Below are 57,671 nucleotides of genomic sequence, written 5' to 3'. Positions count from 1 at the left end.
AGTAGTAGGTGTTGAACCTAGAGGTGCAATGGCTATGAAGCAGTCTATAAGAATGAACGAAAGAGTCTGTCTTAATAAAGTCGACACCATAGCTGATGGTGTTGCAGTTAAGGTACCAGGTGAACTTACCTTCGAGCTCATAAAGAAATATGTGGATGATATCATCGTCGTAGATGATTATGACTTGATGGAAGCCTTTTTAATGCTTGTAGAAAAACATAAGATTGTTGCAGAAAACGCTGGCCTTCTATCACTGGCAGCCCTTAAGAAACTTAAGACAAAAGACAAGAAGATTGTCTCTTTACTAAGCGGTGGCAACATAGACGTACTGACAATTTCTTCACTCATTAATAAGGGTTTGGTTTCTAGAGGTAGAATCTACTGCTTCTCAGTAGACCTTCCAGATACGCCAGGTCAGTTGCTTCAGATTTCACAAATCTTAAGTGATAACAAGGCAAATGTTGTTAAACTTGATCACAATCAATTTAGAACCACTGACAGGTTCCATCATGTTAACTTGCAAGTAACCATTGAGACAAATGGCCATGAACACCTAAAAGTCATTGTTGATGCACTTGAAAAGCATGGTTTCCATGTAGAAGAAGTCAACTAATCACAGCTTTCTTATGAAAACTAATTTTATACAAAAGAACCCTAGATCACCGATCTAGGGTTTTATATTCAATCAAAGAATAAGACCTTGTCGTCTTCAAACTAATTTCAAGCCTTCCACATGTATCTATACTTTTCACTTGATTCATAAACACTTCTTCACCTATAAGACTCCTTAATAAAATGTCCTTTGAAGCAAGATTTTCTAGATGATAATTGAAGCTTTCTTGGTCATGCATTTCTCTAAATACCAATAAATAACCACTGTCATCGTCAACTTGAATATCAAAGCCAGTATAAGAGATGCCGTTGGGCATATCACCAATAGGCTTAATATTTGCTCCCTGAAACTTATGTCTAACCCGCTTATACTTGTCTATAGTATCTTTAAGTAGCTCTATGTCTTGAGATTCTAATGACGATAACTCCATCCAGAAAAGTGGATTCGTTACCATGGTAACAGCAAACAGATAATCCATATCATACTTGTCTGGTGAAAGTGGGTCCTCATAATGACTTATGTTACGCTTGTTATTTAGAAGCTCCATTTGAAGTCTTTGACTTGGTATAAGTTCAGACAAAACCCATATATTTCTTAGGGTATAATGGGGGTAATAAGATCCCCAATCGGTATACCTGTTCTCTACAAACAAGGTAGCATGCTCTTTTTCATACAAGTAACCAAACCTTTTTTCAGCAGTTATATCCATGTTAAAGACAATATCATTTTGACTTTTCAACTTAACCATTTCTAAAAAACTAATAAAATTATACTCACCGAGCTTACTTCTTATCTTGATGCCGTCTAACTTAAAATATTTAATCCCATACTTCTTATATAAGTCTAAAACTGTTTTCAGATCCTTTTGCCAATTGGCAAAATCATTTGATGAATCCGGTGAAAACCACAAAGCAAGTTCTATCTTTTTAGAAGAAGCATAGTCAACTAAACTTGCCAAGCCATGTGGAAACTTATCATGATTAACCTTCCAAAAATCACTTCTATGACTGTAGTATCCTTCCCATACCCCACCAGATTGAATAGCTGAGTTTGCAGTTATACCTTCTTGCCATCCATCATCAATTTGAACAAGATCAAGTCCCAAATCGGATGCGACATCTATTTCCTTTTTTACAAATGACTCATTGATGCACTTATCCTGATTTCTGTCTCCCCAGGTATTAGACATCATAAAAAGATCCGTTTTTTGCATCAGGGCATGGTAATACTTTTTATAGGCCTCTGTTATATCACCATCTGAGACACCAATCGTAGCACCATACGATGGGATCCATCCATTAAATTCTTGATTATCATGAATAAAACCGGAACCTACAAGACTGATATACTCACCTGGTACAATATGAAAATCATTTTCTCTTCTGTTCAGTCCACCATACTGAGTAGGGCCGTCTTTAATAAGCATAAGTTTTTCTTTTTCTAAATAAGCATCAAGAACCATTATGTTGCCTTCATAAGTGACAAGTCTAGCACCAGGTTTATAATATAAGTATTCTTGTGTCTTCTGTATAAGATTATTATGACGATCAGTCATATCTTGAAACCTATAACAAGTCGCCTCCACATGTTTATCTGAATAAGGAATGGTATCAATTGCATCAAAAGGAAGGTCAGGCAGACTATCATTAACTTTCTCAATACCGCTTACTTCTTGACTTTCTTCTAGGCTACTTTCCTCTTCTACTTTAAATGACCTTCGATACAACTGCGTCTTAATAAATGAGCTATTAGGCCTGATTTCAACTTGCAAATAAGCCCTTACAAAGTTCTTCATTTTGAATAGAACTTTAACAGAAATAAAGCCATCCTCTTCAATTTGTAAATCAATGTCATCAAATACTATATCTGAAGCTTTTCCAAACATGGTCAAAGGTTTATTTTCCCATACCTTACCTGTTTTTTTATTGACCACCAGATCAGAAATCATGTTTCCATTTTCAAGTTTCCATCGACGTTCTATTAGACTATTGCCTATTAAAAGATTATCATCTTGTCTTTTTACATAAGAGTCTAAATGTTTTTTAAGCATTTTCATTCCTTTCTGATGACCAAGTCATCTGCTTTAGTTTTGATGGATTTCTGATATTCTCTTGGTGTCATGGCTACCGACAACTTGAACTGCCTTGAAAAATATTGAACGGTATTATAACCAAGCTTTTCTGATATTTCAGTGACAGAATAGGTCTTCATGTTCAAGAGACGTTTTGCTTCATTCATCTTAACTTTCCTTACAAAATCGCTGAATGTGGTATGCAATTCATTTCTAAAATAATTCTGGACACTCCTCTTGCTCATACACAAATCCTTCGCTAACTGACTTAAATTATACTTAAGAGAAATATTTTCAAGAATGATGTCCTCAATCTCTTCATAGAAAGAATAACCATAAGTTTCCTTGATAACTCTACCTTTCTCACTCGACTGCCTGTAGAGCCTAATAAGGATGGTTTCTAAATGGATTTTCATCATTTGTACACAGGCAAAAGGTGCAGCCTGCTGCTTTTGATACTTCTTACTACCTAGATGACTGACTGGGCATGAAATGAAGCAGGACTTAGCCTCACTTTCAATCCCCATTAAACTGGCTTGAATAAGCCTATCAGATGAAAAAACATTTTCATGTATGGTCATCAAATCATCACTTTCACACATGAAACCCACAACAAATATATGTGCATTGATCTGACCTTCAGTTTTAATATCATGAAACTCATTCGGTGCATGGAGAATTAAATCACCAGCTTTTAGGACAAGTTCACTTTCGTTTTTCTTTACCCTCACGCTGCCTTGATCAACATACAAGAGTTCCCAGTGACTGTGACTTTCTCCTGAAAAAACATACTCTGAAGATAAATCATAATACAAAATTGCATTAAAATCATAAACCTCTATAACACTTAACATTCAGCACCTCAACTTCATTATAAATGGTCATTTCATTACAAATAAGAAATTGTAACTATTATGCGTAATCTTATAACTATTTATACCACAAAAAAATAAAAAACTCCCATTAAGGGAGTTTAATACGGATTCACATGTACCATACAGTGTTTTACCAGTGGTACCTCATCTTCTACAACAAGATGCACCTTTTCTGCTATTGCATGAGCTTTCCAAAGGGTTAAATCACCGTTGACACCTATTTCAAGATCTACATAAATTACAGATGCATGTTGTCTTGTTAATAGCATGTCTATGGCTACCACACCATCTACAGATTGAACAGCCGTTCTAATCTTTTGAATGGTTTCCTCATCTGCTGACTTATCCATAACCTCATCAATGGATTTCAAGTATATTTCTACACCTACCTTGATGATGATTACTGCGATCACAACTGCAGCTAGAGGATCAAAGAATTTAAATCCTAAAAGCGCACCTCCGACACCAATTAAAGAACCTATTGATGAAAATGCATCGGTTCTATGGTGCCATGCATCTGCCTTTAAAGCAGAAGAATTGATTTTATCAGCGGCTTTTTTAGTGTAGCGGTACATCCATTCTTTGACAACAATTGAAAGACCCGCTGCCAATAAGTTAAGCTGACTTGGTGTTTCTAAGTTGGGATTAAAAATGTTTTTAATACCGCTATAGCCAATCATCAATGCTGTGACAATTAATACAGTCGCCAATATCTTACTCATTACAGGCTCGAACTTTTCGTGACCATATTGATGATCATCATCTGCCTTTTTAGCCGACATATTCACGCCCACATAAGCAATGACTGTTGTAAAAACATCTGACATTGAATGGATACCATCGGCTACAATGGCACTTGAGTGGCCAAAAAATCCAATGACAATCTTAATCACAGAGAGTATGGTATTCCATACAACTGTAATGATACTTACTCTTTTTGCTATTTGTACTCTGTCCATATTGTATCCTTATAAATACTGAAGTGCTGTACTCACAATGATGTACAGTAAACTTATAATACCACAAATAGCCCCAAACATCATAAACTTTTCTTTCTTCTGATGCTTTCTATATTCTTCGAGTTCATAAGCCCATACAGACTTGCTATCGTCTTCTACTGGCTTTCTCTGAGTCAAGGCAAGAATTTCCTGCTTGTTTCTCTCAAACTCATAATCTTCTTTTGAATACTTTCCCATGTACCCTCACTATAATTGATACATTTTCACCTGCTCTAGTGATTTGACTTGTTCAGCAAACCACTCATGACATGTGAAGACAAATACTTGTCTTTCCTTACTTATTGTTTCTATGATCTTAAGTGTTTGGTTCAAACGCCCTTCGTCCCAGTTCACCAGTAACTCATCGAAACAAACAGGTAATTTTTCTCGACCCTTGTCTAAATGGTCTATTAAAGATAATCTAAGTGATAAGTAAATTTGATTTAAAGTACCCATACTGAAGGACTCGTCTACCATCACTTTTGTACCATCTCTACTGACCATAATACCATATTTGCTCTTAGATTTGTCAATAAGTTCAACAACTTCTAAATCATTATATCGACCATCTGTTATATCATTAAGATATTTGCTGGCTTGTAGGTATACCTTTGGTTGATTTTCAGTTCTGAATCTTTCATCCGTTTCTTTAATCAATTGGTGCATTAAGAGCAAGCGGTCATACTTAAGTTTTTCCTCTTGAAGTCTTGAAACTACATACTTTAGTTCACTCTCTATAGAAGCTATATCTGATTGCTCCAATAAAACTTCTCTGTCCTTTTCAAGTCCTGCCTTTTTTATCAAGAGTTCATTAGATTCATTGTTATGTGCTTCTATGGTCTCCCTGATATAATTAAGGTCATGATAAGTATCTTCAACATAATTTTTTCTAAAGCCTTCAAGTATCTCTTCACTGTAGTCAATCGTGCTTAGACGTCTGACAATCTCATCTCTTCTTAATAAATCACCCGTTTTAGAATTGAGTTGTTTGAGACCACTTTCAATGTCACCACCAATAATTTTAAGATCACTTTCTGTTTCTTGAATCCAAGTTTCCGTTTCGTTTAATTCTTTCTCTTGGTCTTGAAGTTGCTGGTTCATCACATCTAGCTGACCATTGATCACTTCAACTCGGTTCTGCATTTTTCTGTATTCTTTGATACTGTCCATCAACTCATCAAAATGCTTAGCCTTATTTTCTATTTCACCAACATGTTCTTTCAAGTAAAGATTGACTGTTTCTTTTAAGGTAATTAGTTTCTTATACTTGCCGTCATAAATGGTTTTGTCAGCGACAAACTGCTCTGCCAAATGTTTGAGGTTGGTCACCTGTGACAAGAACTCCTGACCAATGTATTCCTCTGTAATGGCAGACAATCGAATACCGTTTAACTCAGAAATCAAACGTGCTTTCAGTTCATCTCTATCTAGGTAAAGATCTTCTTCATCTAATCTCTTATTCTTACCCTTAATAAGTATATGAATACTGTTTGTAATAGAAAAACCAATAAAACCAGCTGAAACATAGTTTAGTACTGGGTGGATGTTAAAATAAATGCTGACACCACCTAGAATCGCTAGTACAACCATAAAGGCTATTTGACCTTTAATGCTTGTTCCAGTTGTAGAACGTTTATTTCTTTTAACGATTTTTATTTCTTCATAAATCTCTTCAAGTTCAGCAACGAGTGACTTGATATTAAGATAGTTTAAATTCAAAACTTCGTCGTAATGCTTGATATCATAGTCTTCATCAAAAGTCTCTTCAAAAGCCTTTTTAAAAGCAGCCTCTTTAACAGTCAGTGATTTCTCTAAATCTTCTTTTTCTAGCGCCAGCTCTTCTGCCTGCATGTGCTTCTGAATCATATCCTTAAGCTCATTTTCTGTCACATTGATGGCAGAGGCTTTTTCCTGTAATCGCCTTTTCTCAGAAACCAAACGTGTCACTTCTGAAGAAATATCTTCTAACTTGACATAAAGCTTTTTAAGCTGTGATTTTTTTTCTTTGTATTGAGACTCATCCACATCTTTAAGACTCTTAAACTTGTCCAGTTTTTCATCTAATATCTTCTTCTCATCAATTAGCTTCATAACTGGCAAATAAACTTCAATCTGGTCTCTTAAATGCTCTAAAGACAGCTTCTGCTGTTTAACATCACCAATTTTTCTTTCTATGATCAAGACTTTTTCGTAGAGTTCATCACTTCTAGACAAGTTAGCCTGTAAGTCTTTTTTTTGCTTAAAGAGTTTCCTTCTTTGTTCCTCTAGGGATTTAATGATGGAGTTACCTCTATCACTTTGCTTTTTAATCTTTTTCATTTCAGCTTCTAAGGCTTCAATGACACTTTGTGGTGAATTAAAAACATCACCTGAATACTGCTGCATCAAAAGCTCTTCTATGTCTTTCCATGCCTGGTCTTTGAAGGCTGTTAAACCATTTAAGTCTAAAGCATAGACCCCTTCATAGGTATGTCTGTCTACATGAGAGCAAAATGGCAGTGTCTCATTTTGTAATGTCTCTAGAGCCCCCTTATGACTTAAAGACAGTTTTGCCTTTGAAGCCAGTATTCTCTCTACATGATACATGTCGTCACGACTCTTGATTTCAGCACCGATCTGTAATTTTCCAGTCTCTTGATTCACCTGTAGATTTTTCTCTTTGTTTTGAACCTTAAAGCCAAATAAAACATTTGAAATCATCTTAAAAACAGTTGATTTTCCAGCCTCATTCTTACCAATAAAAACATTGATGGATGGACTTAAATCATCCCACTTGGCACTATTAAATTTTCCAAATCCTTCTGTAAACAGGCTATTAATCTTCATCATAACCCTCCAAAAAATAATCCATTACTTGATCTTTTAGGCCATCTTTGATTTCCATAAGCAACTCCTCGTCACTTAAATAATCAAGTGACGGCAACTTTTCCATATTGTCTATGGTTCTTAAGACTTCACCTAAAACACTATTTTGCTTTTCATACGCTTCTAGATCAAAGTGTGTTTTTACCTTGTTTCTAATCTTTAAGTCAAACAAGTGGTGATAGTCTAATAAGAGCTCTCTCAAATCACTGATTTCATGTGGATTCGACAGTTTTCTATAAAGCTTGGTACGCCCTGTTAAAATCAGTTCTAGACTGACATTTTCCAAATCGCCTTCATAGTCATTAAGAGTGTTTTGAAGCATGTCCAGGAGTTTTTCCATATGATCAAGACCAGAGATATCTACCGTTAATTTATCAAAGAGTACTTGAGCAAGTGGTACAAACTGAACATGACTGCTACCATCATTTATAGTCACTAGATTGCCACCCTTTAAACCCGTTTCATTGGAATGAAGTCCCTGTAAAGAACCAGAGTAATAAATGGTTTCATGTTTGTCTATCGGTCCATTTTGATGGATATGTCCAAGACCAAAATACAAATAGCCCTTTGACGAAATCGTCTCAATGGTAGATGGCAAATAGTCCCCTTCATCACCTATGGTCAGCGAAGACTGAACCATGCTATGACAAAGCCCTATGTGCTTGCCTATAGGAAAATTCTCTATTAAATTTCTTGTCTCATGTTGGATCATATGACCACAACCAACAACCTTGTAAATCTGTCCCGTTGATTTGTCTTTTAAGTCATAAGCATCTACATGATCATCAAAAAAAGTTTTAACATTCTCAGGATAATTCATATGCCGTATTTTTGAATCATAGTGAGTATAGTCATGATTGCCTGAAGCATAAAAGACTTGTATATGTGCTTTATTCAACTGCTCAAAACCATCACGTACAATCTCACCATCTTTTAAGGATATATGTTGTCCATCAAACAGGTCACCTGCAATCATCAGAGCATCTAAGTCTTGAGTGATACAGTAGTGCACAGCATTCTGAAAAGACTTTATGACAGAACGCTGCAATTTATGTCTTAGAACTTCATCTTTTGTTGCAAAACTCTTGTTAATATGGACATCACCAATGTGTAAAAATCGTATCATAGACTCACCTCATTCATTTTTATAACTTATAAATATTTTATCAGTTTGATTACAAAAAAGGTAGAAAAACTAAGGGTTTGTAATCTCATATTCATTTATTCTGGAAAAAACGAACATTTTTTAGTAAATTAGCAGTTTTTTTCACTTTTCTCTATTCTTAATTGATACATTATATAGTATAATTATCTTGTGAAAGTGTAGATTTTTACATATATGTAGTAGTATAAGCAGTTTACACTTTAGAAGCGTTAAAACACTTTCACATTTCCATTAGATTAAACAACATTTTATATAGATACCGATCCGTAGGAGGTTAGGAATGAATCCATCTTATAATCAGTTATTTGATGAAAAAGACCTGCTCGAAGAAAATAAATTTCAAACAATTTACAAGGGTTGCTTTAAAGACCAGCCACAGAAGCGTGTTTTAATCCATAAGTTCAAAATGGATGCTCGCTTTGATGAAGGATTCAAGGATTTCATCGACAATACCCTTCAGAATAAATTGCATGTTGAAATTATAAATGACGAGATAATACTAGTTTCAAATTACATAGAAGGCGATAACATCAGTTTGCATTTGAATTTCTCAGATGTAAGTGATCAAGAAAGAATTGATTACTTATACGAGTATTTACACCAGGCAACTGCTTATATAGGTTACGACAATTACTTACTTAATATTTTAATAGGTTCAAGCCAGGTTGTTTTTAAAGACCACAAGCTATATCTAAAAGAACATATCAATCTTGATAGACGCATCAATGAGGATATGCCTTTTACCATGGTCGCGAAAAACATGGGGCAAGTCATGCAGAGAGTCTTAATCACCAATTACAACGAGCTTAAGACTTCTGCAGCTTATGACGAGTTACACCGTTTTACTGAATCTCTTATTCAGCGAGAGAAGGATTACAAGTGTTTTGACGATCTGTTTACAGACTTCAAAGCCATCTACTTTAAAAAGCAGCACAGCAAAACTCAATCATTAATGGGCAATGCCCATCCAAATAATATTTTCATGGAATTTGTTGATGTCAACGAATACGATGAAAGAAACAAAAACGAAATAGAAACTAAAGCTGTTACTGGCGAAGAACGTGCCATTTTAATGGGCATGGATGTATCAGAAGATACAAAACCTGAACTTCCGGTTCCGGAAATTGAGGATCCTGAGCCAGAAATTGAGGATTACCAACCTGAAGAAGATTATGAACCAGAACCAATTGACTGGTCTAAGGGTCCTATTGAGGAAAGCATTGATTTAAGCAAATTAGAAGATGCCAATTCATTAGAAGAACTCTTTGTGAAAGAGAAAAAACAAAAGAAAACTGAACCAGCTCCTAAAGAACCACTTAAAGAAGCTGAACCTGTTATAGAAGAACCAAAGGTTAAGAAAAAGATTGATTTGGATGAACCTGTTTATGGTATTCCAAAACATTTCAAAGAAACTAATACGCTTGTAGAAGAAGAGGAAGAGGAAGAAGAAAAGAAAGCATTCAACTTCTTAATTCCAGCAACTATCTTCGCAGCCTTACTACTGGTTATACTAGGCTTTATGTGGATACCGTCACTCTTTGAAAAAGACGTAGCACCGATTCCACCAGAGGCAAGTTTTGAAGTTAAAATCCAAGGCAATAAACTTATATGTGAAAATACCAGCAAGGCATTTGGTGAAGGCACAATCGTTGAAAGTTACTGGGAAGTCAGTAAGGATGATAAGGTTTTAGCCAGTGAAACTGGTAAGAAAAATGCCAACTTTGAAGCTGAAGGTTTGACGCCTGGTACATATAAAATCAAGTTGACAGTCATTGATTCAAACAATCTTTTCAGTGACCCACATGTGATTGAAAAAGAATATCAGAGTCCTGAAAGCAAGGCTTTAGAAAATCAAATACAGACACAAAATGAACTGGCATCCAATCAAGCTTTTAAATCTGCTGCTTCTGATGAGGAGCAGTTAGACCAGTTTGATATGTCCACGACCATTAATGTTGTTGAAGATACTTCAATTTACAATAAAGGTACTAAATCTTTGAAAATGGAGTTTGAAGGCAGCGAAAACTCTGCTTCTCTCTCATTTGATTCTGTCCTTATACCAAAAGGATCAACGATTTCTTTTATGATCATGTCTAATAAGGCAGTGCCTATTAAGGTACAAGTATTAGGCTATAACAACAACTCTAACGTTTATAACAAGGAAATTGTATCAGACAAGGGTACGGTCTTAGATTGGTCGATCGTGTCACTTCAAATGAGTGGGGATAAGAATCTTGATAAGTTGGTCATCAGATTAGAAGCTGAAGACACAATTGTTTGGTTCGATGAATTATCTATTAGAACTTTCAAATAAGCGCAGAGCGCTTATTTTTATGTTTTAGGGCATAGAAAAAGCCACAATAACAGTTGTATTCAACTCCTAATGCGGCTTATGTTTCTTCTTGAATTTCTTCTATAACTAGTATGGTGGAATCTCCTCCTTAATCGTTAAGTTACGTCCTTAAGTAATTATCTAACTAAATTGGCGGAACCATCTCCTTTCAAACTAGTAAGTGTCTTCCTTAAGTAAACTTTCTCTTTTTGGTGGAATCATCTCCTTAATTATTAAGTTACATCCTATAGTAAATTAATCTACTTTGCAATTGCTTTCTTTATGTCTTATATAAGATTAATTAATTATAACATCAATTTTCAGAAAATTCAATAATTTATTTTACATTTTGACAAAAAATGTTTATGTTTTCTGCCATCCTTTGAGCTTTTTTCTCAATCCCCTCTATTTCCAATACTTTCAGTGGATCATTGGCAGTTGCCATAATGACAAAATTCGGCGGTAATTGAAAACCCTTGTTGATATTGAGGGCCCCAATAAGCTGTTTAGCAACTGTGTCTGAACCAGAATTGCCTGATACAATAACAGCATAACAAGCCTTATCATGAAATGACATTTGCCTGTAGAGTACTGTCAAACGATTGATTACCGCCATCATATTGGCAGATATAGCATCGTTGTAGTTAGGACAAACCCAAACCAAGGCATCACTTGTTTCAATGGCAGGCAATACTTCTTCTACCATAATACCACCATAAAAACACGAATGGTTTTTACCATAGTGGATACATGTTTGAAACTGACAACCAATACAATCAACGACAGTACCATTTTCTATATGTATTTCCCTGATATCCAGACCCGTCACATATTTTCTTACCATATGCCAAAGAGTCAGTGTATTGGATGTTTTACGAGAGCTGGCATGGAGTGCTATTAGGTTATTAAGTTTACCAGTCTCAAATGCCCTTAGTCTCTCAAGAAGGTCCTTCCCTTGATTCATAGCAATGGTCTCAAGACTTAGGTCTATTGTTTTTTGCCATGTCTTAAAGTTTTCATAATCCTTGACGATTTCCAGAACTGAATGTCCTATAAAGGTCATCCCTAACTTGTTTGCAAGCAAGATAACATCCTGTGCAAATGACTTCGTATGATAAGGTGTGGGACTGGTCACAATAAGACTGCCCACAGAACCTCTAAAAGACTTTTCAGGCAAAGTCTTTAACCAGCCTAATATGTTCAGATCATAACCGATTTCATCTAGGTGGATGACAAATACGATGCGTTTGTCTGATAATTCTTGATCTGTGTATTTTACTGTATTACTTGTTATCTTTTGAATCAAAGACTCATAAGTCTTTGATTCACTCATCTGTACATGTAAAACATTAGAATTCAAATGATTTCAACTCCTCATAGGTTGCTGTCAATCTTTCTAAAAGTTGTTCAGGCAGATCATTCTTTTCTGTATGAACATAAACTAAGTTGTCTACTCTATTTTTACATCCAAAATAAACCCCATCTACATAAACTGTAGAATAATGCGGTTTTCCTTCTAGATAAGCCAGTATGGACATGGCTGCCGAAGATAAGGCCGGTGCTATAAAAGGCTTATAGCCCACTGCCCTTACATCTAGGTTAGCCTTGACTGTCTTGTCAGTTAAGAATAGTGATTTTTTCTGGTTGTAATTGTCTATGGAGTCAGCAATAATTAAATGCTTGCCATGTGGACCAAAGGCTCTTCCTTGGTCCTTATAATAATCCATATCATGTCTTTCGCTGTAGTAACAAGCCCTGGCATGCATAACACCAAGTCCAAAACCTTTAATCTGTTCTGGTCTAAGTCCATGTGATAATACCGCTCTACAAAGCAAATCTACAGGGTCTGATACAACAATAAACTGTCCCTGGAAGTTTCTCTCTTTAGCCATTTTGGCATAAATTGAGATGATCTTTGTGTTGGCTTCTAACTGATACATTCTCACATCTTTTACATCAGAACCGACTTCTGGTATTCTAGATGATGCAGTAAATACAAATGCATCACATTCAAAGAGGTCATCCATACTTACACCATATACAGGCGGATATGGTCCCCTATCAATGGTCATGATCTGATTAAGTTCATAGCACCACCTCTTGACCTTGTTTTCATCCAAGTCAAATATACCAATGGCCTCTAGGCAATCTCCCCCTATCAATCTTAAGGCTGAAAGCATCATACCACCAACATCACCTAAACCTAAAACATGAAGTCTATAAGGCTTTTTCTTTAACGTTTCTGGTAAAGAGACCTTCTTTAAGTTAATGCCAATAACCTCTTTATTGGCAGGTTGACAAAGTTTGCCTATTAAAGATTCTCTATGTGTCTTGTAAAAAGCATCATCTTCGATTCTATGGATACCCATAGCTTCTTTGTGATCATCTTCATATAGGTAATAAACAACATCTTGAGTCAGTTCTTTTATGGGTGTGTAAGTCTTATCCAGTTGAAGATCTGACATAATCTCCAACTGGTCTTTTCTATAATAGTTCATAAATCTCCTATAAGGTTACAGATTCCTTGTTTACATACTTCTTTAGTCTTCTTAATTGTTCTAAATCATTTTTCAAATAGTCGGATGATTTCTGGCTCATATCATAACTGATACGTTCTCCCCTATCTGGGAATCTTGGCGAAACCAATACTTCACCTAAGTGAGAAAGGGTTAAACTGTTTTCATTTAAGAACTGATATTCATCCTCTAGGGTTCTAACGATATCTATGGCGTTTTCAATGCATACTTCCGACAGTTCATAAATGGCTTTCATAGAAGAACCTGATATGAAGTTAGGCGATGTATAAGGCAGTATCTGATTAATAGACGGAATGATATTTCTCGTTGGAATAACACCACGCCATAAGGTATCGCCACCTAAAAACGGATACATCAATGATTCATTAAACCAGACTTTCATTCTTGGTATAAAGTAGGCTGAGTCCACCTTAATGTCTTGTCTTTCTAGTATAGACTTACCTCTACCAGACATAATGCCAACCAGCACTTTTTCTATTTCTATGTCCTCTGCAGAAATCAAGGGTTCTATGGCTCTGATTCTATAGCCCTTATTAAGGAGGTCATCCACTAATATAACAGGTCTATCAAAAGACTTGATGCGCTTAACTTGGTTATTAATGTCTAAGTAATATGGATAAGCCTGTATGTCGTAGTTCTCCACATCCGGACTAAAGAAACGTTCCGTATGAAGTGATTTTGTGACTGTATTGGGTAATATCCATCTTTTAAAGATGGCACCAAAAGGTACACACATAGCAGAACCAAGCCTTCTAGGTGTTGTTGGAATGGTTGAAACACCATTACAATCTGCAATTTTCTTGATTAAGTTTTCATAGAGCATAGTCCTGTCAAAGGACAATACAAGTTGGCCTGGATAAAGCTTTGAAATAGCCTTCTGCAGTTTTTTTCTAGAACGAATAACAGCATCATGTACATTGGTATTTGAACGTAGTGGTTCTTTTAGAACCGTTCTCGCATCTAAATTCAAGGTACATGGTGATGACATTTCCACTGCATAGATGACGTGGCCCGTCACTTTTTCATCAACCTTTATAAAACCATGTAAGTCTAATAGATCATGCATAGCATCTGATAAAGGACAGCCCTTGATAACATTGACAACTGAGTATGAGTAATCTTTTGATAAACAGAATGCCAAAGTCTCTGTTAAAATCATCTGCTCAGGATCTGAGAAGGAGTAGCGTTTGTTAACAGCTATAGCGTCAACAATCAGGATTCTTCCCACCGAATTCTTTAATATATACTCTGCTACATGCTCATCTGCAAACTCGACATAAACATTGGAAGAACGTAACCAATGGAAGATTGAAAAAGCAATTATCCTGTTATGATCATTGATGGACCTAAGTACAATGGCTCTTGGATTTCTCCTTTTAATCAAGTCTTCTAAAACTGCTCTATCGGGTCTTGTAGACTCATGTACATGGTTTGTTAACTCTTCTAAGAGTTCGTCTGATATGGTATCGACTATCTCAACCTTAACAGACTTGGTTGTGATCATTTCTTTAAACTGCGGTTCTCTTTGGTAAAGTCCTCTGGCATAAATGTACTTCTGCGCTAAAGGATCAATTAAATCAGATATATCTCTATTCTGGTCAATGTAGTTTCTGATCTGAGTAGATGATATCTGCTCAAACTGAGGTGGTAAAACCAATCGAACCACTTCCTTTTGAAGGGCATCTACATTTTCCTGCAGGCGTTTTTTCTCAACACTCGAGTAGACTTGTGCATGTCTTTCAAAAATAACATGTGACAGATTATGAATCGAATAAGGCTCGACGGGCTTCTTATAAGCAGACGCATTTAAAATAACATCTGAACCAATCACAATATGAACATCCGAATCTTCAAAAGTTTCACAGAGCACCTTTAAATCTATAGGATTGGCTATGTTTATAGAGATATCTCTAGGGAATACATAAAGATTAAACTCATCTGCTATAGACATTTTCATAATATCACGTCTGATTAAGTTAGGTTGTGTTCTCTTAGACCATGAAAACTCATCTACTGACAGATATACTTCAAATCCTAAATCACGGATACCCTTGGCAATTTCTTTGTGACTAAGTGAAAATGGGTCGAAAGCACCTGGGAAAAAGGCTACCTTTCTTCTTTCATCTAAGGTCAAATCACCCTTTTCAAATGTATATTCAGATATAAAGTTATATATATGGTTAAGACCGGCACAGTTGTTCAGATAAACAAGTTCTTTAGATTCATCTGTATTAGCCATTAAAGAAATAATCTTCTTGATCATCTTTTTAAAAATGATGGCTTGGTCATCTATGTTTAGCTTCTTAGAATCAAAGAGGTGTTTACCAATAACATTGATGGCCACATGATTAACCTTGGTATCAAAATTAACAAATCCCTTTAAAAGAATACCCAGAAGCTTGTCACGCATCCAGTCAAAGTGCTCTTCTCCAATCATATCGATGCGCATATGCTCAATAACATGACCCACAGTAGATAAGACCAACTTGACGATTTGTGCATTGGCACGCTCCACTTTCTCAGAGAATGAATCTACAATCTCTAAGAATTCCTGGACCTCCAACTTTGTCATAAGTGTACCTAGGTATTCACAGATATACTTGGTATACTGGTAATTTTCCATTTCTAGGGCTCTTAGAAGCTCGATAACAATATCGTTGATCTGTCCCTTTGACAGGTAGGCAGATAATTCTATAAGCCCCCTACCCGCTGCATTTCTAACAGACTCATGTGAAGATACTTTCAAGAGGTTACAAAGATGCATAGAAAGATAAAAAGAATCTTCTTTCTTGTATTTCACAACAAATCTTAGTAAGAGCTCTATCTGCAGCTTTTTACATACCCATGATGTGGCTGATTTTAAATTTGATAAATAAACTTCTGAATGGCCATCTACTTTTTCTATACAAGACTGCCTGTATTTTTCAAGTTCATTATTTTTATAACCAGTCAGCTTAAGCAGTTTAAAGCGTATATAGGTTTCTGCAGATGATATTTCATCCATATCGTCTGTATGATGAACTGTACGAATGTACTTGACTTGATAAGGTGTTAAAGATGGTATCATATCACATAAAACATCATAAGCATGAATTCTTAATATCGGTTCTTCCGTATAAGCGACATTGTTGACATATGTAATGATTTTAACAACCAAATCTTCGTCAATTCTCTGGAATGGCAAACCTCTTATGGCTTCAAGCATATAAGGGGCTAGTTCTGTCTGTACCACATTTCTCTTAAAGGTCTGAATCAAGATTTTTAAATAAATCTGACATTTATCATCAGGCGAATGTTCTAGTAGGGCTTCAATCATATTGGCCATACTCAACCTGATCCATTCCTTGTGTTTGCCTATAATCCTTAGGTTAGGAAACATACACTTAGACAGATAGTTCTCAAAGAGTTTAAAGGAGTCTATTTCAACGACTTTCTTTCTAGCACCCTTAGGCAGTTCTTTTCTTTCGATCTCATCAAAGTTGGCTATTAGAAGACCAATCAAAGCAGCTGTTTGCTTTCTAATATCTTCAGCAGGCAGCATCAATCTTTCATATAAGAACTTAAGAGCAATCAACTTTTGCTTTTGTGTTAAATAATCAGAGTACTCTTCAAGTATGTATTGATAAGACCTGAGAGAATCTACATTGTTAAGACCTCTGGCCTTTTCAAGCATCACATTTAATGAGTTCTCATCTCTTAAACGGTTCATGATACCTATATTATGAACAATAGATAAAAACTTGGCATTTTCAACAATGTCATCACCCTGCATGATGGAATAATGTTTACGCTCTGTTACGTGTCCTTGTGAAATACAATCTTCTGAATCAGGATCTAAGTTGACACCTTTTTCAATCATGTAGTTTTCGAAGTCTTTTAACCTGTTATATACACGTCTGTATCTTTTTTCTTTGGCTAAATCCACATTATCCAGTTTAGATAAAATGACATCGAAAGCATCGTCTAAACTGTAGAATTTCATCGGATAACGACTTGAACGATTTTCATTGGCCTTTACTCTAAAGTCACAATAAATCAGTACCAGTGATTCTAGTGATAAGTTGGCAATCTCTAGATCCCAAGTCGAATGGTTAAAGGCAACATTTCTGATGTAAACAATTTCTCTATCATTAAACCACTCAGCTGTATAATAATAGTGGTAATAGGCAACCTTTCTACTCTCCTCAGGTTTACAGCCATACTTACCAATATCATGACCATAGGCAGCACCTGATACACGACCTAAATCAATTGGTAATCCAAGATGATTGAGCTGTCTACCAATCTTTACAGCTAAATGATGAACACCACAAATATGATCTAGTGTTGAGTAACCAATTAGATCTTGGTTCATTTTCATCATTTCATAAACATATTCATCTTTTAGATACTTTGTAAATCTTAAATACTCATCATCCTCTAAGACAGCTGTTTCCTCATTTGTCAGTAGGTCCAGAGAATATCTAGCGACCCAAGAATCATGATCAAACTCCTTTTGCAGTTCAAAGAACTCTCTTAAGATTTTAAGTGTCATAACAGCAAGTTGATTGCGGTTTTCATCAAGCTTAATTTGAGCAGCCTCCTTAAATGACAAGGATAAGGCATACTGGTAGCTGTACTCTTCAACAGCTTCTAGTGTTTCAAAGGTCATAAAATTATTTGTGACCACTTTATAGCAATCATAAAAAAGTTGTAGTATATCTTGAGTTTTAAAATGATTTTCCTCTATGAGAAACATCATTTCTGATTCGAAGTTGTCACTTATAAGGCATTCCTCTATTTTACCTATTAAGTGTGCTTTCTCCTGACTCAAAAGATAATCTACAAACATTTGATGGATATCTTCGCGTATTTTTATCATTCTTACATACATAGTAACCTCACTCTTCTCTCTACTTTCATTATACTATAGGAGACCCTACTTGTAAGCTTAAAATGGAAATATCACAATACTTGAAGTCACAAAAAGACGAGATAAATCCCGTCTTAATTACGACACCATAAACTGGGTGGTATACATGTCATGATAATGACCATTTAGGCTCATCAAATCCTTATGATTGCCTTTTTCTATGATTTTACCATCGTCCATTACATATATTTGATCAGCCGATTTTATGGTAGACAATCTATGGGCGATAACAAAAGAAGTCCTTCCCTTCATAAGGTTTAATAAACCCTCTTGAATGTGTTTTTCAGTCCTTGTATCTACACTAGAAGTCGCTTCATCAAGTATTAAAATCTTAGGATCTGCAAGTATAGCCCTCGCTATGGCAATCAACTGTCTTTGACCCTGTGAGATGCCAAAGCCTTCACCAGATAAAACCGTTGAATACCCTTCTGGCAGTCTATGAATAAATTTATGAGCATTGGACAATTTTGAAGCCCTATAGATATCTTCATCACTTGCGTCTGGATTACCATAACGAATGTTATCCATAACCGTTCCCTTAAAGAGATAAGTATCCTGCAGTACAATACCCAGCTGTCTTCTCAGTTCATTAAGACCGATATCCGAAATCAGCTTGTCATCAATCTTTATTTGACCCCTATCTACATCATAAAATCTAGTCAGAAGATTGATGATGGTTGTTTTACCAGCACCGGTCGGTCCAACAATGGCAATCATCTCTCCCTTTGAAGCCTTCATGTTGATGTCCTTTAAAATAGGCTTGTCTTCTTCATAAGAAAAATCTAAACTCTCAATATGGACATGCCCCTCAATAGAAGCCTGGTCTCCTTCATAAAGTTCTTCTGGCTTGTCTAGTATTTCAAAGACACGTTCCGCGCCTGCTATGGCAGATTGAATGGTATTGTAAAGGGTTGCAATTTGATTGATAGGTCTTGAAAACTGTCTTGAATAATTGATAAAGATAACTACTACACCAACAGAGGTCATTTTATTGACTACCATATAACCACCTACTAAGGCTATAAGTGCATAGATGATGTTATTGGTGAAATTCATGATAGGTCCCATGATAGAGGTTAAAGTCTCTGCTTTTATAGCAGACTTTCTATACTTGTCATTTTTTATCATGAACTCTTTGATGACATCTTCTTCCTGACCATAAGCCAGTACAACCTTCTGTCCAGATATGTTCTCCTCTGTAAAAGCATTTAGATTCCCCAAATCAACCATCTTATCTTTGAAATATCTTCTGGTAAAGCTTGCAATGGTTTGGGTTAAGATGATTACAAATGGTATAGATAATATTGAAACCAGTGTCAATCTGATATCTAGAAAAACCATCATAACAAATACAGCAACAAGGGTCACCAGACTTGAAATCAATTGAGTCAAACTTTGATTCAAGGTATTAGATATATTATCAACATCGTTTGTCAATCTAGAAACCAAATCACCGTCATTGTGACTGTCAAAGAACTTGACTGGAAGGACTTGTAATTTTGAAAACAAATCCTTTCTAATGTCTTTTACTGTCCTTTGAGACACACCTACAACCAAATAAGAAGTGATCCAGTTAAGCAGTGCGCCCGAAATGTAAACACAGGCCAGTAGTATTAAAAGATTTGAAAATCCATTTAAGTTCTTCGGATACAAATACTCATCCACTGCACGCCCAATAAAATAAGGGCCTAATACATTAAGTATTGAAGAAAAGATGACCAAGCCAGTCACAAAGAGCATGGTATACTTGGCCTTTTTCATATAAGTTAAAAGCCTTTTTAATGTTTGTCTTATATTGGTTGCTTTCTGAGCTTTTTTCTCAAACCGCCCTCTTCCCATGCCTGGTCTCATGATATCACCTGCCCCATCTGAGATTCATAGATATCTCTATAAATAAGATTTTCTTTTAAAAGTTTTTCATGTGTACCTGATCCAACAACTCTTCCATCATCTATAATTAAAATCTTATCGGCATTCATAACAGAAGAAATTTTTTGCGCAACGAGTACAATGGTTGTATCCTTATAGGATGTCTCTAAAGCTTCTTTCAAATGCTTTTCTGTCTTTACATCCAAGGCAGATGTTGAATCATCCAAAAGAAGAATACTCGGTTTATTGGCAAGACCTCTCGCTATGGTCAGTCTCTGCTTTTGACCACCTGACAAGTTGCTTCCCCCTTGCATGATTTTCGACTCAATACCTTCTTTAACAATCATAATATTGTCTGCCTGTGCATGGCTGATGACCGATTCATCCACTGCCTTATTAAAGAATACATTTGATCTGATCGTACCTGAAAACAGAAACGACTTTTGTTGTACATAAGAAATTTGCTCTCTTAAAGAGTCTTTAGAATAGGTCTTTAAGTCCTGACCATCAATTAAGATTTGTCCTGAATTCAGGTCATAAAACCTCGGGATTAGTTGTAATAAACTTGATTTTCCAGCACCTGTTGAACCCATAATCGCAAGTGTTTGTCCCTGTTCAATTTGAAAACTAATGTCTTCAAGTACACAGTCTTCTGATTCCTGGTCATACTTAAAAGAGACATTTCTAAACTCTATCTTGCCTTGGATTTCCTTGTAATCATCACCATAGAATAAGTCTGATTTTTTATCAAGAACTTCATTGATACGATCTGCAGATGCCATAGATTTAGACACTCTAAAGAAGATCATACCAGTCATAAGAAGTGCAAATAAAAGTCGTGTTGTATAATTGATCACAGCTACAATTTGTCCTACAGTCATGGTACTTTCAACGACTTCAATACCACCAAACCAAAGTACTGCAACAATGACTAGGTTAATTGTCAGCATGATAATCGGCAAAATAATGGCGAATTTCCTTGAAGCTTTTATCTGTATAGTCATTAAACCTTGGTTTTCATCATTAAACTTTTCGTTCTCATAATCTTGTCTTACAAAAGCTTTAACGACTCGTATGCCTTTTACATTTTCAAGTAAAACACCATTAACGGAATCAACTGAGTCCTGTACTTTCTTGAATAAAGGCTTCGCCTGCTTAATCACTATTAACACTATGATCAGTAAGAGAACAATAAACGATACTAAAATCAAACCAAACTTCATACTGATATAAAAAGTCAGAATAACAGATCCTATTAACATAAAAGGTGCTCTTACCATAATACGCATCAACTGCTGAAAGAACTGTTGTATCTGAACAACATCATTTGTTAAACGGGTAATCAAGGATTCTGCCTTAAAGCTATCAAGATTCTTAAATGACAAAGATTGTACCTTGGTAAATAGATCATCCCTAATATCAGCACCTGCACTTTGTGATGCATATACAGCAACAATACCGGATATGACAGCACCAGTCATACCAATAAAAGATAAACCTATCATATATAAGGCATACTCTTGTATAAAAGCCATGTCATTGTTCTTGATACCAATGTCTATAATTTTTTGCATCAGCATGGGTTGATTGAGATCAATCAGAACTTCAATAAACATAAGTAGTGGCGATAATAAGGCAAACATCCAGTACTTCATTAAGTACTTAATCATTCTTTTCATGATCATACTCCAATACGTTTAATTTAACTTTCTCTAAAACGGATTTCATCTGCAAGAGTTCTTCTTGACTGATGCCATCAAAGATGATTTCTGCGTATGACTTCTTAAAGGAAATCAAATCATTATGAACCTCTCTTCCCTTGTCTGTTAACTTAACAAGGGTTCTTCTCTTGTCAGAAGCATCCTGGAAAGTAGAGACAAAACCATTCTTCTCAAGCCTTTCAATGGTTTTGGTCACAGTAGGCATAGCCAGTTTGAATCTCTCAGCGATGTCTTTTTTCGACAGAGCTTCATGATGAGATAATAGTCCTAGTATTTTAGGTTGTCCCTTATAGAGACCATATGGTTCTAAATTTTTATGCAAAAGTTTATGGTTGTGTCTCATAACTTCTTGTAATAATACAAATAAATCGTACATAAATCCTCCTTACTTAGTCGGCTAAGTAAATCATATCAAGAAAATATTACTTAGTCAACTAAGTAATAGAAAATCACTTTGATAAACTAGAATAAATGTTGACTTTAACCTAGTTCAAAAAAAACGACTTGAATCAATCCAAGTCGTTTTCATTAATTACTTTTATATCATTTGCCATCAAACGTTTTGCCATGATGCCAGAGCCTTTGACAAGTTTTCTTGTAAAAGAGCCATCATAAATCTCGTAAGTCCCACAAGAAGGACTTTTTGATTTTAGAATAGCCTTTTCTATATTTTGGAGCTTCACCAGTTTCATGACTTCATCCACACCTCTTACAAAAGCTTTTGTTACATCATTTTCTTCTGTACAAATTTTAAGTGGTTGAAATGAAACAATTTCTGCTGGCGGTCTAGGTGTAGTAAGACCACCCATCTGCTCAGGACATATTGGCATAAAGGCCTTGTCCTTTAAGTAGTTTATAACCCTTTCATCTGCCTTTTCTTTGCCGTCATATCGACACGACAAGCCAAGTAAACAAGAAGATACTAATATCATTTGGCCACCTTTATAATCGTTACACCTGCGCCACCTTCACCATATTCACCTTCTCTATAAGATGAAACATGAGGATGTTTCGAGAAATAACCCTTTAGCTTACTTTTGAGTACACCAGTACCCACACCATGAATGATGGTAACCTGATCAAGACCAGACATGGCTACATCGTCTAGATATCTGTCTAGTTCATAAATTGCATCTTCGAAGTTTGACCCTCTTAAATCAATAGATGTAGAAATATTTGCAGACCTAGATTTAAATAATCTACTAGATGTAAAAGACTTCTTCTTTTCTGCATTGGTTCTTCTGACCTGTTTGATGTTTACTTTCATCTTCATAATACCAACACGTACTGTCAAATCACCCTTGTTATCAGGCTTTGAAGCAACCTCACCCTTTTGGTCTAAGTTGATGATATAAACAGGTTCACCAACCTTAAGATTCTTAGGAATGTCTGATTCATCCACTAGGACTTGATTGATTTTACCAGAAGTATCATCAATACCATCTTTAAGTTTCTTACGCATTTCTTCAATACGTTTATTTTGCTCTTTGGTCCCCTTAGTCTTTAAGCCTCTCAGCTCTTTGATGATTTCATCTGCTTCTTGTTTAGCCTTCTTAAGAATAGCATTGGCCTCTTCTTTGGCTTTTGTAATCATCTTATCTTGACGCTTCTCTATATGATTTCTCTTATCTTGAAGCTGGTTCTTTAATTTTTCTGCATCCAGTCTTAACTTAATGGCTTCATCACGTTCAGTTTCGGCATCCTTACGACTGGTTTCAATAGATGATAAAACATCTTCAAATTCAATGTTGTTGTTATCAACAAGCGCTCTGGCATTGTCTATTACATAATCACTTAGACCAAGCTTTTTAGAGATTTCAAAGGCATTTGATTTTCCTGGCACGCCTATTAAAAGCTTGTAAGTTGGTGAAAGTGTTTCTACATCAAATTCTACACATGCATTTTCAATACCTGGCTTTGTAAAAGCAAAGTGTTTAAGCTCACTGTAGTGAGTGGTTGCAAGTGTTCTAATACGTCTATGATAAAGTTCAGACAAAATGGCCATAGCCAGCGCAGCACCCTCAGTCGGATCTGTACCAGCACCCAGTTCATCAAATAAAACAAGGGCATCTTCATCCACTTCATGCAAAATAGAAACAATATTAGTCATATGACTTGAGAAAGTCGACAAAGACTGTTCAATACTCTGCTCATCACCTATATCGGCAAATACATTAGAAAAGACAGACATCTCTGTACCATGATCCACAGGAATATGCAAACCTGACTGGGTCATTAACACAAGTAAACCGACGGTCTTTAATGTAACAGTCTTACCACCCGTATTAGGTCCTGTAATAAGAAGAGTGGTAAAGTCCTTACCCAACCAAACATTTGAAGGTACAACTTCTTTTGGATCTATAAATGGATGACGAGCATTTCTTAGCTTAATACGCCTCTCATCAATAAGTGCAGGTGCCATACCTCTCATATCTACTGATAGCTTACCTTTTGCTACTGCAAAGTCTATCTTCTGAAGTAAGCTTTGATTTAACTTAATGCCTTCTTCAGCTACAAATACTTGAGCTGTTATCTCAGTTAATATTTTCTCTATTTCAGCTTTTTCTTTAAGTCTTAACTCTTTTAAATCATTGTTGAGTTCAACAACCGCCATCGGCTCGATGTACAAGGTATTACCAGAACCTGACCTATCGTGAACAATCCCCTTTAAGTGGGTTTTATGTTCAGCCCTTACCGGTACTACAAAACGGTCATCTCTAATAGTAACTAAAGAATCTTGTAAAAACTTCTGCATGGTATCAGAAGTAATAATCGAATTCAGTTTGTTTCTAATGGCTTGATTCTTTTTTTCAATCTGTCTTCTGATACTTGCAAGGGCAGGTGATGCCTGATCAGAAAGTTCATTCTCTCCGATTATAGAGATATTGATCCTATCTTCTATATCCTTGTAAGTAGAAATCAAATCACCATAAGCTTCGAATATAGGATACTTAAGGTCTGGCATATTTGATTTTCTAATATGCTGCTTAACACGTCTAGCCGTGCGAAGTGTATCAGATACTTCAATTAATTCACCTGGATACAGAAAAGATCCTATTGCTGCTCTTTTAAGGTAGATATCCATCTCTACAAATGGCCCTATTGGAAAAGAGCCATTTGATATGATCATACTATTTATTTCACTGGTTTCATCTAACCATTCTTTTATTTCATCAAAAGACGTTGAAGGCTCCAAGTCATCTACTAGCTTTTGGCCGAGAGATGAAGATGTTTTCTTCTTCAACAAGTCTTTAATCTTGTTAAACTCTAATACTCTTAATGCTTTTTCGTTCATTTTGGAACTCCTTTCACACTAATTATAGCATGATTTTTCCATTCTTATTTTACAATCATATTTCACTCAACGCCTTTAAGATAATGACCCAAGGATTGATTTGAAAAATGCAGTCTACCTTTGTTGCCTTTTACGACTCTTAAATAAGCTTCAGTAATTTCACGTACTTCCTCAGGAGATTCCGTTGTGAAATCCAATCTGAAATACCTGATGTTAGTGCGCATCAAATCATCCATTTCAGAAATCAGATTCAATCGCTTGCTATTCAAAAGCTCTAATCTCTGACCATTTCTAATCATGGTATAAGCTTCACCAAAACGGTCTAAAAGTACCGGATGATTTTTACACGGCTGACTACATGACTTACAATGAGTCGGTGCTTTTGTAATTGGACAATAAGCCATGATCATAACTGGCGTATAACCATAAACAATGTATTCAAGAGACTGATCTTTATTAGGCTTTAACTCCCTTAACTCTTCTCTGTTTAGTTCATATGAAAGCGTGACACGCTTAACTTGCATATCATGATAAGCATTGATGGTATGCTGATTAAAGATATTTAGTGAGTAATCTGCATAAACCTCATCAAAGTAGTTCAAATGACCATAAGCGCCAGCAAGAACTGTCTGATTTTTATCAAAATCTGAATACATCTCTGTCGTCGAAACCCTAGGCACAGACTTATAGATTTCTACTTCTAAATCCTTAATGGCCTCTGCTTGCTCTGTATACCTAACCGATACAGTCAGTTCTGAAAACCTGTCTTCAACAAGCTCGTAAGCCTGATCATTCACGATTAACTCACGGTCATATCTTTTTGCTCTTAAAGCATCTAGTTCATCTGTACACAATCTTCTTAAATCGTTGATGGCACTTGATGGCAAAGATAAGCCGTCGTCTAAAAATACATCGATATGGCCGAGTTCATAAGCCGTCGAACCGAGCTTTTTAAGCTGCTTGATCAATCGTTCATGATTGATGGCTACCTTCTCAGCTTTTTCAGGTAATACATCACTTGAGTGCACCACTTCATTTTTGCCATCAGAAACCTTCAATACCACTTCTTCTAAGGTACATAAAAGTGCCATCTCTACAGTGATTCTTTTGGTCTCCTTATGATAAGACTGTTTAGCCTCATGCATGATTTCAGTATCATAAGTTCTGTAAACAACTTCGCCCTCTTTTGCAGGGTATTTAAACTCTACTGTAACACCATCTTTATAGTCATAATTTTTAACTCTTTGATTGCCAACAAAGAATAAATCACATCTCGCACCCACTGAAGAGTCTTTTCTTCTTATTTGAATTTCATCACCCTTGTTGAGTGGTTTTTCTAGGTTCAAATGTAGTCTCTTTGATTTTGCATCATATGATGCAACTGTACCGATTCTTTCACCACGATTACCTGGGGCGTCAGACCTTATGATATTTTCATTGTATAAATAACCCTTGGTATAAGACCTGTTAAACAAGCGGTGTAAATCTGTCTCATACTTCTTAAAATCAATCATTTGACGGTAGGCTGAAACAATAGAAGCTGCGTATTCAGGTCCCTTCATTCTACCTTCAATCTTTAATGAATCTGCACCTGCTTCAATAACTTCATCGATGTCATCTATAACGTTTAGATCCCCCGGACTAATGGCATAAGATGTTTCATCTTCAAAAGTATAAAGCTGTCTACATGGCTGGGCACATCTGCCTCTGTTGCCAGAACGGCCGCCAATCATACTCGACATCAGACATTGTCCTGAATAGCTGACACATAAAGCACCATGGACAAAAACTTCTAATTCAACATCTATTTGAGATTTCACTTGTTTAATCTCTTCTAAACCCATTTCTCTAGCCACAACAACTCTAGAAAAACCGAAGTCTTTTAAAAACCTAACATCCTCTAAAGAATGTGCCGACATTTGTGTAGAGGCATGCATCTCTAAATCAGGATAGGTCCTTCTTATATGGTCTGCTAAACCAAGATCCTGTACAATAACAGCATCTACATCATTGATATATAGAAAATCAATGTACTTTTTAACATCCTCAAACTCCGATTCCTTAATAAGTGTGTTCACGGTAACATAGACACTTACATCTCGAATATGAGCGTATTTAATGGCTTCTATTAAAGCCTGGTCATCAAAGTTCTTGGCAAAAGCTCTTGCACCAAAAGAGCCGCCTGATAAATACACGGCATCTGCACCATTTTGAATGGCAGCAATTAAAGATTCCTCTCCACCAACAGGTGCTAATAATTCAGTCATAATTCCTCCTAATATGTTAAAATAACATGAGTCTTCTCAATAGAAATAAAACAGAGAAGTATGATTACTCCTCTAAGTCTTCTTCGTATATGATTTCTTCTTCAAAACCGTAATCATCATATTCTGTCATTGATTCTTGTAGTTTTTCATTTTCGAGTTCATCAAACACTTTTATATATTCTGCAATTTCACTTTCTCTAAGTAAAAGCTTCTCTTCTAAATCTGCAATTCTCGCTGTGGCTCTTGAAAGTGCTTCATCACTGTCTACCATCTCACCACACATGTTCTCAAGCTTTTCAGCCAACTCTCTTAACTGAGCTTCTTGTTGACCTCTTGAGGATCTGACAAGTTCAAACTCATTTAAGATGTTGTCATATAAACTTTCAGCTTCTGACACATGTCGTGTCAAAGAAGATATCTGCTTTTTAGTCTCTTCTATATCATCGCTTGATGTAGATTGATTTGGTAAAAGCTCTTCAAGTTGATGTCTCGCTTTTGTTAAATCATCTGCTAAATTCAAAGCAGTCAAAATGGCTATCTTAGTATAGCTTAAAGATGAGTTCGACTTCAATATGGCCTGCATCCTATCGTCAACCAATCTTGCTACTTTTTCTACGTATTCTTGATTATCTGTACTTACCAGATAATGATCCTGATCTAATATTCTTACTGAAATTTTATTTTTATTTGCCATATTTACACCCCACATATATTACTATATCAATCATACTATAAATATAACCAACAAGAAAGCTTTCAAACTAAGAAGTCCATAACTTTTTATAAAGTGCTTCAAATTCTTCTAAATGTTCCATCAGACGGTCTACAATGACCTGATCAAAGTGAGAACCTGCATCCTTTTTAAGGATGTCAATGGCCTGCTCAAAGTCAAATGCTTTTTTATAAGGTCTTTCACTTGTTAAGGCGTCAAATACATCGACCAGTGCAACAATTCTTGCTGCAAGTGGAATAGCATCTCCCTCAAGGCCTTCAGGGTAACCCATACCATTAATTTTTTCATGATGGTACTTAGCAATATCAGCTGCCATTTTAAACTCAACATCACCTACTGAACCTAAAAGTTCTTCTAGAACTTCAGCACCATGAAGACTGTGTGTTTTCATGATGGTCATTTCATCATCGTCAAGTCTTCCAGGCTTATTTAAAATGTTGTCAGGAATACTGACTTTACCGATATCGTGAAGGGGACTCAGTCTTTTAATTCTTCTTATAAAGTCATCGTCGATTTCCTCAAAATCCCCTACAAGTTTTTTGGCTACAAAGCCACTGTAATAAGAGATTCTGTCAATGTGATTGCCTGTAACATTGTCCTTAGATTCTACCATTTTTGCAAAAGATCTAACAGTAGAAATCATCATATTTTCATAAACAAAAGAGTTTTCCATAGAAGTGCCTAAAGCATTGGCAATATTGATTAGAAATCTTTTGTGTTCTTCTAAATAAACATCTTTTGCCGTTGAAGAAAAGAAGACAACACCAACCGCTTTTTCCTCGTGAAATAGCGGCAAGGTCATAGATGCTTTCATATTCTCTTCAATCATCAATCTAGTAGATTCACTTTTTGGATGCTTGATTAAGTAGTCATCCAAATCATTGATGATTCTTATATCATGATCTTCAATGACTTTCATCAAACTTGTTTTGCTAAAGTCTAACTTATATCCTCTTCCTAAGACAATCTCATTTGAAGACCTGGCCTTGATGGCTTCTACTGCCATACCATCAGGGGTAATGACTGCTATACCGATTCTATCATAGGGTATAAAAGGTTTTAGGTTATCATAAATAAAATCAAAGATATCATCAAATCTTTGTCTAGAATAAATTTTCTCATTGATGGTAGAAACCAGCATGTTCTTCTTAACAAGGCGGTTATAACCATCTATTAGATACTTAAACTCATTTCTAGAGTTAATCGATTCTATTTCATTGATGACCAATTTTTCATGTTGGGCGTTGATTGATTTAGTCACATGTTTAAGCGGAATGATCACTTCTCTATAGATGATGATTGCTGTTAATGACATGATACAAATCATAATCACCACCATCAACATAAAGACATTTCTAGAACTTGTTGCATGGTCTCTAATTGCCTTTATGAGTGCATCTTTTACCAAACTATTTTTCATCAATAAATCTTCAAAATCATAGCTTAGGGCATTCTGGTTTTCTATAGACTGATGAAGTTGATTCAACTGATAGCCGTAATCATCGATTACTTTTACATCAACAAACTCCGGAAACACAAGCGTATAGTCATCGTAATTGTCATTTAAACCAGCCATTAACTCTACTACAGAAGTGTCTTCTATCTCATAGAGTGCATTGTAATATGTTAACTTTTCGATACTTTCGATTAGACGTTCCGATTTCAGCGTTAATGAGATTTGCTTATTAATATATGTTTCTCTTTGTTCGATTTCCTGATAATTTACAAATGTAACTACAAAGCCTGAAATCAGTAATGCAACTAAGAACAACATTCTAAATCGAATGGAATGATATTTTTTCATACATAACTCCTTAATTCACTTTATTATAACATATTGAGAAAATATAGTTGTGAATTTTCTGTATCATTTGTGATATTCTATACCACATTCGTCAATAAAAAATCCCTTCTAGGATGAAGGGAAAATCAATCTTTCTTGTCATATATAATACAGTATCATTTAAAACTCTCAAGGAAAGCCTCTATTTGGTCATCATTCATTACTTTATCCACTAAGATAAGATCATTAAAATCGATGCCTTCATTGTTGCTTAGGGCATATTGATCTGATGATTTTGAAATAAGCGTCCCGTCTATCAGCTGAAAATAAACCTTTTGATATGCTTGTTTATTCAGTGGTTCTGAGCCTATTATATATACATCCATATTGTCTTTCATAATATTTGCAAAATAAAGTGACGCAGATGCACTGGATTCATTCACTAAAATAGTAACCTCATAATCTCTTCTATTTGAATTCTGCTCTAGTTGATAGGTCTGTAAAGAAACTAATTCATCACCAACCTTATAAGTTAAGTTCATTGATATATTCTTTAAGAAAACACTTAGAAGCTTACTTGAACTTGATATCCAGCCTCCTCTATTATTTCTTAGATCCACTATAAGTCGTGTTGTTTCTTCATCTAGGTCAGATAAGAAATGATTTATTCTAGATTCAAACATCAACTCATCTATAAAAAAACTGTCTATATCTAAATACATGGTCTCATGATTCAGCTTCTTATAGGTTACCTGAGGATCATCAGAAGTAAACAACTTCACGTACTTATAATAATTACTCTGCTTTATAAAAGCAGGATAGCCTAAATCACTTAATCTATCTGTAGAAAGGTCTTCAACAGGAAAAACATAAGCGTGGTAATCATCTCTTATATCTAAGATCTTGAGAAGCTCATAATAATATTGATTATAATCGGTTACCTCACCTACAGCTCCGCCTGTATTTGAAATAAGCATCATCTGTTTTAAGCCTTGCATGTATTGGTTGTTAGACTTAATATCCTTAAAAAACGCTTCTTCTTTAACAAGATCATTGATTCTATTTTTGTCATAAAGTACATACTTATAATCATCTTTCTTTAGAAGATAAAGATCACCATTATAGATGAAAGTTCTTATGGCTTCTAAAGGCAAATAAATAGTATCTCCAATCTTATGATACTTAAAGACCCCCTCACTAAAATCCAAGTTGGTTGAATAGTCTTTTCCATCTACAGACCTATTTTTTAGATTAAAGCCTACAGAAACCATAGCAAGTATCATGTCATCTTTTACATTGGCATCAGCTCTATAAGTAATGGCTAGCCTATGATTCCCTTTATCATAATCACCCTTTTTTAAGTTCTTTATAAGCTTTAAGTCTTCGTTCATCAAATTAGATAAGTCAACAAAATCACTTAGTGAAAGATACTGAAGACCTTCATTTTCAAATACCTGACCACTCATAAGGAGTTGACCATCTTTATCTAAAACTTCTATGGCTATAAGCTCTTTGTCTAACGCTTGAGAGCTACAAGCACATAAAAGCAATACCAACATTGCTATCCATATTTTTTTCATAAAACCTTCTTTCAATGGTCTCATTATAACATGAAAAATAAAAAATACCCCTTCATAATGAAGGGATATATATTATCTTAATTCAGCATCTAGTTTTTCTTCTAAGTTCTTTAGAATTTTATCCATAGCCTTATTTACTTCTTCGTCTACCAGTGTACGATCTTTTGCTCTGAAGATTAATGCATATGCCATAGACTTATGACCCGCCTTAATTTGAGCACCTTTATACACATCGAAGATCTCAACTGATTCTAGAAGCTTACCACCTTTATCATGGATGATGTCTAAAACCATTTGGTTTGAAACTTCATCTTTTACTAGGATAGCTAAGTCTCTTGTAGAAGCAGGGTATTTTGGTACACCTTGATACTTCTTATCAATTGCTGTAACTTGCATAAGCATATTGAAGTCGATTTCAGCAGTTAATACTGGTACTTCAATGTCATAGTTATCTGCTACAAGTGGGTGAACTTCACCTAATGTACCTAGAATGTGGTTATCACCAAAGACGATGTTTGCACATCTACCTGGATGGTATGTTGCATGCTCAGTCTCAGCTTCATACTTATAACCAGAAACACCTAATGATTCAAATAATTCCTCTACAACACCCTTTAGAGTAAAGAAGTCTTTGCCTTCACCGTACATACCCATAACAAGTGATTTCTTCTCGATAGGTAATTCAACGATTGGTTGTTGTTTAGGGAAGAATAAGTTTCCAACTTCAAAGGCTGAAGCTTCTTTTACACTTCTCTTGAAGTTTCTACCTAGAACCTCTAATAAGTTCGGTAAAAGTGTTGTTCTCATGATTGAATATTCTTCACCAAGTGGATTTATTAACTTAACTGCATTTCTTAGAATTGAATGTTCAGACGCATTGATTAAGTCTAAAGACTTAGGACTAACAAACGAATAAGTTGTAATTTCATTTAAACCAGAAGCAACCAGTGATTCACGTGTTAACTTTTGGATATTCTGACCATTAGTAAGTGCACCCCATTCATTACCTCTAAATAGAGTTGATGGAATAACATCATAACCATAAAGTCTAGCAACCTCTTCTACAAAGTCGATTTCTTTTAGCAAATCAAGTCTTTGATGAGGTGGTGTACAAACAAGGTTGTCACCTTCAAGCTGAACCTGAATTTCAAGTCTTTCAAGAATCTCTTTCATAGCATCTACTGTTAGATTTAAGCCAAGTAAGCCATTCACTCTTGAGCTTCTTACAGTTATAGGCTCAATCACACGCTTTTTAGGATATACATCTACAATGCCACCAACAACTTTACCAGCACCTAACTTTTCGATTAAGTGGCATACTCTGTTAGTCGCAGCAATTACTAAATCTTCTGAAACACCCTTTTCATATCTAGAAGAAGCTTCTGATCTTAACATTAAGTCTCTAGAAGTTTTTCTAATCGACTTCTTGTTGAAGTTGGCAACTTCAATTAACAAAGATTTTGTCTTGTCAGATACTTCAGTTTCAGCACCACCCATAACACCTGCTAGTGCAATTGGACCAGATGGATCTGCAATAACTAGCATCTCTTCAGTCAATTCTCTTTCTTGATCATCAAGCGTTACAAGCTTTTCACCTTTTTTCGCTGATCTGATGATCACTTTCTTTTCTTTGATTGTCTCTAAATCGAATGCATGAATAGGTTGACCATACTCTAAAAGTACAAAGTTGGTAATATCAACGATGTTCGAAATTGGCTTCATGCCAGCTTTCATAAGTCTTAACTGCATCCATAAAGGTGATGGTTCGATTTTTACATCTGTAACCACTCTACCTGTATATCTAGGACAAAGGTCTGCATCTTCAATTTCAATTGAGATATAGTCATTAACATCACCCGATTCATTCTCAATTGTTTCTTCTGGATACTTCACTTTTAAGTCTAAAGTTGCAGCAGTTTCTCTTGCCATACCAAGAATGGATAAACAATCTGGTCTATTTGGTGTAATTTCAAACTCAATTACTGCATCCTTTAAGTCCTCGATTTCACCAATTGGAGTACCTAATGGATATTCACCAGGTAGTAACCAAACACCATCAATAAACTTCTTAGGAATAACAGAGTTTTCAAAGCCTAGCTCTTGGAAAGAACATAACATACCAAAAGATTCAACGCCTCTTAACTTACCTTTTTTGATTTTCGTCTTATCCGCTAAAACAGAGTTAACCTTACAAACTGGTAAATAAGCATCTTCAACTACATTAGTTGCACCTGTAACGATTTGAACTGTTTCGTCACCGAGGTCTACTTCAAGAACTTTTAACTTATCAGCATCTGGATGCTGGTCAATTTTTAATATCTTACCTACCACAATGTTAACAACATTCGGTAGCGTTTCTTCAACAGTTTCGGTATTAGAACCTGACATGATCAACTTTTCTTCTAATACTTTAACGTCAATGTCTTTTATATCTACATATTCAGACAACCATTTAACTGGTACTAACATAATTTCCTCCTTAGAATTGGTCGATCATTCTCATATCATTTTCAAATAAATATCTGATATCTTCAATTTCATACTTAAGCATTGTGATTCTATCTACACCCATACCAAATGCGAAACCAGAATACTTTTCAGAATCGATACCACATTCTTCTAATACTTCAGGGTGAACCATACCGCAGCCAAGGATTTCTATCCAACCTGTACCGCCACAAACTTTACAGCCTACACCGCCACACTTGAAGCATGTAACATCTACTTCTGCACTCGGCTCAGTAAATGGGAAGTGGTGTGGTCTGAACTTAGTTTTGATGTTTGAACCGAAGAATCTCTTTACAAACAAGTCTAAGGCACCTTTTAAGTCAGCCATCGTTACATTCTCATCCACAACAAGACCTTCTAACTGGTGGAACATTGGAGAATGCGTTGCATCTAACTCATCAAATCTAAAACATCTACCAGGAGAAATAACCTTAATAGGCGGCTTTTGATTTTGCATTGTTCTGATTTGAACACTTGAAGTATGTGGTCTTAAACAGATATCAGGTGCAAAGTAGAATGTATCTGATGTTGATCTAGATGGATGATCATCAGGTGAGTTAAGTGCATCAAAGGCATTGTAAACCGTTTCAACTTCTGGACCTTCAGCGATCTTGTAACCCATACCTAAGAAGATATCTTGTAATTCATCAAATACTTTCATAAGTGGGTGCTTGTTACCAACATTAACTTTTGATGCAGGTAATGTAACATCAATTACCTCACTCTTAAGCTTTGCGTTTAATGCTTCTTTTTCTAATGTCTCCTTGATATTAGAAAGCATTGTTTCAATGTGACTTCTTACTTCGTTTGAAACCTTGCCCATCTCTGGTCTTTCTTCCTTCGAAAGTTTACCCATACCTTTTAGGATGTCAGTTAATTCACCTTTTTTTCCTAAAAACTTTATACGTAAATCTTCCAACTCTTTTAAAGACGATGATGATTCAATCATTTCAGTTGCCGTTTCTCGAATCTTCAACAAACGTTCTTTCATGACACTCTCCTCTCATACTTACGTAACTCTATTCATTAAGAATGGTATACGACATATTCTACAATAAAAAAACTTCCTCCCTAAAATAGGGACGAAGTAATATCCGTGGTACCACCCAAATTGCCATAAGGCCACTCGATATCCGTAACGTGGATGAAACGATAGAACCTACTGAATTCAGCCCTACAGCTCGAAAGTGAACTTCATAGATTTCATCATGAGAATTCTCACCAACCATTCTCTCTCTTAAAATCATCCATCTACTACTCTCTTTGTCTTTGCTTTTAATGCTAGTATTATAACATATGCCTTTAAGATACACAAGCAGCAATTTCAAACATTAAAATACCACCTGCTATAGAAGCATTTAAAGACTCTACATCCCCCTTCATAGGTATGTAGATACGCTCATGACAGATATCCAATACTTCATCTGTAATACCATTGCCTTCATTACCAATAATCAATAAAGTCTTAACGTCATACGTAAAATCCCTATAAGGCTTGCCGCCTTCTAAAGCTGCACCATATATCTTATAGTCTAGTTTCATTAGATCATCTATATCTCTGCCCATAAGAACAGGAATGGAAACAATCGAACCCATAGAAGATCTGATAGACTTTTGACTGTAAGGGTCTGTACAGCCCTTTCTTAGGATCACGCCACCAAAACCAGCGGCTTCAGCTGTTCTAATCAGGGTTCCCAGATTGCCTGGGTCTTGAATCTTATCTAAAAACAAGACTGGCCCCTCTCTTAAAGGGACTTCTTCAATCTTTACAATTGCAAGAATCCCCTGAGGTGTCTCTGTCTCTACCAATGTCTTCATAATGGCGTCACTGGTTACAACGATATTGTTAAAATCTAAATCATGGCTCTTATAAAAGTCTTCCGTCATGATAATAGATGATATGGCTATATCATTTTCTAAAGCATGTTTAACAATTCTATAACCATCAAGTATAAACTCATTTGCCTTTAGACGTCCTTTTTTAGTTTTCAGTTTTAAGACCGATTTTATAAAGGCATTGTCTTTTGACGTAATTAACTTCACTATCTAGTACCACTTTCAACTTTTCTGATATCGTCATTATGACCGATTACTACAAGGATATCATGCTCGCTGATAGACTCTTCTGGTCCAACATTGATGTTGATGCTTTCATTAGACTTAATAGCGATAACGTTGATACCATATTGTGCCCTTACGTTCAGTTCGATTAATGATTTACCGATCCATGCTTTTAAAGGTGTAACCTCAGCAATTGTATATTCTTCTGATAACTCAATGTAATCTAAAATTTTGTTAGACACTAAGTTCTTAGCTACTCTAACACCCATTTCTCTCTCAGGGAACACAACCCTGTCTGCACCAATTTTATATAGTACCTTTGCATGCATTTCATTTTGCGCTTTGGCAACGATATGTTTAATACCCAGTTCTTTTACCATAAGTGTTACCATAATAGAAGCCTGGATATTGGCACCAATTGTAATCACAGCAACGTCAAAGTTTCTAATACCAATGGCCTTTAGGGCATTTTCATCTGTTGCATCTGCCTGCACCGCGTGTGTTACTGAGTCTGCTATATTTTGAATGGTTTCCTCAGAAGAATCAACGGCCATAACCTCACTACCTAACTCATGAAGCTTTCTAGCCACACTTGATCCAAATCTACCGCAACCAATAATTACGAATTGCTTATTCATATTGCCTCCTTCTATCCAACACTGACTTTTGATTCTGGATATCTAATCAATGCTTTGTTATCTGATTGGGCCAGAGCAAATACTATTGTTAATGCTCCAACACGTCCTGCGAACATTGTAAAAATTATTATTATTTGACCGAGTGCTGATAGACTCGATGTGTAACCTAATGATAGTCCTACTGTTCCTAAAGCGGATATAGCTTCAAACAATAGGGTGATAAAATCTGCACCTTTTTCAGTCATTGTCAGTAAAAAGACAACTAAAAATCCTAAACTTATACCAACACCTACAACTGTTAGGGCTCTGTTGACATTGTCTCTAGAAATACGTCTTCTAGAGAACTCCACATCATCTCTACCTTTTACAACAGATATGATTAAGAGAATCACAAGAGCAACAGTTGTTGTCTTCATACCACCGGCTGTTGAACCTGGTGAACCACCGATAAACATGAGAAGTACTGTTAATAGCTTTGACGAATCATGCATCTGAGCAAGATCAATGGTGTTAAAGCCAGCTGTTCTCGTTGTAACCGACTGGAACATGGCTGCAGTTAACTTACCCTTTAATGATAAATCTTTCATGGTATCTGGATTGTTAAACTCCATAACAAAGAATAAAACAAAGCCAACTAAGATAAGGGTAACTGTCATCATCACAACAATCTTAGAGTGAAGGGTTAACTTCTTATAAGATCTTGAGCGAATCAAATCAATGATCACTGTAAAACCCAAACCACCTAAAATAATCAAACTCATTACTATAAAGTTAACAGACAAGTTCTCTGTGTAAGGTGTTAAAGATCTACCACCACCTATAATATCAAAACCTGCATTACAGAAGGCTGATATAGAGTGGAAAATACCAAAGAAAATACCCTTAGGCACACCGTAATCCGGTATAAAATTCATGGCTAGGAAAAAAGCGCCTATACCTTCTATGACAAAGGTCGTTATAATGATGTATTTTGTCAGTCTTACAACACCTTGTATTGTAAACTGATTAAGAGCTTCCTGCATAATCAAACGGCTTCTCAGAGAAATCTTTCGTCCAATAATGAGTGCAACAGAAGTCGCCATGGTCATGATACCCAGTCCACCAATCTGAATTAAAATCAAAATGATGATTTGACCAGCCATATTCCAATGAGTGCCTGTATCTACTACTACAAGTCCAGTTACACAGACCGCGGAAGTTGATGTAAAGAGCGCTTTTAGAAAACCTGTAGACTCACCTGTTTGTGTTACAAAAGGTGTTGAAAGTAAAATACCCCCAACCAATATAATCAAAGCAAAGCCAAGTACTAAGATTTGCGCGGGATTTAAATTTTGTTGTTTTAATTTGTCTTTTAGCATATTGCCTCCATTTACTCCTTATTATTATAACACATTTAATTCCAAAACAAACTCCAAAAAAATTAGCCCTAATGGGCTAATTAAACTTTGAAGAATTCTATCTTTTGATTCAACTCACTCGACAGTGCATTCAAGCGGTCTGCATTCTCTGCAACTTGCTCTACTGCTTTCGTTTGCTCGTCCATTGAACGCTCAACTTCTTCAGTCGCAGCAGCTGTTTCCTCTGAAATCGCCGATATATTATTAACAGAAGCAACCAGCTGGTTTTTACTATCATTTAGAGCATCAAGTTCAGTTGTAACAATCTCTATTTGAGATGAAATACCATCTACAGAACTAAATATTTTATCGAAGGCAACATTTACATCACCTAAGGCTTCATTTTGCTGCTCATTCATTTCTGTTACTTCATTCATAACAGATACAGTCTCCTGGCTCACGCCTTGAATATCTACAATAATGGTTCTAATCTCTTCAGCCGCTTCACTTGATGACTCTGCAAGCTTTCTGATCTCATCTGCAACAACTGCAAAACCTCTACCAGCTTCACCTGCTCTAGCAGCCTCAATAGATGCGTTTAGTGCAAGTAAATTAGTTTGTTCAGCTATAGATGTAATGGCCTGGATAATGTCTGTAATTTCATTGGCCTTCTTATCCAAATTATCTACAGCATCTTTAACTCTCTCATTAGAAGAGTTCGCCTGTGAAGACTTCTCTTTCAAAGTATCGAGAGCCTTTAAACCAGTCTTATTCATCTCGATAGCCACTTCAGCATTTTCTTTCATAGCAGTAGAGTTATCCATTAAGGTTACAAATTGATTGTTGATATTTGCTGCAATTTCAGCACCAGTTTCAGCATCACCAGCAGTTTCTTGAGTACCTTTTGCAATCTCTTGGATTGTGACAGCAACTTGGTCTACAGTCGCATTTGTTTCTTCACTCATGGCCGCCAAGTTAGAGGCTGAATCCACCATATCTCTCGAAACGTGTTTGGTTTCAACGATTAAATCTCTTACAGAAGCAGACATATCATTTAAACCATCTGCTAACAACTTAGTTTCATCTTTAGATTTAACCTCAACAACAGTTGTAAAATCACCATTTTTAATATGTTCTATAGATTCAACAATCCTACGGATTGGTCTTGTAATGGAGTTACCCATCCATAGAGATACAAGGATTGCTACTATAACAAATACAACCAAAACAACAACAATGGTTATTAGAACAACAGTAACCATAGCCATAACTTCATTTGCAGGAATACTAGAAGCCACTATCCAACCATTATTGAGATGACCAAAAGCTGCAATTACTGGCGAACCATCATCTCTGTCATAGGCTACAAAGCCTGCATCTCTAGAGTTCATTTCATCTAATAAAAATTGATAATCTCCAACTTCTAGCATATTCCATGGTTCAGGCGTACCGTCTCCATCTCTATCTTCCCAAGGTAGTCTCGGATGTATAATCGTTCTACCATCTGGATGCATCAAGTATAAATAACCAGTATCATACAAAGTAGTCTCTTCTAACAGTTTTTCTACATCATCTAAGTATAAGTCCATACCAACCATGGCAATTGCCTCACCATCTACAATAACTGGTGTTACATAAGATGTAATCAGACCACCTGCAGATGATTCATATGGAAATGTCCATAATGTATTTTTATTGTCAATGGGTTCACTGTACCATGCATTGTAGTCTAGGTAATAATCATAACCAAATGCCCCTTGCAGTTCATAAGAACCATCGTCTTGACGTAACATCCATACATCTACTTCTTGGTCAAACTTAACCGTATTAAAGTAGACGTAAATAGATCTTGTTAAATCTGTATTCTCCCCTAAAGTTTCAAGACGTTTTACAATATCTTTTTTATAGTCTTGTAAATACGATTTGTCTCTTAATGCCTTATCTACATCGACATCAGCCCTAATATCATTAACAATAACACTTACTGCTGATTCAATGTCTGAAAAGTAAAGTTCAAAGGCATTGATACTTTCTGCAATCTGTGTTTCAGCACCATCTTTCGATTGGTCTCCGACCCGGCTATTTACAGTCATACCTACTACCACACCAATGACAACCAATGAAACAACATTCACTAATAAAATTGCTCGCATTATTTTTGCCGATATTTTTCTGAGTTTTACTTTGCTCATACCCAACCTCCTCATAAGAGATTACTACCCTAATATAAGCAAAACATTCAAAAAAAATAAGTTTAACAACAAAACTTTGTTTTGTCGTTAAACCTATAATATATACTACTGATTCCAGCGTTCTAATTTAGGAATACCCCTGGTAGCTAGCCAAGCTACAAAGCCATTCATACCAGACTTTTTCATCTGGTTTATACAGAAGTCCTGCATCTTTTTAGGTGTGTCAACTTCTTTAGGTGTCAGAAACTCACCATCTTTGTAACACATATAACAGTATTTCTTGTTGATACTGCCATCTTTTTCACTGCCACCACCATTTGGATCTTTTTTCATTGGAAAGCCACATGACTGACAATACTTATACGTTTTCATACAATCACCTCCGGTATCATTACACTGATACCACAAATCATCATGTACAAACTACAAAGATGCTACAATTGTATTTAACTGCTTGTTAAAAGACTTTTCTACCTTCTTATAGGCCCTAGTAGAAAAATGACTTCCTTCTGAAATCCTCTTATAAACAGCCTTTGAAATATAGGATTTACTCCTCATAAGGGCTTCAAAAATAAGTAGTTGAATGCTTTCATGTGTTAACTCTCTTAAGGCGACTTGAGCCTTTGTGTTTTGCTCATAGTGGTTATCAATAAAGTGATCTATGAGATTAAGCATCTTATGTAAGATGGTATCTAAATGTCCTAAAGTCCCCTGAATGTTCATGATTGTAAAGTGTTCTTCTTTTAAATCAACTTCTAGATCCTGCAAATCATCTGCAAGTTGCAGGATAACACCATACATATAGGCAAACAACTCCTCCTCACGACTTAAAACTCCCTTAACCAAATAAGCATCAGCAAGCACGGAAGAGCCACCCTTATAAAAGGTTAATGACAGCAAGTCTTTATCAAACAAGGACTTCATACCATGCTGGTGGAGGGAGGCATTTTGTCCATCTAGTATAGCCAACAAACCTTCAAATACCCTTGGATGATCAAAGCGGTTCCAATCCTTTTCAATCAAGTCGATCATCTCAAAACACTTGCATTCAGCTTCATTACGACCTTGACCATGGCCCGATTTAATTTTTTCTCTAAAACGCATGTTGAAATCCATCTTATCAGCTTTTGAAATACCTGGATCATCAAGATAATTGTCCGTTAGAGGATAAAGCATGGAATAGGCAAAAACAGAATCTGTAATTTCTACCTCTTGTCCAAGATACATCTGCATAGAATGCATGACCCATACATTTCTAAGAGCTTGAAATATGCCTTCTCTATCAATCTCAGGCTCAACTTGTCTGGCACGTTCTATAAAGGTCTTACTATGCTCAAAATAGTCTTTCTTAAAAATTTCATCGACAGCTGATTGTGACATGCCAATTGTTCTTACAGCAAACGTTTGAACCTCATCAACCAAGGCGTCAGCAATCTCATCATCTAATTTATTGATATCTAGACGCTTCAAACCAGCTTTTAACTTTTTATTAAGTCTGTGTAAGTCAGCATCCTTTTTCTTGCTGTAACGCTTCTTATACTTATCATATTTTGAAGGCATAGAATACCAAACTTTTAATACGTCCTTATTTATTTCATCAAAATACTTTATCTCCATCAAATCACCTCGATAATATCTTATTATATAAATTAAAATAAAACATTAGAGCCAGATTAAAAATAAGAACCTTCTGCACCCAGCTAAAGATTCTAATAGGTTTCAAAAATCTAAATAAAAAAAATCAGAGGTCTCCCTCTGATTCATATATTAGATATTAGCTTTAGCTAATGCTACTAATTTAGCAAAACCTTCAGCGTCGTGGATAGCAATCTCAGATAACATTTTTCTGTTGATCTCTACGTTTGCTTTCTTAAGACCGTTGATGAATCTGCTGTATGACATATCATGCATTCTTGTAGCTGCATTGATTCTAGCAATCCATAACTTTCTGAAATCTCTTTTTCTAGTCTTTCTACCTACGTAAGAAGATCTTAAAGCTCTCATTACAGCTGGGTTAGCAGCCTTAAAGATCTTTGATTTCATTCCGTAGTAACCTTTAGCTAATTTTAATACTTTTTTATGCTTTTTCTTTGCGTTTACAGCGCCTTTTACTCTAGCCATTATTCAAACCTCCTCTTAAACCTTACTTGTAAGGTAGTAATTGCTTAACTCTCTTCATATCACCTGCAGAAATTAATGTTGCTTTTCTTAAATTTCTTTTTCTCTTTGGTGACTTCTTAGTAAGAATATGACTTGTGTAAGCTTGTCCTCTTTTCCATTTACCAGTGCCTGTCACCTTAATTCTCTTAGCAGCACCTCTATGTGTCTTCATTTTAGGCATATTCACGCCCTCCTTTCACTACTTTTTAATTGGCGTAAACATGGTAGTCATTGAACGACCTTCCATCTTTGGACGCGAATCCATTGTGCCAAATTCTTCTATTTCTTTTGCAAATTTTTCAAATACAGCATAACCTAGGTTAGTGTGACCTAATTGTCTACCTCTAAAACGTAAACTAACTTTTAACTTGTCGCCACCAGATAAGAATTTAGCTGCATTCTTAGCCTTAGTCTTGATATCGTTCTCTTCGATATTTAAGCTTAAACGGATTTCTTTAACCTGTTGCGTCTTTTGCTTCTTACGAGCTTCCTTATCACGCTTAGCTTGTTCATACTTATGCTTTCCGTAATCCATAATTTTGCAAACTGGCGGTTTAGCACCTGGCGCAATCTTAACTAAATCTCTCTCGCGTTCATTGGCAAGTTCCATCGCCTTATCGATTGATACAATTCCTAATTGATCACCATTTTCATCAATTAATCTTACTTCTCTGTCTCTAATTTCTTCATTGATTTCTGTCTTCTTGATAACGCTACACCTCCTGGTTTATTGTTTTGCTTTTCATTATGGATCCATAGAATAAAAAAATAGCGGATGTAAATATCCGCTATAAAAATCATAGTCATTCTCTAATTTTTCGCTACCAGGCTAGCGCTAGCTGCCGTGGTGAGAAGCGGATACTTCTACTTGGAAAAGCAATATTCATTTCTAACATAACTATCCTAACACGGCACATACTACATGTCAACAACTTTTTATACTTTTAGCACATTAAAATCAAACTTATCAATTGGGCCTTTAAATCTAGGGTACTTGTCCAAATCCTTTGAAGCATCCGTTATTTGTATAGAAGCTTTTGGACACGATTGATAACATCTCATACATGCAATACAGTGATTTGAAAAAGTAATCTTGTCGGTTAGTTTTATGTTTTCAACAGGACATAGTTTAACACACATGCCACACTTTGTGCAAGTGTTATCTGCATAAATTGATTCATTAACCTTTTCAATGTAGGTATCCATATGTTTTCTCTGAGTATCCCCCAGCCAATTTTGAATATCATTAACAGATTTTACCGCAGCCTCACCTTGTCTAATTTGACCTGCAAACTCTATGATTTTTTCATGAGCCTTCTCATTTCTTCTATTGATTTTTTCTCGATTTCCAACTTTGAATGCTCTTACAAAAACAGGTACATAAAAGTTATTGGACATCTTTAATTCTAATGTTTGCATCAAGTGATAACCCTTCTTTAAAAAAACATCTGACAAGTAATTGGCACCATCACCCGACATAAATGCCTGTGTGCAAAAAACTGCCAAAGGTTTGGTAACCTTCATAGTCGGTAAATCATTGATAAAGGTCTGCATAATTCTAGGTGCTTCCGAACCATAAATGGGATAACCTATGATGATTTGATCAGAAGCTTCAATTATGCTTTCTAAGTTATCCTTTAAATAGTCGTTTTCAATTGAGTAACATGATACATGATTTTTGCCTAAAGCCAACTTCAACTTTTGAGCTGCATACCATGTATTACCTGTCCCACTAAAATAAAATATAGAATAGTTCATAAAACCTCCTGTCCAATCGGTCAGTTTTTTATCTAAAAAAATAATCTCTTATTTTTTTAGTTTCTCAAGTTTATCTATAAGCATATCTACTTGAATAGCCCATAGACGTTTGTAATATGTAACATTTAAATCTGTTAAGAAATGACAGCCAAAACCATCAGCTATAACAGCCACAAGTTGACAGTAATCATCTAAGTCCTCATAAATGTCCCCGTTTAAGGTTATGATAGCGTCTTTTAATGATTCTCCATAAGCAAGCTTGATATCCATAATTAAATCATTGTACCTTTCATCATGAAAGGCTTCATTATATAGTACGAAAAAAGATCTATAGAAGTTAACGTGTTCTTCATTGTCCTTAAATATTTCATCACCTATATAGATAAGCAGGTCTCTGAAAGAAGATACCTGATCCACATTATTTAAGGCAATCAAGTCACTCGCTATCATTTTCATGGCCTCTATAGGTAGTATATCCACTGACTCAAAGTGATGAAAAACATTGGATTTTGAGACACCTGCTAGTTTGGCTATTTTAGATGCACTGATATTTTTTAAACCATGGTCTGATAAATAGTGTAATGTAGCGTATATTATTTTTTTCTTTGTTTCCTGCCCTTTTAAAGTTCTTCCATCCATACGTGTCTCCTTAAGTCCATTATATAACAAACTGTCCAAACGGTCAATTTTATTTCTAACCAAATACTACTCCAAGTCATATTTCAAAATCATCCACTTATTCCAATTGACCTAGATAAAAAAGCATGGTATATTTACCATGAAATGAATATACAGGGGAGCTGATGACTCGGCTGAGAGGAAGTTTGGACTTCGACCCTTTAACCTGATTTGGATAATGCCAACGTAGGAAGTCACTTGTAAACTTTTCTGGAATGTTCTTATTGGGCATTCCATTTTTTATTACTTACTATTTATTTGAAAGACGGTGATCACATGAATTTATCAGCATTACTTAAAAATGTAAAAACTGCACCACCACTCGTACATAACATCACGAACTACGTAACTGTAAACGACTGCGCCAATATCCTTCTTGCCATTGGTGCTGCACCAATCATGGCAGACGCCATTGAAGAAGTTGATGAAATCACAAGCATTTGTTCAGGCTTAAACATTAATATTGGTACTCTTAATGCCCGTACCATTGAATCTATGATTCAAGCTGGCAAAACAAGCAACACACTAAACCACCCTGTTGTCCTAGATCCAGTAGGTGCAGGTGCTTCTAAACTCAGAACTCAAACTGCAAAAACACTATTAGATCAAGTAAACTTTTCAGTCATAAGAGGTAACATCTCTGAGATCAAAACGCTAGCTATGGGTTCTACTACAACTCAAGGTGTTGATGCCAATGCAATTGATACAGTTACAGAAGACAACTTAAATGAAACCATAGAATTTTTAAAAGCTTTTTCAGAAAAAAACAATGCCATCATCGCAATAACTGGCGCCATTGATATTGTAGCAAGTAAAGATCAGGCCATCGTTATTAGAAACGGCCATCCAGAAATGTCAAGAGTAACAGGCACAGGGTGCATGTTGTCAGCTCTTATCACTGCATTTGTCTCGGCTAATCCAGACAATCACATACAAGCGACAGCTGCTGCAATCATGTCTATGGGCTTAGCAGGCGAGCAGGCTTATGAAACGCTAGTGAAAAACAATGCTGGCAGTTCTAGCTATAGAAACTACATCATAGATGAAATCTACAAGTTAAATGAAGAGAGTCTAAATAAAGGAGCAAAGTATGAAATTCGATAATAAACATGCCATGGCCTTGTACGCTGTTACAGACAGGGCCTGGTCAACAAAAGAAACTTTTATAGATCATATAGAAGAAAGTCTAAAAGGCGGTGTTACCTGTCTACAGTTAAGAGAAAAAAATCTAGATGAGGATAGTTTCTTACAAGAAGCCATAGAGCTAAAAAAGCTTTGCAACAAGTATAAGGTACCTTTTATCATCAATGACAATGTAGATATCGCCATCAAGTCTGGTGCCGATGGCATTCATGTAGGCCAATCAGATATGTCACTTTTAGACGTTAGAGAAAAAGTCGGCGACAAGATCATTGGTGTTTCAGTACAGACATTAGAACAGGCCCTTGAAGCAGAAAAAAATGGTGCAGATTATCTGGGTGTTGGCGCTGTATTTACAACAAGTACCAAACTGGATGCTTCCGAGGTATCACACGAGACATTAAAAGAAATCTGTCAAACAGTAAATATTCCAGTAGTAGCTATTGGTGGCATTACAAAAGAAAACATCAAGGACCTTCATGGTTCTGAAGTAGACGGTATTGCTGTTGTGTCTGCTATCTACTCTAAAGAAGATATTAAAATGGCAAGCCTTGAACTTCTAACAGAGGTTAACAACCACCTTATTCAAGATAAGATGAAATCAGTCCTTACCATAGCAGGTTCTGACTGTTCTGGAGGTGCTGGTATTCAGGCGGACCTGAAAACAATGACAGTCCATGACGTATATGGCATGTCTTGTATAACTGCCCTTACAGCTCAAAATACAACTGGTGTTTATGGCGTTGTAGAAATCTCACCGGACTTCATTGAACAACAGCTTGATACTATTTTCAAAGATATTTATCCAGATGCCATTAAAATAGGCATGGTTGCCAACTCTGAAATCATAAGTGTCATCGTTAAAAAGTTAAAAGAATACAATGCAAGAAATATTGTTGTAGACCCAGTCATGGTTGCAACTAGTGGTGATCCACTAATTTCAAACGAGGCTATGGATGCCTTGATTCAAGAACTCTTACCACTTGGTTCTGTTATAACACCAAATATTCCTGAAGCTGAAAAGCTCAGTGGTATGATCATCGATTCTGAAGAAAAGATGATTGAGGCAGCTAAAATCATCTCTAAGAACTTAAACGGCAGCCTCCTTATCAAAGGTGGTCATTTTGGTCAAAAAGCCAATGATTTACTTTATACAAAGGGACAGTGCTATTGGTACTCAAGTGAAAGATATATAAATAAAAATACACACGGTACAGGCTGTACTCTCTCTTCTGCTATTGCCTCAAACTTGGCAAAGAACTTCAGCGTGGAAGAATCTATCAAAAAATCAAAAGACTATATTTCAGGCGCTATAAAAGCAGACTTAAATATAGGAAAAGGTAGAGGTCCTTTAAATCACATGTATTAAAAAAATCACCGAAAGGTGATTTTTTAGTCCCAATAACTTCTAATTTGATTTTCTTCTATCACAGATTGTACACGATATTTTTTCATATGAACAATCAAGTCCTTCTTATATTCATATTCATAAAAATCTAGATACATGAGGATATCCTCAGAAAATCTCACCCTATAAGCAAAGGTCTTATTTCCAAACTTATCATATTCATAATACGACTTAAAGCTAGTACCATCCACAGTCTCTGATACACTTCTTATCATCAAATTTTCTTCAAAAGTGTTAACCGTATGACTCGACTGAACATCATTTTTATCATAGCTTACAAAATCTATGATGTTGCCATCTTCATCAACAAAACCTTCATTGTAGTGAGAAATGCTTCCATCCGTATCATAAAAAGTGATTTTTCTTTTATCCTCTTCATACTCAAACTCTGTGATTAAATTCCCAGCGTCCGAAACAAAGGTCTGTTTAACTTTTCTTCCATCATCATATTCATAATAGACATGGTTTGTCATATGAGGTGAGATTCTTTTTTCTTCCACAAGTAAATCATTGTCATAATAAAATTCACTAGTACTTGTCTCATCATTAAATTTTAAAACCGTCTTAGCGACTTGATCTTTAACATTGTACTCATAAGTCATTTCTAGTACAGATTGTACATCATAATATATCCCATCAAATTCTATTTGATTGTCTTTAACAACAATTTCGGAATACTTTTCTCCATCTTGACAAGATACTAAAAAAATTATTATTAGTAAACTTAAAATTACTTTCTTCATCATATCACCCCTTTTCTTTATTTTAGGATATATGAAGTGCCTATTCTCTTTTTACACATGAATATGTCTTTACTTTTCGTAAAAATGCGCCATACCCTAAAGGTATGACGCTTTAATCATTCTTGCCGTTTCATAATCATAGTTTTCCAAGCATGAAGACCTAAAGATACACCGATAACACCATATGCTACGAATGTTCTAAAGTATTCACCCAACTGAGCGTCACCAAATAGGTTTAGACCAGCCTTTGGAGATACGATAAAGAGTGTATGGAATAATAATACACCTAGGAAAGCTTGACCAATAGTTGCTTTAGAAACAGATGCACCACCAATTAGTAGAGCTGCAACTGCGAATAAGGCAATTTGCTTATGCGAACCATAAGTATTTAAGATACCTAAGTTCTGAATAAAGATAATTTGTCCCCAAGCAGCAAACAATGTTGATAACATAATAGCTAAGACTCTTATCTTATTAACCTTTATACCTGATACTTCAGCAATATGCTTGTCTTGACCAACAGTCTTAAGCGTTTGACCAAGTTTTGTATTTAGTATAATAACATTGAATGCTGCAAACAATCCAACTACAATTGCTGTGAATACCGACATTTTAACGTTTTTAAGTAAACCATATTTATGCGGTAGAATTGACGTATATTGAACCAAAATTGAGAACACTGTCAATAGAACACCCAGTACAACACCACCGATTTTTTTATTCTTATCCATGCCTTCAGGCTTATCTTTGTTTAACTTCCATAGGTAGTATGCAATTATTGCAATACCAAAGAAAATAGTTACAAAGAAGAAATCCAGCTCAATGATCTTATCCATTGATTTACCCATACCGTTGTCTTTCATTAAGTCAATGGTATTTCTTAGACCCATACCATTTGAAAGTACAAAGTCACCTGTCATAGGTATAATGGTACCAGCCATGAATAAGAAAATCATTTGATAAATACCATCTGCAAAGAAACCTGTGATCATAGATGCAATCATCTCTTGACCACGTGTTCTATTAAGTAGTTTACCTATATACATACCTAAGATTAAGGCAATTGGCGTAGACACTAAAAATGCTACTGATAAACCACCAACTGATGGAATTTTAAAGTATGCTACAAAGATAATAGCTATCTGAGCAGCCATGGCACCAATGGTAATGGAGAAGTTAAGTCCCATACCTGCAACAACCGGAATCAAAAGAGCCAATACTAAGAAGGTATTTCTTGTCATTCTTTCAAGTAGCATAGATACCAATATAAAAGGTTGTTCTTTTGATGCTATAACACCTAAAATACAGATGATAACAAATAATAAGGTAACACTGTTATCAATGATAAAACGTAATATCTTTTTTGATCTTGATTGATCAGTTTGAACCATTGTGTTCTCAGCCATTATTCGCCACCTCCTTGTGCTAATGCATACAAGATGATACCGTTCTGAACGATCATTCTGATAACCTCAGAGATGTTACCACCTTCGAAGAAACTACTTGCTACAGGTAATGAAATAGTCAATAGACCTTGGAACAAGATAGTACCAATGATTACAAAAGAAATATTGGCTTTTTTAGCTGTTGCACCACCGATTAGGATTGCTGCTACTGCAGGGAATGCCATCATTAATGGTGCTGTATAAAGCTGAATATAACCAAATGACTGTGCAAATACAACCATACCGATAGCACCCAGTACAGTCGATAAAATGGTTCCTAAAATTCTATAACGATCAACGTTTAAACCAGTTGCTGCTGCAAACTTAGGATTATCACCTACTGTTTTCATAGCAATACCAACTCTGGTTTGTGAGAATATGTAATAAACCAAACATACAAATCCACCAAACAGGATTAAACCTGTAGGGAAAACAAATCCATTTGAGAACTCTATAGCCCAGAATCTATTTAAGATACCACCAAATGTCGATTCTAAAGAAACAACGGTTCTTAAACCTTCACCAATTGGCCATCTCATTTCATCTGATGTAAAAGGTAATACAATCCATGCTATACAGAAGAGAGATACGATAGAGAAACCGACATAGGTCGATACCAGCATTTCTGATCCCTTGATCTTATTAAGCATGATCCCATATATCCATCCAAATGCTACTGATAATGGAATAGCGATTGCTAAAGAATACAAGAAGCCCAAAATACCTATAATCTCAAACTCTATGGCCATTACACCACCTAAGATACCACAAATGATACCAATAGGAAGGGCAAAGTTAAGGCCTATACCTGAACGTATTGCAGGCACCATGGCAAGTACCATAATCAAGTTCATACCAATTCTTACCAAAGAATCTTTCATTAAAATAGGTATAGGTAATGCTTTTACACCTGCTACAACCCAAAGGAAAATAAAGAATGCAATGATTATGATACGAGGTAAACCAAGACGTTTAACTAAATTCATGAGTTACCTCCTTTATATTTATGATATTCACCAGACATCATCAAACCAAACTCAACATCTTCTGCTGACGGTAAAAGAATTCCTTCCAGTCTACCTTCTGCTATAATGGCGATTCTGTCACAAACAGCTCTAAGCTCAGCAAGTTCTGAAGAAGTCACAACAACAGTTACGTTATGTTCTTTTGCAAGCATGGTCAAATAGTCTAGTACAAGTTTTTTGGCACCAATATCAATACCACGAGTTGGCTCTGATACAAAGAGTAACTCCGGCTCTTGAGTAAGTGCTCTTGCAAGACATACCTTTTGTTGGTTACCACCAGATAATCTTCTAGTTGGTTGGGTTGGACCCGTACATCTGATATCTAACTGTTCAATCATATCCATAGCATGTTTTCTAACTTTAGGCTTATTTATCAAACCCAGTCCATTTAAGAACTGTCTTTTAACCTGCATAGAAGTGATCATAATGTTATCTTCTATGGAGCCATCTAAAAGTAGACCAACACCCTTTCTATCTTCTGATACAAAGGCAATATTTCTAGCCAACGAAGCTTTGGTATTCTCAATTGCAAGGCTTTCACCTTTAAACTTAACTTGGCCTGATGCACTGTGTAAACCCATAATACCGTTAGCAACACCAATCTTACCATGACCAGCAAGGCCTGCTATACCAAGAATTTCACCTTTTTTTACATCAAGATCAATACCCTTAACTTCTTCCCCAGGCATATGTACTTTAAGGTCTCTTACTTCTAAAACTGTTTCTAGCGCTGCAATTTCAGCTTCAGATTTCATGTCTTCATTTTGACTAATTGAAATTTGTCTACCAACCATTAAACCTGCAATTTCTTCTACACTCACTTCTGAGGTAGGTACAGTTTTAATGTGTTCACCGTCACGGATAATGGTAATATTATCAGTAACAGCTTTTACTTCATCTAATCTATGTGTAATGAATAAAATACCAATACCCTTGTCCGCTAAAGCCTTCATTGCCTTTAGAAGATTGTCTGCTTCAGACTCTGTTAACACAGCAGTAGGCTCATCAAATACCAATAACTTGATGCCTTCCTTATCAATCTCTCTAGCGATTTCAATAAACTGCTTATGACCGATTGGTAGTATTGCGACTTTAGTTGTCTCCTTGATATCCATCCCAAGAGTATCCAGTGCAACTTTCGCTTCTTCATTCATTAATTTACGATTTAAAAACTCCAAACTTCCACTATTAAAAGTTTTACTCACAAAGTTTGGCTTAGTGATCTCTCTATTTAATTTTATGTTTTCTGCTATAGTAAAATCAGGAATTAACATAAATTCTTGATGTACCATGCCAACACCCAATTGCATAACTTCTTCCGATGATTTGGCAACAACCGTTTCACCATCTATGATGACTTCACCTTCAAACCCACCCGTATCATGAATCACTCTCATACCGAATAGGATATTCATCAGTGTCGATTTACCTGCGCCATTTTCCCCAACAATGGCATGAATCTCACCGGGTTTTATATTCAAATTAATACCTTTTAATACCTTGTTACCATAGTATTCTTTTTGAATATCTTTCATCTGCAATACATATTCGTTTTGCACGCTTTCACCACCCTAGTATTCTAAATTGCTTAATTTTTCACATTCAACTTCAAAGATTAAGGCTGCCCGAGGGCAACCTTAATTCAATATTTACTTTATCTTTTTTCTAGAAGTCTAAGTATCCTAAAAGAACCATTAAGTAGTTAGGGTATTCAGTACCTTCTTCAACTAATGTATTAACTTCGATATCAACGCCAGCATAAGCCTTGAAGTATTCTTTAACCTTATCTAAGTTAAGTTTTTCTTCAAACTCACCATCGATCCAAGCTTTAGAATAGTCAGCACCAGCTTCGATGAACATCATAGAACATGGTACAGGCCAAGTTGACATTCTACCAGTCATATCTTTTTCAGCCATTTTAGCTTTGATTTGATCTGTTAAGAAAGCGATGTCGCCTTGCTTGTCTTCAGGAATCTCAATACCTAATGCAGCTGGGAAGCCATGGTATGGAGATGGACAACATGGTTGAGGATAAATCGCTCCACCTTCGTAAACTGACTTGATAAGTGGAATTTGAAGACCACAGTTAGTTGAGAAAAATGCAGTGTCTTTACCATATTTTTCAATCATTCTTGGTGTATCTTCAAGAATAAATTGTTGAGCGCCAGATAAACCAGCATCACCAGTTGGATCTAAAGCTGTAGCATCAACAAACTCGATACCTCTAGCTTCAGCGTTTTCTTTTAATAAGTCTCTTCTTGCAGATAATAATGCATAAGACATATGTCTTGGGAATGAATAGTGAACAAATACTTTAGCGCCTTGCTTTTCAGCTTGCTCTACCATAGTTCTACCCATTGTTAACTCGTCAAGTGTAAATACGATGTCAGCTCTAGAAGCGATATCCTGAGGGTTCTCACCAGGAACACCTGCAATGATTAATAAATCAGGATTGATTTCTCTAGCTTTATCGATTGCAGCAGAAGAACCAGGAACAGCTTGAATTAATAATAAAGCTTTCATGTTCTCTTCAGCAGCCATAGATGCTACGTTAGCAATTGTAGTTTCTTGCTCGTCCATGAACTTGTCAGGATAAGTCATAACAACAACGTGTTCTTCACCATACTTCTCAACAACTGCTTGAGCAGCTCTGTACTCTTCTTCGTTTTGAGATACAGTACCAGTTAAAATACCGATTTTCCAATCGTCAGTTGCTTCAGTTTCACCACTTTGACATCCGGCAAACATACCTAATACCAATGTAGCAATAAGAAGTAAAGTCGTAATTTTCTTCAACATTTTAGCCTCCTTGTTTCGGTTAAATGTTTTAGACCCCCCTAAAACATTATAGTTTACAAGTTGTATAACAACTTTCTTCATAAGTATACTATAAAAATTTTAAATTTGTCTCGTAAATATTAAAAAAAGTTAACATTTAAACTAGGAAACCGTTTCTTTTTAGTAAAAAAAAGTAGTCAAAAGCTCCATTTCATAAGCTTTTGACTACTTTTAAATTCTTTTCGTCTATTTGTTAACAAAACCTCGATTTTGTAACAATTAATTCACATTTTGAAAAACATGCGTCGAATTATCTTACTTTTAACATTCAAATGCAACTTACTTGCATTTTCTATTTCAAGTAGGCATCCATCCACTCTGTAATTTCTTTTAATCTTCTAACACGATGCTTTGGTTTACCACCTCTAGAAAGCTCATGGTTTTCACCTTTAAATACAACCATTTTAGAATCTACACTAAAGAACTTTAAAGCTGTAAACATTTGATAAGCATCAGGCGTCCAGCATCTGTAGTCTTCATGAGAATGAATAATCAAGGTTGGTGTCTTGAAGTTTTCTGCATACTTAATTGGTGACTGCTTCCACATAAGGTCATGATTAGACCACGGTGTTGCCGCATTTTGATCTTCACCGAAGAAATAACCTATATCAGAAGTACCAAAGAATGATACCCAGTTTGAAATAGAACGCTGTGTTGCAGCAGCTTTAAATCTATTTGTATGTCCTATGATCCAGTTGGTCATGAATCCACCATAAGAACCACCTGTAACACCCATTTTTTCAGAATCAATGACAGGATACTTTTCTATAGCCGCATCTACAAAATCCATGATATCTTCATAATCAATGGTACCGTATTTGCCTCTGATGTCTGCAAATGCATTGTCTCTACCATCAGAACCTCTAGGATTGGTAAAGATAACCACATAGCCTTCATTTGCCCAGTACTGCATCTCATGATACAAGATATCACCATAAACAGTTTTAGGTCCACCATGGATATCTAAGATTGTAGGCATTTTATCACTAGGATTTTCAGGAATGATGATAAATCCATCCATATCCATACCAGCTCTGTTTGTATAATTAAAGTGTTCTACAGGTAACCAAGAATGATTGTCTATAACTTCATTGTTGTATTCTGATAAACATGTCATATCTGTTAAATCATAAAGTTCTGAAAGGTTTTTACCAAATAAACCAATACCGTAAAAACGACCATTCACACAAACATACTCATCTAAAGAACCCGGTAAAGATAATACACATTCAGTTTTTTCTGATAGACAGTGTATTTCACTTCTAAAGCCATTAAGTATTGGATAATAAATACCCTTCTCATCTTTATATAGCGGACTCATTCCTGTACCATATCTTAAATCAGTACCAACAGAGTTGGACATGGCAAGTTTTAAATCAGGTGTTAATAGGTCTAGTTTACCATCAGACAGCTTGTAGAACTTAGGATTTTCATTTAAACCATACGTCTTATGGTCTGTTCCTGTAACAATCAATTGGTCTTTGTCTGTCTGGATGATACGTCTAAAACCAAACTCACCTTCATATAACTTCTTCAGACCATCTTGGTATAAGTAAATCTCATTGGTAATCTCTCTCATACCTTCAAAGGCCTTTCCAATCACAAATAACTGATTGAAGTTTTCATCTATGTAGATATCGGCTACATCAAATGGCGATTCAGTCAATTCTTTGATATCACCACTCTTTAGATCATAAGAAACTAAGATGCGTCTACCACCTTTTGTGAAAGTTCCCCCATTTGACCAAAATGGAATCTCAGTAATAACATCGTAATCATCTTCTTCTTTTAGAGCTTTGATATAATCTTCTTTTTCATGACCTTCTAATTCATGTACCTTTTTAGCATCTTCATGATAACCTGCTATACAGTATAGGATGCCTTCGTTTACAAGCATTTTAGAAACTCTGTATGGTATAGTGATGTACTGCTCAGCTTCACCACCATGAATGTTGATCTTATAAAGTGTCGTTTCTACAATTTTATCCTTAGGCTTGTTTCTAGAAGAAACAAATAGGATCTCTTCATCATTTAACCATATGTAATTACCATCTTTTGTACCAGTCGTTAAACGTCTATGTGTCTTTTTAAATAGATCATATAAATAAATGCTAGACGTATATTCATTAGTTGACATAACCGCTTCTGAAACCACATAAGATAAATAGTTGTCACGGTGCTTTAACTTAGAGAGAAACTTACTTTTACTAAATAGTTCAATATCTACTTTCTTCATTTAATGCCTCCTTATATACAAAAACTGATTTTTATCTACTTAAAGTTTAGATGAAAACTATCAGCATATCAAGGTATATTTCGAGTATAGAAAGAAAAGAGACAATCATTTCCGACTATCTCTTAATACCGAACCAATATATGGTCTTATATCTCTTAAATCCACACTTATCAGCAAGCTTAAAAGACGGCTTATTGCTGACTTCAATGTGAATAAAAGGTATTTGATTTTTATTTATTAGTTTACCAATTAAGTCCATGGAAAGTTCAAAGGCAATGTTTTTTCCCCTATACGCTTCTTTGGTATACATAATCCCCATTGAGTTATCTCTATGAAGCATGACCCATGAAACAGCCTCACCATCAACCCTATAAAAAGAAGACGGACGATTTTTTAAATCATCATAAATAAAGTCATAGGATGTTTCATCCTTATAGGTATAATGGTCATCAACAGTCACTGCATCCCCTACACAGCCATCTGTCAGTTCTAAGTTTGACTTGTAAGGCCTATGACCTTTAGGGTCATAATAAAGGAGTTCACATACTTCATCCCAGTCCAAGTCTTCTCCTTCTAACAAGATGTCATAGACGCGTTTATCAACAGCGTTAAAACCAAACTCATCTAGTTCATTAAAGAAGTTTTCTTTAACATGATAGATAAAGTCGTCATCTTTTGCATAAACATAATACCAATAATCATGCTCTCTTAGAATGACACCTCTTGGAGATGCTAGGTCGTCTACATACATCCTGAGTCGGTCGTTAGGATTGTTATAGATACCATATTCTATGTTTTGAATAGCACCAATCATATTTAAGTTAGAGATTTCATCTTCTTTTCTAAGAAAATCAATGACCCATTCTTTATCGAAGACTTCAATCATGAAAGAGCTTCCTCCACGTATTTAACAAAAATCATACCTGCATCATTATCCTCAAAGACACCTTGGGCAACCTTCATGCTGCCGCCACCTTTACCGCCAAAATCTCTAATTTTCTTGAAAATCTCATTACACTTGACATCCTTTGTTCCATCATGAGATAACATCACTTTTTTCTCTGACTTGGAATATATCAAGATTACAGTGTTCATCTTATCAGAAACCTGTTTGATAACATAGTTCATATCTTGACCAGAAAGGACATCAAATACCATACGTTGGTAAGATTTTTCTGTGTCTAGTTGATCTTCAATATTGAGATCAATCTGCTTTCTGTTTAAGGCGATATAGGCCTTCTTTAAGTCTTCTGACTTTGCCTTATCAGCATAATATCTGTCAAGAAGGCTTTCATCATCTGATGAAAACTCTTGGTTAAAAACCTTTATAATATCTGTTTTTCTTCTTAAATCTCTTAAAGCTCTCTTGCCGCACTTAAAAAAGATTCTATGCATGCCCTTGTTCTTTTCAACCTTATAAAGTTTAATGATGCCAACTTCACCCGTTCTATGAGGATGGGTACCACAGCATGCAACACAGTCTATTTCAGGTATGGTTACTATACGAATATTTTCATCTACAGTAACATCCTTTCTTACAGGTAAATCAACACCAGATAGGTCATCAGCATAGGTAAAGTCCAGTTCAATGTTCTTATAGATGGCTTCATTGGCCTTGTCTTCAATTTCCACTAGCATATCGCCAGTGATTTTAATGTCCATGTCAATGGTCACATAGTCTTTTCCTATATGAAAGCCCTTATTATTGCCGTCATAAAGAAGCTTGATTACCCCCGAAAGGATATGTTCACCACAATGCTGCTGCATCTCATCAAATCTTTTTTCCCAGTCTATTGAAAGCTCAACTTGGTCTTCTGTAATCATCTCTTTGACATAATGATAAATTACACCAGCCTTTTCTTTTACATCAATTACTTCAACACCGTTG

At 35.7% G+C, this 57,671-nt stretch carries 43 protein-coding genes, 1 riboswitch and 2 other annotated features (2 of these 46 running past the window's edge); of the genes, 4 read left to right on the top strand and 39 right to left on the bottom strand.

Annotated features, from left to right (window positions below):
• Positions 1-613, top strand: partial view of a threonine ammonia-lyase gene (ilvA, locus tag EZV73_RS13990; RefSeq protein WP_240840958.1) — the 3' portion only. 590 nt of this gene lie to the left of the window's left edge; 613 of the gene's 1,203 nt are visible here — the last part of the coding sequence; its start codon lies beyond the left edge, outside the window; the stop codon is at positions 611-613.
• A gap of 46 nt (positions 614-659) precedes the next feature.
• On the opposite strand, the gene EZV73_RS13985 is transcribed toward ilvA, so the two are convergent.
• The 6 genes from EZV73_RS13985 to EZV73_RS13960 all read right to left on the bottom strand — a co-directional run bounded on the left by EZV73_RS13985 (position 660) and on the right by EZV73_RS13960 (position 8,548).
• Positions 660-2,663, bottom strand: coding sequence for a glycoside hydrolase family 97 catalytic domain-containing protein (locus tag EZV73_RS13985; protein ID WP_240840957.1), 2,004 nt, complete (start codon positions 2,661-2,663; stop codon positions 660-662).
• A 2-nt stretch (positions 2,664-2,665) separates the two neighbouring features.
• On the bottom strand, positions 2,666-3,538 hold the full coding sequence (locus EZV73_RS13980; RefSeq protein WP_240840956.1) for an AraC family transcriptional regulator: 873 nt from the start codon (positions 3,536-3,538) through the stop codon (positions 2,666-2,668).
• A 119-nt stretch (positions 3,539-3,657) separates the two neighbouring features.
• The gene (locus EZV73_RS13975) at positions 3,658-4,518 is read right to left on the bottom strand and encodes a cation diffusion facilitator family transporter (RefSeq protein ID WP_240840955.1); all 861 of its coding nucleotides are present in this window, start codon (positions 4,516-4,518) and stop codon (positions 3,658-3,660) included.
• A gap of 9 nt (positions 4,519-4,527) precedes the next feature.
• Positions 4,528-4,755, bottom strand: a complete 228-nt coding sequence (locus EZV73_RS13970) for a hypothetical protein (RefSeq protein WP_240840954.1) — start codon at positions 4,753-4,755, stop codon at positions 4,528-4,530.
• A gap of 9 nt (positions 4,756-4,764) precedes the next feature.
• Positions 4,765-7,383: an AAA family ATPase gene (locus tag EZV73_RS13965; RefSeq protein WP_240840953.1), complete on the bottom strand. Its 2,619-nt coding sequence runs from the start codon at positions 7,381-7,383 to the stop codon at positions 4,765-4,767.
• Positions 7,373-8,548, bottom strand: coding sequence for a metallophosphoesterase (locus tag EZV73_RS13960; RefSeq protein ID WP_240840952.1), 1,176 nt, complete (start codon positions 8,546-8,548; stop codon positions 7,373-7,375). Before EZV73_RS13960 ends, EZV73_RS13965 begins: the two co-directional genes overlap by 11 nt.
• A gap of 319 nt (positions 8,549-8,867) precedes the next feature.
• On the opposite strand from EZV73_RS13960, the gene EZV73_RS13955 reads away from it, so the two are divergent.
• Positions 8,868-10,901, top strand: a complete 2,034-nt coding sequence (locus tag EZV73_RS13955; RefSeq protein WP_240840951.1) for a hypothetical protein — start codon at positions 8,868-8,870, stop codon at positions 10,899-10,901.
• Positions 10,902-11,256: 355 nt separating this feature from the next.
• Here EZV73_RS13955 and EZV73_RS13950 read toward each other — a convergent pair whose 3' ends face one another.
• The 25 genes from EZV73_RS13950 to EZV73_RS13830 all read right to left on the bottom strand — a co-directional run bounded on the left by EZV73_RS13950 (position 11,257) and on the right by EZV73_RS13830 (position 44,909).
• Entirely contained in the window at positions 11,257-12,279 is a 1,023-nt protein-coding gene (locus tag EZV73_RS13950; RefSeq protein ID WP_240840950.1) for a flavodoxin family protein, read from the bottom strand.
• A complete protein-coding gene (locus tag EZV73_RS13945; RefSeq protein WP_240840949.1) occupies positions 12,269-13,417 on the bottom strand; it encodes a lactate dehydrogenase in 1,149 nt (382 codons plus the stop codon). Before EZV73_RS13945 ends, EZV73_RS13950 begins: the two co-directional genes overlap by 11 nt.
• A gap of 7 nt (positions 13,418-13,424) precedes the next feature.
• Positions 13,425-18,329, bottom strand: coding sequence for a cytidyltransferase (locus EZV73_RS13940; protein WP_240840948.1), 4,905 nt, complete (start codon positions 18,327-18,329; stop codon positions 13,425-13,427).
• A gap of 117 nt (positions 18,330-18,446) precedes the next feature.
• Positions 18,447-20,219: an ABC transporter ATP-binding protein gene (locus EZV73_RS13935; protein ID WP_240840947.1), complete on the bottom strand. Its 1,773-nt coding sequence runs from the start codon at positions 20,217-20,219 to the stop codon at positions 18,447-18,449.
• Positions 20,216-21,916, bottom strand: coding sequence for an ABC transporter ATP-binding protein (locus tag EZV73_RS13930; protein ID WP_240840946.1), 1,701 nt, complete (start codon positions 21,914-21,916; stop codon positions 20,216-20,218). The genes EZV73_RS13935 and EZV73_RS13930 overlap by 4 nt, the downstream gene beginning before the upstream one ends.
• Positions 21,900-22,334, bottom strand: a complete 435-nt coding sequence (locus EZV73_RS13925) for a MarR family winged helix-turn-helix transcriptional regulator (RefSeq protein WP_240840945.1) — start codon at positions 22,332-22,334, stop codon at positions 21,900-21,902. The genes EZV73_RS13930 and EZV73_RS13925 overlap by 17 nt, the downstream gene beginning before the upstream one ends.
• Positions 22,335-22,467: 133 nt before the next feature.
• On the bottom strand, positions 22,468-22,890 hold the full coding sequence (locus EZV73_RS13920; protein ID WP_240840944.1) for a DUF523 domain-containing protein: 423 nt from the start codon (positions 22,888-22,890) through the stop codon (positions 22,468-22,470).
• On the bottom strand, positions 22,887-25,253 hold the full coding sequence (locus tag EZV73_RS13915; protein ID WP_240840943.1) for an endonuclease MutS2: 2,367 nt from the start codon (positions 25,251-25,253) through the stop codon (positions 22,887-22,889). The genes EZV73_RS13920 and EZV73_RS13915 overlap by 4 nt, the downstream gene beginning before the upstream one ends.
• A gap of 62 nt (positions 25,254-25,315) precedes the next feature.
• The gene (locus tag EZV73_RS13910; protein WP_240840942.1) at positions 25,316-27,520 is read right to left on the bottom strand and encodes a DUF3656 domain-containing protein; all 2,205 of its coding nucleotides are present in this window, start codon (positions 27,518-27,520) and stop codon (positions 25,316-25,318) included.
• A 64-nt stretch (positions 27,521-27,584) separates the two neighbouring features.
• The gene (gene zapA, locus EZV73_RS13905) at positions 27,585-28,214 is read right to left on the bottom strand and encodes a cell division protein ZapA (protein WP_240840941.1); all 630 of its coding nucleotides are present in this window, start codon (positions 28,212-28,214) and stop codon (positions 27,585-27,587) included.
• A gap of 67 nt (positions 28,215-28,281) precedes the next feature.
• Complete coding sequence (locus tag EZV73_RS13900) at positions 28,282-30,057, bottom strand: HD-GYP domain-containing protein (protein WP_240840940.1); 1,776 nt, start codon at positions 30,055-30,057, stop codon at positions 28,282-28,284.
• Positions 30,058-30,212: 155 nt separating this feature from the next.
• Positions 30,213-31,616 carry a S41 family peptidase gene (locus tag EZV73_RS13895; RefSeq protein WP_240840939.1) on the bottom strand — a complete coding sequence of 468 codons (1,404 nt, stop codon included), beginning with the start codon at positions 31,614-31,616 and terminating at the stop codon, positions 30,213-30,215.
• 72 nt (positions 31,617-31,688) lie between these two features.
• Positions 31,689-34,085, bottom strand: a complete 2,397-nt coding sequence (gene pheT, locus EZV73_RS13890) for a phenylalanine--tRNA ligase subunit beta (RefSeq protein ID WP_240840938.1) — start codon at positions 34,083-34,085, stop codon at positions 31,689-31,691.
• A 10-nt stretch (positions 34,086-34,095) separates the two neighbouring features.
• Positions 34,096-35,115, bottom strand: coding sequence for a phenylalanine--tRNA ligase subunit alpha (gene pheS / locus EZV73_RS13885; RefSeq protein ID WP_240840937.1), 1,020 nt, complete (start codon positions 35,113-35,115; stop codon positions 34,096-34,098).
• 84 nt (positions 35,116-35,199) lie between these two features.
• Positions 35,200-35,403, bottom strand: a binding site (T-box leader).
• 23 nt (positions 35,404-35,426) lie between these two features.
• Complete coding sequence (locus EZV73_RS13880; RefSeq protein ID WP_240840936.1) at positions 35,427-36,167, bottom strand: RNA methyltransferase; 741 nt, start codon at positions 36,165-36,167, stop codon at positions 35,427-35,429.
• On the bottom strand, positions 36,167-36,823 hold the full coding sequence (locus EZV73_RS13875) for a TrkA family potassium uptake protein (protein WP_240840935.1): 657 nt from the start codon (positions 36,821-36,823) through the stop codon (positions 36,167-36,169). The genes EZV73_RS13880 and EZV73_RS13875 overlap by 1 nt, the downstream gene beginning before the upstream one ends.
• Before the next feature lie 11 nt (positions 36,824-36,834).
• The gene (locus EZV73_RS13870) at positions 36,835-38,181 is read right to left on the bottom strand and encodes a TrkH family potassium uptake protein (protein WP_240840934.1); all 1,347 of its coding nucleotides are present in this window, start codon (positions 38,179-38,181) and stop codon (positions 36,835-36,837) included.
• Between the two features lie 80 nt (positions 38,182-38,261).
• On the bottom strand, positions 38,262-40,352 hold the full coding sequence (locus EZV73_RS13865; protein WP_240840933.1) for a methyl-accepting chemotaxis protein: 2,091 nt from the start codon (positions 40,350-40,352) through the stop codon (positions 38,262-38,264).
• A 105-nt stretch (positions 40,353-40,457) separates the two neighbouring features.
• Positions 40,458-40,724 (bottom strand): zinc ribbon domain-containing protein, encoded by a 267-nt coding sequence (locus EZV73_RS13860; RefSeq protein WP_240840932.1) that lies wholly within the window; start codon positions 40,722-40,724, stop codon positions 40,458-40,460.
• Between the two features lie 51 nt (positions 40,725-40,775).
• Positions 40,776-41,969 (bottom strand): hypothetical protein, encoded by a 1,194-nt coding sequence (locus tag EZV73_RS13855; protein ID WP_240840931.1) that lies wholly within the window; start codon positions 41,967-41,969, stop codon positions 40,776-40,778.
• Positions 41,970-42,119: 150 nt separating this feature from the next.
• A complete protein-coding gene (rplT, locus tag EZV73_RS13850; protein ID WP_240840930.1) occupies positions 42,120-42,473 on the bottom strand; it encodes a 50S ribosomal protein L20 in 354 nt (117 codons plus the stop codon).
• A gap of 22 nt (positions 42,474-42,495) precedes the next feature.
• The gene (rpmI, locus tag EZV73_RS13845; protein WP_240840929.1) at positions 42,496-42,693 is read right to left on the bottom strand and encodes a 50S ribosomal protein L35; all 198 of its coding nucleotides are present in this window, start codon (positions 42,691-42,693) and stop codon (positions 42,496-42,498) included.
• A gap of 18 nt (positions 42,694-42,711) precedes the next feature.
• A complete protein-coding gene (gene infC, locus EZV73_RS13840; protein ID WP_330637118.1) occupies positions 42,712-43,206 on the bottom strand; it encodes a translation initiation factor IF-3 in 495 nt (164 codons plus the stop codon).
• A gap of 63 nt (positions 43,207-43,269) precedes the next feature.
• Positions 43,270-43,388: a sequence feature (ribosomal protein L20 leader region), on the bottom strand.
• A 60-nt stretch (positions 43,389-43,448) separates the two neighbouring features.
• Positions 43,449-44,270, bottom strand: coding sequence for an EFR1 family ferrodoxin (locus EZV73_RS13835; RefSeq protein WP_240840928.1), 822 nt, complete (start codon positions 44,268-44,270; stop codon positions 43,449-43,451).
• Between the two features lie 48 nt (positions 44,271-44,318).
• Positions 44,319-44,909 carry a TetR/AcrR family transcriptional regulator gene (locus tag EZV73_RS13830; protein ID WP_240840927.1) on the bottom strand — a complete coding sequence of 197 codons (591 nt, stop codon included), beginning with the start codon at positions 44,907-44,909 and terminating at the stop codon, positions 44,319-44,321.
• A gap of 144 nt (positions 44,910-45,053) precedes the next feature.
• A riboswitch (TPP riboswitch) is annotated at positions 45,054-45,158 on the top strand.
• Between the two features lie 66 nt (positions 45,159-45,224).
• Here EZV73_RS13830 and thiM point away from each other — a divergent pair.
• The gene (thiM, locus tag EZV73_RS13825) at positions 45,225-46,052 is read left to right on the top strand and encodes a hydroxyethylthiazole kinase (RefSeq protein ID WP_240840926.1); all 828 of its coding nucleotides are present in this window, start codon (positions 45,225-45,227) and stop codon (positions 46,050-46,052) included.
• On the top strand, positions 46,039-47,457 hold the full coding sequence (gene thiD, locus EZV73_RS28890) for a bifunctional hydroxymethylpyrimidine kinase/phosphomethylpyrimidine kinase (protein ID WP_330637106.1): 1,419 nt from the start codon (positions 46,039-46,041) through the stop codon (positions 47,455-47,457). The genes thiM and thiD overlap by 14 nt, the downstream gene beginning before the upstream one ends.
• Before the next feature lie 23 nt (positions 47,458-47,480).
• On the opposite strand, the gene EZV73_RS13810 is transcribed toward thiD, so the two are convergent.
• The 8 genes from EZV73_RS13810 to EZV73_RS13775 form a co-directional block, all read right to left on the bottom strand.
• Complete coding sequence (locus EZV73_RS13810; protein ID WP_240840925.1) at positions 47,481-48,239, bottom strand: hypothetical protein; 759 nt, start codon at positions 48,237-48,239, stop codon at positions 47,481-47,483.
• A gap of 116 nt (positions 48,240-48,355) precedes the next feature.
• A complete protein-coding gene (locus EZV73_RS13805) occupies positions 48,356-49,645 on the bottom strand; it encodes an ABC transporter permease (RefSeq protein ID WP_240840924.1) in 1,290 nt (429 codons plus the stop codon).
• Positions 49,645-50,670 (bottom strand): ABC transporter permease, encoded by a 1,026-nt coding sequence (locus EZV73_RS13800; RefSeq protein ID WP_240840923.1) that lies wholly within the window; start codon positions 50,668-50,670, stop codon positions 49,645-49,647. The genes EZV73_RS13805 and EZV73_RS13800 overlap by 1 nt, the downstream gene beginning before the upstream one ends.
• Entirely contained in the window at positions 50,667-52,268 is a 1,602-nt protein-coding gene (locus EZV73_RS13795; RefSeq protein ID WP_240840922.1) for an ATP-binding cassette domain-containing protein, read from the bottom strand. The genes EZV73_RS13800 and EZV73_RS13795 overlap by 4 nt, the downstream gene beginning before the upstream one ends.
• Positions 52,269-52,374: 106 nt before the next feature.
• The gene (locus tag EZV73_RS13790; protein WP_240840921.1) at positions 52,375-53,508 is read right to left on the bottom strand and encodes a DUF3798 domain-containing protein; all 1,134 of its coding nucleotides are present in this window, start codon (positions 53,506-53,508) and stop codon (positions 52,375-52,377) included.
• A 331-nt stretch (positions 53,509-53,839) separates the two neighbouring features.
• The gene (locus tag EZV73_RS13785) at positions 53,840-55,783 is read right to left on the bottom strand and encodes a S9 family peptidase (protein ID WP_240840920.1); all 1,944 of its coding nucleotides are present in this window, start codon (positions 55,781-55,783) and stop codon (positions 53,840-53,842) included.
• Positions 55,784-55,898: 115 nt separating this feature from the next.
• Positions 55,899-56,669 carry a GNAT family N-acetyltransferase gene (locus tag EZV73_RS13780; RefSeq protein ID WP_240840919.1) on the bottom strand — a complete coding sequence of 257 codons (771 nt, stop codon included), beginning with the start codon at positions 56,667-56,669 and terminating at the stop codon, positions 55,899-55,901.
• On the bottom strand, positions 56,666-57,671 hold the 3' portion of the coding sequence (locus tag EZV73_RS13775; RefSeq protein ID WP_240840918.1) for an alanyl-tRNA editing protein. Its footprint extends 143 nt past the window's final position; 1,006 of the gene's 1,149 nt are visible here — the last part of the coding sequence; its start codon lies off the right edge, out of view — the gene reads right to left on this strand; its stop codon occupies positions 56,666-56,668. Before EZV73_RS13775 ends, EZV73_RS13780 begins: the two co-directional genes overlap by 4 nt.

It is taken from the genome of Acidaminobacter sp. JC074 (assembly GCF_022496765.1).
Classification (GTDB): Bacteria; Bacillota; Clostridia; order Peptostreptococcales; family Acidaminobacteraceae; genus JABXKX01.
Note: the sequence above shows the minus strand (reverse complement) of the source record. Positions and strands in the feature narration are given on the sequence as shown.

What these genes read in the sequence shown, in the direction of transcription:
- EZV73_RS13910 (WP_240840942.1), bottom strand. Translation starts at nt 27,520, where the DNA reads ATGACTGAATTATTAGCACCTGTTGGTGGAGAGGAATCTTTAATTGCT.
- EZV73_RS13915 (WP_240840943.1), bottom strand. Translation starts at nt 25,253, where the DNA reads ATGAACGAAAAAGCATTAAGAGTATTAGAGTTTAACAAGATTAAAGAC.
- EZV73_RS13900 (WP_240840940.1), bottom strand. Translation starts at nt 30,057, where the DNA reads ATGAAAAAATATCATTCCATTCGATTTAGAATGTTGTTCTTAGTTGCA.
- EZV73_RS13790 (WP_240840921.1), bottom strand. Translation starts at nt 53,508, where the DNA reads ATGTTGAAGAAAATTACGACTTTACTTCTTATTGCTACATTGGTATTA.
- EZV73_RS13835 (WP_240840928.1), bottom strand. Translation starts at nt 44,270, where the DNA reads ATGAACTATTCTATATTTTATTTTAGTGGGACAGGTAATACATGGTAT.
- pheT (WP_240840938.1), bottom strand. Translation starts at nt 34,085, where the DNA reads ATGTTAGTACCAGTTAAATGGTTGTCTGAATATGTAGATATAAAAGAC.
- EZV73_RS13930 (WP_240840946.1), bottom strand. Translation starts at nt 21,916, where the DNA reads ATGAAAAGAATGATTAAGTACTTAATGAAGTACTGGATGTTTGCCTTA.
- EZV73_RS13975 (WP_240840955.1), bottom strand. Translation starts at nt 4,518, where the DNA reads ATGGACAGAGTACAAATAGCAAAAAGAGTAAGTATCATTACAGTTGTA.
- EZV73_RS13800 (WP_240840923.1), bottom strand. Translation starts at nt 50,670, where the DNA reads ATGAATTTAGTTAAACGTCTTGGTTTACCTCGTATCATAATCATTGCA.
- EZV73_RS13925 (WP_240840945.1), bottom strand. Translation starts at nt 22,334, where the DNA reads ATGTACGATTTATTTGTATTATTACAAGAAGTTATGAGACACAACCAT.
- EZV73_RS13945 (WP_240840949.1), bottom strand. Translation starts at nt 13,417, where the DNA reads ATGAACTATTATAGAAAAGACCAGTTGGAGATTATGTCAGATCTTCAA.
- EZV73_RS13865 (WP_240840933.1), bottom strand. Translation starts at nt 40,352, where the DNA reads ATGAGCAAAGTAAAACTCAGAAAAATATCGGCAAAAATAATGCGAGCA.
- EZV73_RS13810 (WP_240840925.1), bottom strand. Translation starts at nt 48,239, where the DNA reads ATGAAGAAAGTAATTTTAAGTTTACTAATAATAATTTTTTTAGTATCT.
- EZV73_RS13780 (WP_240840919.1), bottom strand. Translation starts at nt 56,669, where the DNA reads ATGATTGAAGTCTTCGATAAAGAATGGGTCATTGATTTTCTTAGAAAA.
- EZV73_RS13965 (WP_240840953.1), bottom strand. Translation starts at nt 7,383, where the DNA reads ATGAAGATTAATAGCCTGTTTACAGAAGGATTTGGAAAATTTAATAGT.
- EZV73_RS13785 (WP_240840920.1), bottom strand. Translation starts at nt 55,783, where the DNA reads ATGAAGAAAGTAGATATTGAACTATTTAGTAAAAGTAAGTTTCTCTCT.
- EZV73_RS13875 (WP_240840935.1), bottom strand. Translation starts at nt 36,823, where the DNA reads ATGAATAAGCAATTCGTAATTATTGGTTGCGGTAGATTTGGATCAAGT.
- EZV73_RS13980 (WP_240840956.1), bottom strand. Translation starts at nt 3,538, where the DNA reads ATGTTAAGTGTTATAGAGGTTTATGATTTTAATGCAATTTTGTATTAT.
- thiD (WP_330637106.1), top strand. Translation starts at nt 46,039, where the DNA reads ATGAAATTCGATAATAAACATGCCATGGCCTTGTACGCTGTTACAGAC.
- EZV73_RS13920 (WP_240840944.1), bottom strand. Translation starts at nt 22,890, where the DNA reads ATGATATTAGTATCTTCTTGTTTACTTGGCTTGTCGTGTCGATATGAC.
- EZV73_RS13870 (WP_240840934.1), bottom strand. Translation starts at nt 38,181, where the DNA reads ATGCTAAAAGACAAATTAAAACAACAAAATTTAAATCCCGCGCAAATC.
- EZV73_RS13830 (WP_240840927.1), bottom strand. Translation starts at nt 44,909, where the DNA reads ATGGATGGAAGAACTTTAAAAGGGCAGGAAACAAAGAAAAAAATAATA.
- EZV73_RS13860 (WP_240840932.1), bottom strand. Translation starts at nt 40,724, where the DNA reads ATGAAAACGTATAAGTATTGTCAGTCATGTGGCTTTCCAATGAAAAAA.
- EZV73_RS13855 (WP_240840931.1), bottom strand. Translation starts at nt 41,969, where the DNA reads ATGGAGATAAAGTATTTTGATGAAATAAATAAGGACGTATTAAAAGTT.
- EZV73_RS13940 (WP_240840948.1), bottom strand. Translation starts at nt 18,329, where the DNA reads ATGTATGTAAGAATGATAAAAATACGCGAAGATATCCATCAAATGTTT.
- EZV73_RS13985 (WP_240840957.1), bottom strand. Translation starts at nt 2,663, where the DNA reads ATGCTTAAAAAACATTTAGACTCTTATGTAAAAAGACAAGATGATAAT.
- EZV73_RS13935 (WP_240840947.1), bottom strand. Translation starts at nt 20,219, where the DNA reads ATGAGACCAGGCATGGGAAGAGGGCGGTTTGAGAAAAAAGCTCAGAAA.
- EZV73_RS13955 (WP_240840951.1), top strand. Translation starts at nt 8,868, where the DNA reads ATGAATCCATCTTATAATCAGTTATTTGATGAAAAAGACCTGCTCGAA.
- pheS (WP_240840937.1), bottom strand. Translation starts at nt 35,115, where the DNA reads ATGAAAGAACGTTTGTTGAAGATTCGAGAAACGGCAACTGAAATGATT.
- zapA (WP_240840941.1), bottom strand. Translation starts at nt 28,214, where the DNA reads ATGGCAAATAAAAATAAAATTTCAGTAAGAATATTAGATCAGGATCAT.
- EZV73_RS13960 (WP_240840952.1), bottom strand. Translation starts at nt 8,548, where the DNA reads ATGATACGATTTTTACACATTGGTGATGTCCATATTAACAAGAGTTTT.
- EZV73_RS13970 (WP_240840954.1), bottom strand. Translation starts at nt 4,755, where the DNA reads ATGGGAAAGTATTCAAAAGAAGATTATGAGTTTGAGAGAAACAAGCAG.
- EZV73_RS13895 (WP_240840939.1), bottom strand. Translation starts at nt 31,616, where the DNA reads ATGAAAAAAATATGGATAGCAATGTTGGTATTGCTTTTATGTGCTTGT.
- rplT (WP_240840930.1), bottom strand. Translation starts at nt 42,473, where the DNA reads ATGGCTAGAGTAAAAGGCGCTGTAAACGCAAAGAAAAAGCATAAAAAA.
- rpmI (WP_240840929.1), bottom strand. Translation starts at nt 42,693, where the DNA reads ATGCCTAAAATGAAGACACATAGAGGTGCTGCTAAGAGAATTAAGGTG.
- thiM (WP_240840926.1), top strand. Translation starts at nt 45,225, where the DNA reads ATGAATTTATCAGCATTACTTAAAAATGTAAAAACTGCACCACCACTC.
- EZV73_RS13805 (WP_240840924.1), bottom strand. Translation starts at nt 49,645, where the DNA reads ATGGCTGAGAACACAATGGTTCAAACTGATCAATCAAGATCAAAAAAG.